This is a genomic window from Saccharothrix tamanrassetensis (genome assembly GCF_014203665.1).
Classification (GTDB): Bacteria; Actinomycetota; Actinomycetes; order Mycobacteriales; family Pseudonocardiaceae; genus Actinosynnema; species Actinosynnema tamanrassetense.
Genome location: NZ_JACHJN010000004.1, coordinates 57,672 through 114,655, shown reverse-complemented (window position 1 = coordinate 114,655; position 56,984 = coordinate 57,672). Strand labels below are relative to the sequence as shown.

Below are 56,984 nucleotides of genomic sequence, written 5' to 3'. Positions count from 1 at the left end.
CGAGAACATCCTCGACGCGTACGACTACTTCACGTCCGAGGCGGGCGGGAAGCGCGGCGCGGTGATGCTCGGCGACGAGATGATCGACGAGGCGTCGCGCAAGATGGCGCTGGTCATCTCGTCCAAGGGCCGGGCGGCGGGCATGTCCCGCACCGACGTCTGGACCCCGCCCGAGCAGTGACCCACGGTGCCGGTGAGGCCACCCGGTGGTGGTCTCACCGGTGAGCATTCACACAAAGCCCCCCTGCGATTGGCGATCAAGGGGTGGCGCGTGTGCATGGTGGTCCCCATGTCACGTTCCCGTAACGCGAGGCCCCGGATACGCCTGTTCCGCCGCCGCCCCGCTGACGACCTGCTGGAACGCAGCTTCCGCAGCTGTCCGGGCTGCTCGGCCGAAGTCCACGTGTTCGCCGACGTCTGCCGCCACTGCGGTGGGCCTTTGGAGCAGTTCGCTTCCTGACCGGGCCCTCGTCAGCGCGTGAAGGTCATCGACGGCGTCAGCTCGTTGCCGTTCTTCACCAGCCAGAACACCATGGCCACCCACAGCACGACCCCGATCACGGTCAACACGGTGAAGATGGTGCCCAGCACGAGTCCCGCGGTGGCCAGCCCCCGTCCCTCCTCACCGGTTTGCTTGATCTGGTTGCGGGCGACGATCCCGAGCACGATGGCGGCGGGGGCGAAGACGAACGCGCACACCAGCGCGGCGATGGCCAGTCCGTTGGTGGGTCTGGGCGGTGGCGGGTAGTAGCCGCCCTGCTGGTGGTAGCTCATCCGGGTGCCCCTCTCGACCGTGGGGGCACACGCTATCCGCTGTTTCGGTTCAGCCGCGTGGCGATGAGCACTCTGGGGACGCGAACGCGCGTTAACCGGTCCATACTCGCCGGTAACCCGGAGCTACGAAGGGATTGAGTGCGATGGCGCGCCTGGCCCAGACCGCTGGACTCACCGATATCCAGGAGGAGATCCTCTCCACGGTCCGCACCTTCGTGGACAAGGAGATCATCCCGCACGCCCAGACCCTGGAACACGCCGACGAGTACCCGGCGGACATCGTCGAGGGCATGAAGGAGATGGGCCTGTTCGGGCTCACCATCCCCGAGGAGTTCGGCGGGCTCGGCGAGTCGCTGCTGACCTACGCGCTCGTCGTCGAGCAGATCGCCCGCGGCTGGATGTCCGTGTCCGGCGTGATCAACACCCACTTCATCGTGGCGCACATGCTCAAGCAGCACGGCACGCCCGAGCAGAAGCAGAAGTACCTGCCGCGCATGGCGACCGGTGAGGTGCGCGGCTCGTTCTCGATGTCGGAACCCGAGCTCGGCTCCGACGTGGCCGCCATCCGGACGAGGGCGACGAAGTCCGACGGTGGCTACGTCGTCAACGGCCAGAAGATGTGGCTGACCAACGGCGGCACGTCCAACCTGACCGCGGTCCTGGTGAAGACCGACGAGGGTGCCGAGAAGCCGCACCAGAACCTGACCACGTTCCTGGTCGAGAAGCCCGAGGGCTACGGCGAGGTGCTGCCCGGCCTGACCATCCCGGGCAAGATCGACAAGATGGGCTACAAGGGCGTCGACACGACCGAGATGGTGTTCGACGGCTTCGAGATCGCCGCCGACCAGATCCTCGGCGGCACCGCCGGCCAGGGCTTCCGGCACATGATGGACGGCGTCGAGGTGGGCCGGGTCAACGTGGCGGCCAGGGCGTGCGGCATCGCGCTGAGGTCGTTCGAACTGGCCATCGAGTACGCCCAGCAGCGGCGGACGTTCGGCAAGGCCATCGCCGAGCACCAGGCCATCGCGTTCAAGCTGGCGGAGATGGCCACCAAGGTCGAAGCGGCCCACCTGATGATGGTCAACGCGGCCCGCCTGAAGGACTCCGGCGCCCGCAACGACGTCGAAGCCGGCATGGCCAAGCTCATCGCCTCCGAGTACTGCGCCGAAGTGACCCAGGAAGCCTTCCGCATCCACGGCGGTTACGGCTACTCGAAGGAGTACGAGATCGAACGCCTGATGCGCGAGGCCCCCTTCCTCCTCATCGGCGAAGGCACCAGCGAGATCCAGAAGACCATCATCAGCCGAGGCCTGCTCCGCGACTACCAGTCCCGCGGCTAGCCCACACCTGCTCACGGGCTGTACGCCACGCGCACCCCTGCTCCTGGCCTGCGCGCCCCGCGCACACCTGAGGTTCGGCTGCGCGCACGCGCACACTCCTGCTGCTGCGTGTCATCCCCGTATGGCCTGCGCGCCAGCGAACCGCATGTGTCAAGGGCAGATCGGACACGCGACCACCGAGCACACCCTCACGATCTGCCCTTGACGCATGTGGTTGTCTCCGACCAGGCCATACGGGGATGACACGCAGACCCCACCTCCAAAGCTCGAAGAGCTTTGCCCCCATCCTTGGCGGTCTGCCCGTCCGGCGAGGACGCTTTTACGCTCTTCACTCCACCCTCCACTCCACCCTCACCCCTCACATCCGCCGACCGAGGTCACGGAAGCGTTAGATTCCGCGTTACCCGTTTCGCGCCGTTCGCCCCCTGTTGGCAGGATGGGGGTGATCAGCAGAAGAGGTGGTCTCCGTGACGAGTTCCTTCTCCGGCCAGAACCGACCCGGCATGCCTCCACGCCTGCCCACGCCACCCACCGGGTGGCCGATCGGGTCGTACGGCACCTACGAGGAGGCGCAGCGCGCCGTCGACTTCCTCGCCGACGGCGATTTCCCCGTCCAGGAGGTGACCATCGTCGGCGTCGACCTGATGCTCGTCGAACGCGTCACCGGCCGCCTCACCTGGGGTCGGGTCCTGGGCACCGGAGCCGCGTCGGGTGCGTGGTTCGGCCTGTTCGTGGGCGTCCTGCTCTCCCTGTTCAACACCAACACGGGCACCAGCTTCGGCCCCATCCTGGTCGGCCTGGTCGTCGGTATCGCGTTCGGCCTGATCTTCGCGGCCGTCGGGTACGGCTCGGCGCGCGGCAAGCGGGACTTCCAGTCGGCCAGCCAACTGGTCGCCGGCCGGTACGACGTGCTGTGCCAGCCGCGCAACGCCGAACGGGGCCGCGACCTCCTGGCGAAGCTCGCCATGCGCCCCGCCGACGCCCCGAAGGACTGAATCCCCTCCGAAGACCTGACCCCAACCCACCACCCACCCCGCACCACCCACCCCGCACCACCCACCCCGCACCACCCACCCCGCACCACCCACGGGCGCCATCCCCACACCAGCCCGCCCCACACCGCCCACCCCGACCCACCCCGAACCACCGCGCGCCGGCACGATCCGCACACCTTCCCCACACTCGAAGGTTTCACCACGGTGATCACCGGGTAGAGCCGTTCCGGGCTCCGGTGGTTGCGGCACCTGATCACCGGGCCTAGGTTCGTTCCACCGGTCGGCCCACGGCCACCGGTGGGGCACGACGAGGTGCCGGGCGCTGCGGTCTGGCTCCTCCGTTGTCGGGAAGGGAGGCAGGGCCGATGAAGGGCGCAGGTCATCGGTTGGCCGCCGCCGGGAGCGCCGCGCTGGTCGCGACGTCCGTGTTGGCGGGTTGTGGTTCGGGTGACGGCGGGATCACCATCAACGTCTACAAGTACCCGCAGGAGAGCTTCCAGAAGATCGTCGACCGGTGCAACGACGAGGCCGACGGGTACCGGATCGTCTACCACAAGCTGCCCCGGGAGGCGGACGGGCAGCGGGAGCAGCTGGTCCGCCGACTGGCCGCCGAGGACACCGGCATGGACGTCATGGCGCTCGACGTGACGTGGACGGCCGAGCTGGCCAAGGCCGGCTGGATCAAGGAGTTCACCGGCTCCGCCAAGTCGCAGGTCGAGAACGGCACGCTGGAGACACCGCTGGACACCGCCCGGTACGAGGGCAAGCTCTACGGTGCTCCGGACAACACCAACGTCCAGCTCCTCTGGTACCGCAGCGACCTGGTGCCGACCCCGCCGAAGACCTGGGACGAGATGATCGAACTCGGCTCCCAGCTCAAGAAGCAGGGCAAACCCGGCCTGGTCGAAGCGCAGGGCAAGCAGTACGAGGGCCTGGTCGTGCTCTTCAACACCCTGGTCAACTCCGCCGGCGGCACGATCCTCGACGAGAACGGCACCAAGGCCGTGGTCGACGACAAAGCCGTCAAAGCCTTGGAGGTGTTGAAGAAGTTCGCCACGTCCGACGTGGTCGACCCGTCCTTCTCGAACTTCGCCGAGGACGACGCGCGACTGGCCATGGAGGGCGGCAAGGCCGCGTTCATGCTCAACTGGCCCTTCGTCTACGCGGCGGCGCAGAAGAAGCCGGAGTTCGCGGCGAACTTCAAGTGGGCGCCCTACCCGTCGATCGACGGCAGCGACGCCAAGGTCACCGTCGGCGGCCTCAACTACGCGGTCAGCTCGTTCACCACGCACTCCGAGCAGTCGTTCGACGCGGTGAGCTGCCTGCGCAGCGCGGAGAGCCAGAAGTTCGCGGCCATCAACGACGGCGTGCCGCCGACCATCGAGTCGGTCTACGACGACCCGGAGATGGCCAAGCCGTACCCGATGAAGGAAGCGATCCTGGAGACGCTCAAGAACGCGAGCGTCCGCCCGCGCACCCCGGCGTACCAGAACGTCTCGACCGTGATCTCCACGATCCTGTCGCCGCCCGCGAACATCGACCCCCGAGCGACCGCCGACCGGCTGCGCGAGGAACTCCAGGACGCGCTCGACTCGAAGGGGGTGCTGCCGTGAGCCACGCGGTCACACAGGAGACCGGGACGCCCCCGCCGAAGCGGGACGCCAAGGCCAAGGCCGCCATCAGCGAGGGCAAGAAGGCCGAGCGCCGCCTGGGGCTGCTCCTCTGCGCACCGGCGGTCATCGTGATGGCGGCCGTCGCGGGCTGGCCGATCATCTACTCGGTCTGGCTGTCCCTGCAGCGCTACGACTTGAAGTTCCCGGACCGGCAGGAGTTCGTCGGCCTGGACAACTACGTCACCGTGCTGTCCAGCCCGTACTGGTGGAACGCCATGTGGATCACCGTCGTGATCACCGTGGTGTCCGTGGTGATCGAGTTGGTGCTGGGCATGGTGCTGGCCCTGGTCATGCACCGCACGCTGGTCGGGCGCGGCATCGTCCGCACGTCGACGCTCATCCCGTACGGCATCGTCACCGTCGTCGCCGCGTTCTCCTGGCGGTACGCGTGGACGCCCGGCACCGGCTACCTGGCCGAGACGATCGCGGGCGGCGAGCCCGTGCTCACCCAGAAGATCCCGGCGCTGCTGGTGGTCGTCCTGGCCGAGATCTGGAAGACCACGCCGTTCATGGCGCTGCTGCTGATGGCGGGTCTGGCGCTGGTGCCGGACGACCTGCTCAAGGCGGCGGCGATGGACGGCGCGAACGCGTGGCAGCGGTTCACCAAGGTCATGGTGCCGGTGATGAAGCCGGCGATCCTGGTGGCGCTGCTGTTCCGCACGCTCGACGCGTTCCGCATCTTCGACAACCTGTTCGTGCTGACCGGCGGCTCGCAGGGCACCACATCGGTGTCGATGGTGACCTACAACAACCTGATCAAGGGCCTCAACCTGGGCATCGGCTCCACCATGTCGGTGCTGATCTTCATCGCGGTGGCCGTGATCGCGTTCATCTTCATCAAGCTGTTCGGCACCGCTGCCCCCGGCAGCGACAACGGGGGGAGGCGCTGATGGCGGGCATCGGTGGCGCCGAGACGACGGGCCGCAAAGCCCGCTGGGCGGTGCTCAACGTCCTGGTCGTGGCCTACGCGCTGTTCCCCGTGCTGTGGATCGTGTCGCTGTCGTTCAAGTCCAAGGCCACCCTCGCGGACGGCAACTTCATCCCGCGCGAGTGGACGCTGGAGAACTACACGGCGATCTTCTCCACCACGGAGTTCGTGCGGGCGCTGGTGAACTCGATCGGCATCGCGATCATCGCCACCGTCATCGCGGTGGTGTTCGGCACGATGGCCGCGTACGCGATCGCCCGGCTGGACTTCCCGGGCAAGCGGGTGCTGGTCGGGATCTCCCTGCTGGTGTCGATGTTCCCGCAGATCTCGCTGATCTCGCCGCTGTTCGAGATCGAGCGGACGCTCGGGCTGTTCGACACCTGGCCGGGCCTGATCCTGCCGTACATCACCTTCGGGCTGCCGCTGGCGATCTACACGCTGTCGGCGTTCTTCCGGGAGATCCCGTGGGAGCTGGAGAAGGCGGCCAAGATGGACGGTGCGACGCCCGGTCAGGCGTTCCGCCGGGTCATCGCGCCGCTGGCCGCGCCGGGCGTGTTCACCACGGCCATCCTGGTGTTCATCTTCTGCTGGAACGACTTCCTGTTCGCGATCTCGCTGACCTCCACCGAGAACTCGCGCACGGTCCCGGTGGCGCTGTCGTTCTTCACCGGCAGCTCCCAGTTCGAGGACCCGACCGGGTCGATCGCCGCGGCCGCCGTGGTGATCACCATCCCGATCATCCTGTTCGTGTTGTTCTTCCAGCGTCGGATCGTCGCCGGGTTGACCTCCGGCGCCGTCAAGGGGTGAAGCAATGGCCGAGATCGTGCTGGACAAGGTGAGCAAGCAGTACCCCGATGGCGCAGTGGCCGTGCGGGACGTGGACATCGACATCGCCGACGGCGAGTTCATCATCCTGGTCGGCCCGTCGGGCTGCGGGAAGTCCACGACGCTGAACATGATCGCCGGGCTGGAGGACATCACCTCCGGCGAACTGCGCATCGGTGGCGAACGCGTCAACGAGCGCGCGCCCAAGGACCGGGACATCGCGATGGTGTTCCAGTCCTACGCGCTGTACCCGCACATGACGGTGAAGGAGAACATGGCCTTCCCGCTGCGGCTGGCGAAGGTGGACGACGCGACGGTGGAGAAGAAGGTCCGGGACGCGGCGGAGATCCTCGACCTCACCCAGCACCTGGACCGCAAGCCGTCCAACCTGTCCGGTGGCCAGCGGCAGCGGGTGGCGATGGGGCGGGCGATCGTGCGCAGCCCCAAGGCGTTCCTGATGGACGAGCCGCTGTCCAACCTGGACGCCAAGCTGCGCGTGCAGATGCGCACCTCGGTGTCCCGGCTGCAGAAGCAGCTCGGCACCACCACCGTGTACGTGACGCACGACCAGACCGAGGCGATGACCCTCGGCGACCGGGTCGTGGTGATGCGCGGTGGCGCGGTGCAGCAGATGGGCGCGCCGCAGTACCTGTACGACCACCCCGCGAACCTGTTCGTGGCGGGGTTCATCGGCTCGCCGTCGATGAACTTCGTGCCCGCCGGGCTGGAGAACGGGACGCTGCGCTCGCCGTTGGGCGACGTGCCGCTCACCGACCGGGTGCGCGGGCTGCTGGAAGGCGCGGACGCGCCCCGCGAGGTGATCATGGGGTTGCGGCCCGAGCACTTCGAGGACGCCCGGCTGGTCGACGAGTCCGCGCAGTCCCACGGGGTCACGTTCACCAGCCACGTGGACGTGCTGGAGTCCATGGGCTCGGACAAGTTCGCGTACTTCAGCCTGTCGGGTGAACAGGCCACGTCGGCGGAACTCGCCGAACTGGCCGCCGACGCGGGCTCGGCCGACGTGCCCGGCGAGGGCGTGTCGCTGGTGACCAGGCTGTCCGCGGCCTCCACCGCCACCGAGGGCGAGCAGGCCGAGATCTGGTTCGACGCCGACAAGGTGCAGCTGTTCGACCCGCACACCGGACGGAACCTCACGTATTCCGGGGATTGAGCGGCTCCGGGGGCCATCCGACGTGCTCGGATGGCCCCCATTCGGCGGGACGTCACTGGGAGTTACTGACCAGCCGGGACCATCGGCCGGGACGAACTCCATGGGCCATTCAGCGCAGCAAAGGCGCAGTTCGCCGCTTTCGTACGGCTTTCGCTCCGGTCCGTCCCCACCCTGGTCGAAGGCGGGGATAACCCCGATCAACGGCGTCGGGGCAGGGGAGACCGCCGAGCACAGAAGAGAGCGCGCGATGGGGATTCTTGACGGAAAAGCAGTCGTGATCACCGGTGCGGGACGCGGGTTGGGCGAAGCCTACGCGATGCACGCGGCGCAGGCCGGTGCCGCGGTGGTGGTCAACGATGTGGACGCCGACCTGGCGGAACAGGTCGCCGAGCACATCCGGGGGTACGGCGGACGGGCGGTGGCCAGCACGCACACGGTCACCGATCCGACCGAGGCGGAGAAGATCGTCGGAATGTGCCTGACCGAGTTCGGCCGACTGGACGGCTTGGTGAACAACGCCGGGCTGAACTACGAGACGCTGCCCTGGGAGGACGACCCGGATTCGGTGCGCCGGACGGTCGAAGTCAACCTCCTGGGTGTCATATACACCGGGATCGCGGCCATGCGCGTGATGCGCGAACAGGGCGGCGGTTCCATCGTGAACATTTCGTCGGGCGCGTTCTTCGGGCAGCGCAAACTGGCGACCTATGCGGCGACCAAGGGTGCGGTGGCGTCGTTGAGCACGTCCTGGGCACTGGACCTGGAAACCGAGAACATCCGGGTCAACGCGGTCTGCCCGGTCGCCCACACCCGGATGGTGTGGAAGTCCGAGCGGTCACTGCGGGCGATCCCCGCCGACCGCACCCCCGGCAAGGTCGCGCCGCTGGTGCTGTTCCTGCTCAGCGACGACGCCGAGGGCATCACCGGCCAGATCGTCCGGTGCAACGGGCGGCAGCTGCACCTGGTCGGCCACCCCTACTTCAAGCAGCCCGTCCTGGAGAGCGACACCTGGGACACCACCTCGGTGAAACGCGTCTTCGACGGCGTCCTCCAAGCCCACCTGGAACCGTTCGGGCTGGAGAAGCGCATGCCACCGAGGCTGCGCGAACTGGTGGAGCCGGGCCAGACGGCCTGAGGCGGCTGCACGGGAAGTGTTGCCGACACCCCTGGGCGACACTTCCCTCCAGACGACTCCGCCCTGACTGCTCCGCTTGATTACTCCGCCTGATTGCTCCGCCTGATTGCTCCGGTTGACGACTCCGACCGCCTGAGGGGTGCGGTCGGAGTTTTCGTTTCCCCGATTGCGCCGCACACCTCCGTCCCCATCACGCCACACGTCGGCGGGAACCGGCTGCCACCGGAAACCGCCTGGCAGGCCGTACGCCCCTGCCCTCGTCAGGCCTTCCGGCCCCACCTCCCAGAGGCCCGTCCACCCGGCTCCGCGGCCGACTTCCGTCAGCGCTTTTCGCGCGATCACTCAAATGGGTGATCGCAAAATTGTCATACCCCCCTGCCACCATCATTTCCATGGGCGTACGCGAACCGAGGCTCACCGATTGGCGACTGGTGGTCCAGTCGCGGCTGGATCGCGTCCGGGCGGACCTGGCCGCACTCGGCCCACCCGACCCGCTCGACCCGGAGAGCTCGCAGTGGCGCGCGGTGGCCGTGCAGGAGGCGGCCGTGGTGGAGGACATGATCACCCGCGGGGAGCCCTGGTGGCGGACGGTGGCGTCGTGGTGGTCGGGCTGGCACATCGAGCGGGCGTGGCGGTCGCTGCACGAGGCCGAGATCGCCGTCGTCGCGGCGGGCAGCGGTTTCCTGGGCCGGTTACCCGGGCTGCGGGCGAGGGTCGCCGAGAACCTGGACGAGGACGACCCGCGCCGGGTCGCGCTGGAGGAGCTGCGGCCGGGCGAGTTCCCGCTGGCGGTGGAGCGGGAACTGGTGGTCGACGCGCTGCGCGCTTCGTTCGACCGGTCCGACTTCGCGCACGTCGGGTCGCGGGCGCTGCGGAACAAGCTGATCGCCGCGTCGGTGGTGCTGTTCGCGGTCAACAGCCTGCTGGGGATCGTCGGCCTGGCGAAGCCCGGCTGGATCCCGATGTGCGTGGGCTCGGAGCGGCTGCCGACGGTGTGCCCCTCGGGGAAGGCGGCGGCGGGGGCGGACGTGTGGCTGATCCAGGTGCTGGGCGCGTTCGGCGCGATCCTCTCGGCGGTCGTCCTGCTGCTGCGGCGGCGGCCGAGCCTGTCGCCGTACGTGATGATCGGGTACCAGGCCACGATCAAGATCCTGCTGGGCTCGGCGCTCGCGGTGATCGGCATCCTCGCTCTCGGCGCGGGCGTGACGACCGGGCTGATCGGGGTGGCGTCGCAGGCGGCGCTGCTGCTGTGGGCGGTGATCCTCGGGTACTCGCAGCAGGTCGCCACGCGCCTGCTGGACAGCTATGCCGACCGGGTGATGGACCAGGCGCGCCCACTGCCCAGATTGGAGGGACAGCGATAAGCCGATGCCCACAACCGAACAGTGACGCCACCCCCTGCGGCACCGGGGTACCGTGACCCGGACCGGGCAGGCCTGGGCCGGGCAGGCCTGGGTCGGGCAGAGCCGGATCCGAGTCCGGCACGGTCAGCGGTAGACCAACCCCGACAGGCGAAGGGCCAGGTTCCGGCGCACGGGCGGCAGCTTGCCGAGGGCGCTCAGGACCACGTTGCGGATCGGGCGCAGCCGGCGGTCCGCGGTGGCCAGGCGGGTCAGGCGGTCGGCCAGCGCCACCACCTGCTCGGCGACGGGCTTGCGGCCGGTCTCGTAGTCGTCGAGGGACTGCGGGTGCCCGCGCAACGCCGCCGCCAGCGCGTTGCCCAACTGCACGCCGTCGTGGATGCCGGTGTTCATGCCCTGCCCGCCGGCGGGGGAGTGCACGTGGGCGGCGTCCCCGGCGAGGAACACCCGTCCGCTGCGGTAGGCGGTGGCCACCCGGTGGTGCACGCGGAACCGTGAACCCCAGAGGACCTCGTGCACTTGTGCGCGAGTCCGGTCCGGCCCTCGGGTGTCCAGCAGCCGCTGGACGAAGTCGGCTGTGGGGTGCTCGGGAGCCTCGTCCACGGTGGCGACGATCCGGTGCACGCCGCCGGGCAGCGGTGCGACCACCACCATGCCCGCCGGCGAGAAGTACAGGATCACCTCGTCGTCGGGCACGTCGCCGCTGAGCCGCACGTCGGCGAGGCTGAACGACTCGCCGTAGGTGCCGCCTTCGAACCCGATGCCGGTCCGGTCGCGGACGGTGCTGTGCATGCCGTCCGCACCGACCAGGTAGGCCGCGCGAACGGTCGAGCCGTCGTCCAGCTCCGCCGTCACGCCGGACTCGTCCTGCGCCAGCCCGGTGAGCGTCCTGGGCCGCACGACCGTGCCACCCGAAGCCGTGAACCGGGCGAGCAGAGCAGCCTCGGTCCGCGCCTGGGACACCATCAGCGTGTACGGGTACTCGGTCGGCAGGTCGCCGAACCCGATCGGCAGCAGCACCCGGTCGCGATCGCGGATGGTGAAGCGCCCGGCGTGGATGCCCTCGCCGACGAGGACGTCCGCGACACCCAACGGCTTCAGCACCTCCAACGTGCGGGCGTGGACGACTGCCGCACGGGACGTGTTCGCGCCCTCGTCCTGGCTGTCGATCACGGTCACCGCCGTGCCGGACTGCGCGAGCGCGGTCGCGGTGGCGAGCCCGGCCGGGCCGGCGCCGACCACCAGGACGTCGGTCGTGGTCATCGGGAACTCCCTTCGAAGTCAACGGTCGTTGAATTAGAAGGTAAGGTGGTACCCGACCGCTTGTCAACGCCTGTTGGCCAACGAGTGTTGACCAGAGGTCGGCAAGGTCGTCTAGCTGCTGCGCGACGTGCGGATGGTGTCGATCACGGCGGAGTCCCAGCGGTGTGTGCGGATCAGGCGGTAGCGCTCCGCCGCGACCCACATGTAGGCCTCGGTCTCGGTGCGGTCGTCGATCAGGTCCGCCTGGCGCAACATGCCGACGACCGGCACGTACTCCTCCTGGTACCAGCGCAGCGCGACCGTCGGGCGGTCCAGGAAGGTGCCCTCGTCCTGCATCAGGCGGAAGCCCCACGCCTCGATGTGCTCGCCCAGTTCGGCGTAGTCCCACGGGTCGGACAGCAGCACCGCCGCGCGGGCCTCGCCGGACAGCGGAACCCGTTCCAGGAACAGCCTCCGGTAGTCCTTGACGATCAGGTCGCCCCGGTGCCGGATGCCGTGCGCGTCGATGCGGGTCACGATCTCCGTCACGTAGGCGTCGATCACGGTCAGGCCGAGCGCGTGGGCGACCGAGACGCGGTGGTGGCCGTCCTGGACGAAGTGCAGGTCACCGACCCGGTACACCTCGATCGGCGGCACGGCCTCGCCCCGGCGGGCCGCCAGCGCCAGCCGCTGCCACCGCTCGCGCACCCGCGCGGAGGTGGGCCGGAAGCGGCGGTCGAAATCGCGGGTGCGGTCGACGCTGCCCACGATCGAGTCCAGCCGGACGGTCTGCAGCCCCAGTCGCCGCTCGCCGAGGTACCCGAGCGCCTCCACCACCTCGTGGAACGGCAGCATGATGTTCACGTCGTCCGGTTCCCGGCGCAGCCACGCGGCCAACCGGGACAGCACCTGCCCGCGGCGGGCGCGCAGGAAGTCGTTCTCCGCGTCGGCGGCGGGGAAACCCGTGTCACGACGCATCGCCTTCCTCCTTCCTTCCCGACCGTTCCCGTTCCTGTTCCCGTCCCGGCTCGACTTCCTGTTCCCGTCCCGGCTCGGCCGGCCCGGGTCCGTTCCAGCGTGATCCCGGCACGTCGAGCACCTTGTACCCCACCACGTTGACCACCCGCGTCCCGTCCAGCCACCGGTCGGGCTTGGGCGCGCCGTGCGGGTGGATGTGCCCGTGCAGCATCAACGGCGGGCGGAGCCTGCGCACGCCCTCGTGCAGGCACGCGAAGCCCCGGTGCGGCGGGTCCGGTTCGTCGCCGCAGTCCAGCGGCGGCGAGTGGGTCAGCAGGATGTCCACCTGGTGGCCGTCCCGCAGCCGCCGCCACGCCGCCAGGCGCATCACCCGGCGCAGCCGCCGCGCCTGCTGCCGTTCCGTCCACTGGTTCGGCCCGGCGTTGTAGCGGACGGACCCGCCCAGTCCGGCGATCCGCAGGCCCGCCACGTCCACCACCCGCCCGTCGGCGTTCACCCCGCCCGCCGGACCGGGCCACCGGGACGGGATGCCCGCCTTCGTCCACAGCCCGCGCACGTTCGCGTACCCCGCCAGGTCCACGTCGTGGTTGCCCGGCACGAACACGCACGGCAGGTCCAGCGCCGAGGACAGGAACTCCAGGTAGTCGAACGGCAGGTCGCCCGCTGCGACGACCAGGTCCACGTCGTGCCGGCGCACCTGTTCGGTCCACAGCTGCTCGACCACCTCGTCCGCCACCGCGAGCACCTTCGGCATCCATCGAGCCTAAGCCCGTCGGCCGCGGGTGACACGCCGCCAGTGAAAGGGTGAAATGCGGGTTCGCCCTGCTGCCGCACGGCCGAATTCGACTAGCGTCCCGAGGTGTGCTCGCCGAGCTGTTCCTCGACGCGGCCCGCGGCTGCCGGGATCACAGTCCGCTCACCCACACCCTGCTGGTGTCGGCGGCGGACGACCTGGTGCGCGGCGGCATCACCACGCAGGTGATGGCGGGCGCCGAGTACGACCGCAAGGGCGCCGTCCCCGGCCTGCGGTTCGCCGGCGCACTGCACCGCCTGGTGCTCGAAGGACGGGTGCCCGGCCTGGCGAAGCACTACCCGACCGCCGGCGGCCGACCGGACCTGGACACGCTCTGGGACGACGCGCTGACCGTGCTGCACGAGCACACCGACGACCTCCGGGCCCTGGTCGACTCGACCGCCGTGCAGACCAACGAGCCCGGCCGCAACGCCCCGCTGTTCGGCGGCCTGCAGACCGCGACCCACCTGGCGGCGGGGATGGCGGGCAGGCGCACCGCGTTCCCGGTGCGGCTGCTGGAGGTCGGCGCGTCCGGTGGCCTGAACCTGCGGCCGCACCGCATCGCCTACCGGTCCGGCGACCGGGTGTACGGCGACCGCAGCAGCCCGTTCGTGCTCGACACCGGGTGGGTCGGCTGCCCGTCCGTCGACCTCTCGCACAACCTGCGCCTGGTGCGCCGGGCGGGCTGCGACCTCAACCCCGTCGACGTGTCCACCGAGGACGGCCGGCTGCACCTGTCGTCGTTCATCTGGGCGGACCAGACCTGGCGCTGGGAACGCCTGCAAGCCGCCCTCGACCTGGCCCGGCTCGACCCGGTGCCGGTGCAGCAGGCGACCGGCCCGGAGTGGCTGGCGGACCAGCTGGCCCGCCCCGAACGCGACGTGCTCACCGTCGTCTGGCACTCGGTGGTGTGGCAGTACGTCTCACCGGCCGACCGCGCGATGGGCCGCGCCATCCTGGCCGACGCGGCCGCCCGGGCCACCCCGATGGCACCGCTGGCGCTGCTGGTGTTCGAACCCCGGCGAGCCCACGAGGACGGCCGGTACCGGTTCCAGCTCCTGCTCAAGCTCTGGCCGAGCGGCATCTCGCTGCGCCTCGGCTCCGGAGGGGGCCACGGCGTCCCGTTCACCTGGGATCCCCAGCCCTGGAACTGATCCCGGCCCGCCGACTACCGGCGGCACCGCCGGACCGGCATCGTCCACTTCGGACGGTCCGGTCGGCGCGAGCGCGGTCGGTGCTCCCCGCTAGTGGCCGGTCGCGATCAGCAGGGTCACCGTGGCGAGCCAGCCGATGAGGAAGGCCAGGATCCAAAAGCGCAGGTTGGTCAGCATTCTGGTCATGTCGGACATCCCGTCGGGTCGGGGTGGACTCAGGACTACAGCCAGCGGTTCCGACGGAATATTCGGTAGAGCGTCAGGCAGGCGATCAGGATGACCGTGATCACCATGGGGTAGCCGTACTTCCAGTTCGTCTCCGGCATGTAGTCGAAGTTCATGCCGTAGACGCCGACCACCATGGTCGGCACCGAGATGATCGCCACCCAGGCCGAGATCTTGCGCATGTCCGAGTTCTGCTGGAGCGTGATCTTCGCCAGCGTCGCGTTCACCAGCGTGGTCAGCAGCTCGTCGAAGTTGATCACGCGCTCGGACACCTCGGTGAGGTGGTCGTCGACGTCGCGGAAGTAGGAGCGCACCTGCTCCGGGATGAGCGGCGTGTAGCCCTCGGCGAGCCGGCGCAGGGGCACGGCCAGCGGCATCACCGCGCGGCGCAGCTCCAGCACCTCGCGCTTCATCAGGTAGATCTGGTCGGCGCTGACCCGGCTGCGCGGCGCGAACACCAGCGCTTCCATCTGGTCGATGTCGTCCTCGATGTGGTCGGTCACCTCGAGGTAGTTGTCCACCACGTGGTCGGCGATCGAGTACAGCACCGCGGCGGGGCCGACGCGCAGCTTCTCGGCGTCGTCCTCCAGCTCGCGCCGGACGGCGGCGAGGCCGGAGTGGTTGCCGTGCCGGACCGTGACCACGAAGTCCCGGCCCAGGAAGACCATGATCTCGCCGCTCTCCACGATCTCGTTGGCCGTGTCCGGGGACGCGTTCTGCACGTACCGCACGGTCTTGAGCACCATGAACAGCGTGTTGTCGTAACGCTCAAGCTTGGGCCGCTGGTGGGCGTGCACGGCGTCCTCCACCGCCAGCTCGTGCAGCCCGAAGGTGTCCGCGACGCCCTGGATCTGCTCCTCGTCCGGCTCGTGCAGGCCGATCCAGACGAACCCGTCGCCGCGCCTGCGGACCTCGTTCACGGCGTCGGTGTGCGACCAGCGACCGGAGAGCCGCTCGCCGTCGACGTACACGCCGCAGTCGACCACGTACGCCGACAGCGGCACCGGGATCGGCACCGACGTGCGGTCGCGGTCGGGCACGCGGCCTCTCAGGCCGCCGAGCGAGGGCAAGCTGGGCACGGGTCCTCCAGACAGGGGGCGTCGACTCGCAGACCAAATGGCGACGGCACGTCCCCGACCGGACAACGCTGGGCCTAGCTGTGGAAAGCCGACCCTCCGTGGAGGACGCGCGAGGTACTCGCAGGATGGGGGTCATTACTCATCGGTAGCCCTCACCTCCTCGGGTCGGTCGTCCGTGGCGGTGGAGTCGCTCACAGACCAGTTGCCGAGGGTACTCCTCCCGCGTTCACACTGTCGTCCCGGTCGTGAGGGTGTTCGATCACAAGCCCTCGATCACGAAGCCAACGGAGGCGTGCGGTGCAGTTCGGGCGTTACTACGAGGAGTTCGAGGTCGGCGCGGTCTACAAGCACTGGCCTGGCAAGACGGTCACCGAGTACGACGACCACCTGTTCTGCCTGCTCACCATGAACCACCACCCGTTGCACCTGGACGCGCACTACGCGGCGGAGACCACCGACTTCGGCAAGAACGTGGTGGTCGGCAACTACGTCTACTCGCTGCTGCTGGGCATGTCCGTGCCGGACGTGTCGGGCAAGGCGATCGCGAACCTGGAGGTCGAGTCGCTGAAGCACATCAAGCCGACCTTCCACGGGGACACCATCTACGGTGAGACCGAGGTGCTCGACAAGACCCCGTCGAAGTCCAAGGACGACCGCGGTGTTGTCTACGTGGAGACCCGCGGCTACAAGCAGGACGGCACGGTCGTCTGCGTGTTCCGGCGGAAGGTGATGGTGCCCAAGCGGTCGTACGGCGAGAGCCGTGGCGGCGAGCAGCCGGGCAGGCCCGAGCCTTCCTACGGCTGAGCCGCGGAGCGGGTACACGGCCGAGCCGCGGATCGGATACCGACGGCCGAGCCGCGAGTTGGGAACCGACGGCCGGGCCGCGCATCGGACACCGACGGTCGAGCGAAGCGGACGAGGGAGTGACGTGACGTCTCTGGATCTGGTGCGGCAACGACTTTCCGGGTTCGCGCAGCGGGAGGCGCACGGCGTGTCCCCGCTCTACGAGCACCTGGCTTCGCACGCCGCCGAGGATCCGGAGGTCGCGGAGCTGCTGACCGCCGCGCCGGAGCACTTCGCGTACCCGACGCTGCTCCTGGCGGCGGTGCACCGGCTGGTGCAGGCCGAGCCGTTCCACCGGCTGTCGAACTACTACCCGTCGCTGGGCGGGACGTACGGGGCGGACGAGAACACCTGGCCGCTGTTCCGCTCGTTCGTGCTGGAGCGGGCGGAGAAGCTGCGGGCGCTCATCTCCTCCCGGTCCACGCAGACGAACGAGGTGCGCCGGGCCGCGCTGCTGTACCCGGCGATCGCACTGGTGAAGGGGCCGGTCGGGCTGCTGGAGGTGGGTTGCTCGGCCGGTCTGCTGCTGGGCCTGGACCAGTACGGCTACCGGTACCAGACCGAGCAGGCGGGGCAGCTGGTCGCCGGGCCGGCCAAGGCCGCGCTGGGGCTGCACTGCGCGCTGGAGCTCGCGCCGGGAGCGGAGCTGCCCCGGATCCCCAAGGCGGTCAAGGTGGCGGCGAAGGTCGGCCTGGACCGCGCGCCCGCCGACCTCACCGACGAGGAGACCTACGCGTGGCTGGAGGCCTGCGTCTGGGCGGACCAGCCCGAGCGGCTGCGGCTGTTCGGCGTGGCCGCGACCGTGCAGCGCAAGTCGCCGCCCGCGTTCGTGGTCGGCGACGCGGTGGGCGACCTGGCCGAGGCCGCCGCGCGGGTGCCCGCCGAGCTGCCGCTGGTGGTGCTGACCAGCAGCGTGTTGTCCTACGTGTCCGGTGCGGACTTCGTGCGTGCCCTGAGCGGGTTGGATCGCCCGGTGTGGTGGGTGAGTCACGAGGCGTACGCGGAGGGCCTGGCGCACGTGCTGCCCGGCCGGGACGACCTCGACGGCGAGGAGACCACGCTCGGACTGGTGCGGTTCGAGGGCGGCGAGGTGGTCTCCGCCAAGGCGCTCGCCAAGACGGCGCTGCACGGCCAGCGGCTCGTCTGGCTGCCCTGAACGCCCCGCGATCCGGCCCCGCGATCACTCGGGACACCGCTTGAACCGGGTCTTAACCGACCGTGAACGGGGCTTGAACACTGCTCCGGGCGGCTCCACGATCGGGCGAAGTCGATCAGCTCCGGGGCAGCTGTCCCCACGCTTCGAGGGTCTCCCGGAGACCCTCGGTGAGCGGAAGTGTGGCCAAGATCGCAGCCGTCACCCACCGGGCCTCCGAAGCGTCGTCCCCGGCTCGGAGCACACCCGATCGCACCTGGCAGGCGTAGTCGTAGATGTCGTAGCGGCCGTCTGCGGCCGGTCGGGTGACGTTCCCGAGCAACTCGCCCACTGTCACGCAGAGTCCGGTCTCTTCCAGCACTTCCCGCACGATTGCGGTCTTGTCACCCTCACCGGGCTCGACTCGTCCACCCGGTATGGACCACCGTCCTTCACCTGGGGGATTACTCCTCCGCACGAGTAGTAGTCGCCCGTCCGGGTCATGCACGACACCGCCGACACAGCGGATCAAGGGCACTCGTTCAGCCGTCATGGTCACTGAGCGTAGGCACACCGGAACGGCGGTGCTGGTTGCTACCCCAGGTGCGGTACAAAACTCCCAAGGTGCCGCGCAGTGCGGTACAACGGTTTTCACTGGCGCCAAACGGGTGCGGGTAGCGAACGGGGTTGATCACCGTGAATCTGAAGAAGGTTCTCACTTTCGCCGGGGTCGGCTTGCTCCTGTTCTTCCTCATCGCGGAGCCGCAGCAGGCGGCTCAGCTGGTGCAGAACATCCTGAGCACGCTGCGGGAAGCTGCTGAGGCGCTCATCACCTTCGTGAAACAATTGTTCTGAGTCGCCCCCGGCTCCTCCCTCCCTACGGCGAGAGGTCGAAGGCATGTTCGCACCACGTGATCCGGACGAGTACCTGCTCCCCACGGAGCGTCGGGTCATCCGGGTTCGCAGGCACTGGAGCAGCCTGCTCTGGGATCTCCTGGAGGCGGCGGCACTGCTCGCCGGCGCCATGATGATCTCGTACCTGCTGCCCGCGAACCTGGGCGTGGTCCAGAACATCCTCTGGTACGCGGCGCTGTTCGTGCTGCTCAGGCTGGCCTACTTCGTCATGGAGTGGTGGGTCGAGCGCATCGTCGTGACCGACAAGCGGTTCATGATCTCCTCGGGGGTCTTCGAGACCAAGGTCGCCATGATGCCGATCAGCAAGGTCACCGACCTGACCTACGAGCGCAGCGTGCTCGGGCGCATGTTCGGCTTCGGCACCCTGGTCGTGGAGTCGGCGGGACAGATCCAGGCGCTCAACCGGATCGAGTTCCTGCCCAACCCCGAGGAGGTCTACGACGCCATCTCGGAGTTGACCTTCGGTGACAAGAAGGCACAGGCCGAGCGGTTCTCGATGATCAAGGCCCAGCGGGCGGCGCGCGGGAAGAAGATGGTGCCGTAGGTCAGACTGGGCGGGTGCGCATAGACCTGCACACCCACTCGACCGAGTCCGACGGCACCGACACGCCGGCGGAGCTGGTGGCCGCCGCGGCGGCCGCCGGGCTTTCCGCCGTCGCGCTGACCGACCACGACACCGCCGCCGGCTGGGCGGAGGCAGCCGCCGCGCTGCCCGCCGGCCTGCGGCTGGTGCGCGGCGCGGAGCTGTCGTGCGCGTCCGACGACGGTCGAGGCAGGGTCATCACCGTCCACCTGCTGGCCTACCTCTACGACCCCACCTCGCCCGCGCTGGTCGAGGAACAGCTCCGGCTGCGCTTCGAGCGGCGGCAGCGGCTGCGCAAGATGGCGCTCCGGATGGTCGACGACGGGTTCCCCATCGACCCGGACGAGCTGATGGCGGCGATGCCCGCCGACGCGCCGGCCGGGCGACCCCACCTCGCCATGGCGCTCATCCGGGCGGGCGTGGTGTCCACCGTGGACGAGGCGTTCGCCCGCTACCTCACCGGCGGGCGGTACTACGTGCCGCGCACCGACACCCCGGTGGCGCGGGCCATCGAGATGATCGCCGAGGCGGGCGGGGTGACGGTGCTCGCGCACCCGTTCGCCTCCTCGCGCGGGCCGATCGTGTCGGACGCGGTGCTGGCGGACCTGGCGGGGCTGGGGCTGGCCGGGGTCGAGGTGGACCACCCGGACCACGACGCACCGACCCGCGCCCGGCTGCGCGGGCTCGCGGGCGAACTCGGACTGCTCACGACGGGGTCGTCGGACTACCACGGGACCAACAAAACCGTGCGGCTCGGTGCGGAGACAACATCGCCTGACGTGTTGGACGCGATCGCCGACCGCGCGACCGGCTGCAAGGTGCTGGTCGGTTAGGCCACCCGTGTGAAGGGTGGTCGGCCGGTCGCAGGCAGTGCCGGGACTGTCGGTGCTCCTCGGTAGCGTGGTGCCGTGCAGGAACAGTTGGGGTTCGACTTCGGCGCCATGCCGAAGAAGCTGGTGCGGGTGACGCCCGCCAAGCTCGCCACGTGGGCGGACTGCCCGCGCCGGTTCCGCATGACCTACCTCGACCGCCCGACACCGCCGCGCGGTGGGGCGTGGGCGCACAACACGCTGGGCGCGGTGGTGCACAACGCGTTGAAGGCGCTGTTCGACCTGCCCGCGGCCAGGCGGACGCCGGAGCAGGCGGTGGCCCTGCTGCACCGCCAGTGGAAGAACGACGGCTTCCGGGACGCCGAGCAGGGCGCCGAGTACCGGGGCCGGGCCGAGGGCTGGGTGCGGGACTACGTCGGCGAGCTGGACACGACGATCGAGCCGGTCGGCATCGAGCGCTGGGTGTCCACCCCGACGTCGAAGATCGTCGCCGAGGGCCGGGTCGACCGCATCGACCTGCGCGACGGCGAACTGGTCATCGTCGACTACAAGACCGGGCGGCACGCGCTGACCGTGGACGACGCCCGCGGTTCGCAGGCGCTGGCCTTGTACGCGCTGGCGGCCCGGCGTACCTTGCGCAAGCCGTGCCACCGGGTGGAGCTGCACCACCTGCCCACCGGCACGGTCGCGGTGTGGGAGCACTCGGACGAGAGCCTCGGGCGGCACGTGTCGCGGGCCGAGGAGGCGGCGGACGAGCTGGGTCTGGCCGGCGACACCCTCGCCGCCGGCGGCGACCCGGAGATCCTGTTCCCGCCGCGCACCGGCAGGCAGTGCACGTGGTGCGACTTCCGCCGCAGCTGCCCGGAGGGGCAGCGGGCGGCCCCGACACTCGAACCGTGGGCTCTGCTCGCGCCGTAGGGAGAGCTGTGACGAACGTGGAGACCGAGCCGCGAGTGTTGCGGACCTGGCGCGGCGTGAGCGGAGCCGTGGCCGTTGGTCTCGTGCTGCTGGCCTTGGCGCTCATCGGCGTGCAGGTCTACGCCGGCGCCCACGACCTGCCCGGTCCCGGCGTGGACGTCGTCATCGGTCACGTGGTGGCGGCCTTGGTCGCCGTGGTGGCCCAGGTCTTCGCCGACCGCCGCACCCGCTGGGTCTCCGCCGGGTGCAGCCTGGCAGTGCTGGTGGTCGGTGCGATCACGTTGTGGCTGTTCTGGTGGGCCTGAGCCGCCGCGGCGAACCTGGCCGGCAACGTCCGCGGTCGGCGGCCTAGGCGGCGAGCCAAGCCCGCCAGGTGGGCAGCAGGGTCGCCAGCAGGGCTTCGGGCGCCTCGGTGTTGGGCGAGTGCAGCACGCCCTTGAGCACGGCGAAGTCCGCGTCCAGGCGTTCGGCCATGTCCCGCTGGCTCGCCGCCGACCAGGCGTCGTCCGACTCGCCGCACACCACCAGGCACGACACGCCCGACGAGCGCAGCGTCCGGGCCAGCTTCGCCACCAGGTCGGGCTCGGTGCGCAGCGAGTCGCCCATGCCGAGCAGGCCCGCCGGCGTCGACCGCAGGAAGCGTTCCCGGTAGAAGTCCTTGAGCTCCGGGGGGAGCAGTGCCCAGCGCGGGTGCAGCGCCGCACGCACCTCGTTGAGCCGCTGCGCCGCCTCGATGCCCTGCTCGCGCAGGGTGACCTCGCCGTAGTCCAGCGCGGTGCGGCGTTCGCCGGGCGGCAGTTCCGACGGCCCCGAGGACAGCAGGGTCAGGCCGGTCACCGGCGCGCCCGCCAGCACCGCGCCCCGGGACACCAGCCCGCCGTAGGAGTGGCCGAGCAGCAGCACGCGCCGGCCGTCCGCCGCCGACTTCTCCACCAGCTCCGCGATCGCCGCACCCAGCGGGGCCGGGCGGTAGTCGGCTTCGGCGGTCGGGCCCGCCGACTCGTACTGGCCGGGCAGGTCGATCGCCACGACCTCCAGCCCCGCGTCCGCGATCGGGTCGAGCAGCGGCGCGAAGTCCTCTTTGGACCCGGTGTAGCCGGGTACCAGCAGTGCCGTCGCGCCCAGGTCCGGGCCGGCGGCGGGCGCGCGCAGCGCGGCGACGGGACCGAACCGGCCGGGCAGGTCCACGCGCTCCGCGCGGTGCGGACTGAGCTGCGAGTACACCCCTCGCAGTGTGCCGCACCCCGCGCCGACGCGCGTGGGTTGCCTCAGCGCAGTGCGACCAGCGTGTCGCCGCGCTGCTCCAGCACGACGGGGCCCTCGGTGGCCAGCTGGACGGGACCGTCGTAGCCCTCGCGGTTCACCGGGATGCGGCCGACCTCCTGGCCACCGACCTGGTCGACGACCTTCAGCGCGTCCTCGACCGGGATCAGCACGCGACCCGCGAGCGTCGTGCCCGGCCCCTGGGACGGGGTCGACCACAGCGGGTTCAGGTCGACCAGGGACAACGCGATCGTGCGCGATCCGGTGAACCAGTAGATGTTGGCGGTGCTGGTCATGGTGGGCACCACCCGACCGGGCGGGTCGCCGCGCAGTTCGTCGGCGGACACCTCCACCGGGTACTCGGCGATCATCCCGCCGGTCTCGGTGTCGAACACGATGAGCTTGCCCGGCACGGCCACCGCGACCCGGTTGCCGGTCACCGCGACCACCCGCGCGCCCTTGTCGCCGACGGTCACGCTGCTGATCACCTGCGGCTCGTCGGACTTCTCCGGGTTCGGCTTGAGCACCGTGATCCGATCCGACGGGTCCTGGTGGTAGCAGCGCTCGATCACCGCCAGCTTGCTGCCGGCCACCGCGAACGACCCGTACCGGCAGCCCGGCCGGGGCTGCTTGTCCGCGTTCACGATGGCGCGCAGCGTGCCGTACTCCAGCGACCGCACCAGGTCGTCGCGCCGGTAGACCTCGAAGTACGTCTCGCCGGTCGTGACGACGTGCGAGCCCTCGTTGAGCAGCCGGGTGTCCAGGGCGGCGTCGCCGTTGCGCTGCGGCCCGCGCTTGCCCGAAGCCGGGTCCAGCGTGGTCAGCTCGGAGCAGTTGGTGTCCTTGCGGTACAGCGCGAACACCTTGCCCCACGCCGTGCTCACCGTGCACAGCGGCCAGTCGCGGCTGTACCGCCAGCGGACGTCGCCGGTCAGCGCGTCCCGCCCGGCGACCTCGCCGTCGTGGCCGGTCACCACCACCGAGTCCAGGCTGACCGGGGTCTGCGTGGCGCTGCTGGGCGCACGCCACACCTCGGCCAGCGTCGGCGGCAGCGCGGTCGCGGGCAGCAGCGGAGTGATCTGGCTCGGACCGGTCTGCGACACGGTGTTGCGGGCGTCGCTGAACGCCCACACCAGGGCGCTCGCCACCAGCACGGCGACCACGACGAGCGCGAGGCCGATGTAGTCGCCCCTGGTCCGCCAGGTGCGGACCGGCCCGGTGGGTCCATCGTCCTGGACTTCGGAGACCGGCTCCGCCAGGACGTCCTCCGTGTCGACGGCGGCTTGGTCGGTCGCGGGGGTCTGCTGGTCGTCAGAGGACTCCAGCACGACCTGACCGTTCGACTCCGCCTGTTCCGGCTGGCCCACTGCCCGACTCCCGGTGGTTCGGTGATCTGTCCGGCCACATGCTGCCGCACGTGGCCGGTGATCCGTGTAAGGAGTCAGTCTGCCGACGGCAGGGCGTCCGCGGAACCTTCGGCTTCCGCACCCGTACGGCGACGCCGCCGCCTGCGGGGGCGTTCGGCGGAGTCCTCCGCGTCGGGCGCTTCGGCCTTGCGCCCGGCCGGGCGCTCGGTGGCGGCCTCCGCGGACGCCTCCGCCGGCTTGCGGCGACGGGTGCGACCGGTGGTGGCCTCCGCCTCGGCAGACGCGTCCGTGGGCGCTTCGGCCGCTGCCTCCGTGGGCGCGTCGGCCGCGGTTTCCGCGGGTGCGTCGGTCGCTGCCGCGGTGGACTTGGTGGTCCTGCGGCGACGGGTGCGGCCGGTGCCCTCGGCTGCGGTCGAGCCTTCGGCGGAGCCCTCGACAGGTGCGTCGGCAGAGCCCTCGGCGGTCGCGTCGGCCGGTGCCTCGGCGGACTTGCGCCTGCGGGTGCGGGCGGGTGCGCTGTCGGCCGGGGTGTCGGTGGGCGCTTCGGTCACGCCCTCCGGGTCGGCCGGTGCCTCGGTCGCCCTCGTCCGGCGGCGACGGGTGCGTCCGGTCGCGCCCTCGGTCGAGTCCGCGGTCGTGCCCTCGGCGTCGGTCGGTGCCTCCGCGGTCGCGTCGGCCGGTGCCTCGGCGGCCTTCGCGCGACGCTGGCGGGTGCGATCGGTGCTCTCGGTCGTGTCGCCGGTCAGGCCCTCGGTCGTGCCCTCGGTGACCTCGGCCTCGGTGACTGCGGCCTCGGTGACCTCGGGTGCCTTCGCGGACGCCTCGGCAGAGGACTCCGCGGACCTGGTCCGGCGGCGGCGGGTGCGGCCGGTGGTGGCCTCGGCGACCGTCGTGCCCTCGTCGGCGGTCGTGCCCTCGGGCGTCTCCGACGGCGTTGCGCCGTCCTCGGCACCCACCACACCGCCACGGCTGCGGCGACGCCGGCGCGACCGGCTCCCGCTCTCCTCCTCGGGCGCGGCCTCGGCCTTCGCGGGGCCACTGGTCCGGCTCCGGCCGCGGCTGCGGGACTTGCGCTCGCCCTTGAGGTTCTCCTCCGGCTCGGCGCCCAGGCCGGCGCGGGTGCGCAGGCCCAGCGGCAGCCGACCGGTGGAGCCCGCCGGGATGTCCAGTTCGGCGAACAGGTGGTCGGACGTCGAGTACGTCTCCACCGGCTCGGGCTTGCCCAGGTCGAGCGCGTCGCTGATCATCTTCCAGCGCGGCATCTCGTCCCAGTCCACCAGCGTGACGGCGACGCCCGTGCGGCCCGCGCGACCGGTGCGGCCGATGCGGTGCACGTAGGTCTTCTCGTCCTCCGGGCACTGGTAGTTGATGACGTGCGTGACGCCTTCGACGTCGATGCCGCGCGCGGCCACGTCGGTCGCCACCAGCACGTCGATCTTGCCGCTGCGAAACGCCCGCAGTGCCTGCTCGCGCGCGCCCTGGCCCAGGTCGCCGTGCACGGCCGCGGCCGCGAAGCCGCGTTCCACGAGGTCGTCGGCGACCTTCTGCGCGGTGCGCTTGGTGCGGGTGAAGACCATCGACAGACCGCGCTCGCGGGCCTGGAGGGCGCGGGCCAGCAGCTCCGACTTGTCCAGCGCGTGGGCGCGGTAGACGAACTGCTCGGTGCGCTCGTGGATCGCGCCCGCGTCGTTCTCCTCGGCGCGCACGTGCGTGGGCTGGTTGAGGAACGTGCGGGCCAGCGTGATGATCGGGCCCGGCATGGTCGCCGAGAACAGCATGGTCTGCCGCTCGTCGGGCACCATCCGCAGGATCCGCTCGATGTCGGGCAGGAAGCCCAGGTCGAGCATCTCGTCGGCCTCGTCCAGCACCAGCCCGCGCACCTTGCCCAGCACCAGGTGGCGCTGCTCGGCGAGGTCCAGCAACCGGCCCGGCGTGCCGACCACCACGTCCACGCCCTTGCGCAGGGCCGCGATCTGCGGCTCGTACGGCCGGCCGCCGTAGATGGCCAGCACGCGCACGCCGAGGTGCTTGGCCGCGTCGGTCAGGTCGTGCGTGACCTGGAGGCACAGCTCCCGGGTCGGCACGACGACCAGCGCCTGCGGCGTGCCGTCACCCGGCACGGTGATGCGCTGGAGCAGCGGGATGCCGAAGCCCAGCGTCTTGCCGGTGCCGGTGCGCGCCTGGCCGATGACGTCGTCGCCGGCCAGCGCGAGCGGGAGCGTCAGCTCCTGGATGGCGAACGTGCGGTGGATGCCCGCCTCGGCCAGCGCGCGCACGATCTCGGCGCGCACGCCCAGTTCGGCGAACGTGGGCGAGTCGGGCGGAGCCGGGACGTCGGCCACCAGCGGGTGGGAGGTGTCCTCTGCGGGGACACCCGCTTCGCTGTGCTCCAACGTCACCGGATCCAAATGGGTCTCTTCGTTTGTCGCGGTCAGGGTGATCGCCTCTCTCGTACCAGCGCGCACGGCCTGTACGGGCCGCTCGACCGCGCCTACCGCCTCTCGGCCGAGGGGGCGGCCGGGCGTTGCGCGGGAGGGCCTGCGAGGTATGTGCGCGCACCCTCTCCTGGCGGCACGGTGCCGCCGTCTCAGCCGTCGGCACCGCTGCGAGCCCCTGCTGGGCCGCGCCACGCCGGGCGTCGAGAAACCACTCTACCTCTCGCTTAGGCCGTTCGGGGTGCAACGACCGCGAGCGCTGCGGACTCGCGTGCCGGGGCTGTTGCCAAGGACACCCGACTAGGCTCCCCTGCATGGGTGAGGCGCAGGTGAGTCGGTCGGTGGTGTCCGGCCAGGTGGCGGAGGGCGTGGTCGACCTGCTCGGCGCGCTGGCGTACGGCGAGCTGTCGGCGTTCGACCGGCTGGCGGAGGACGCGCGGACCGCGCCCACGCTGGCCGGGCGCGCCGACCTGTCCGCGATGGCGGCCGCCGAGATCGGGCACTACGCGCTGATCGAGCGGTACCTGGCCGACCACGGTCACTCGCTGGAGCGGGCGATGACCCCGTTCGTGTCGGGCTTCGACGCCTTCCACGCCTCCACCGCGCCGAAGTCGTGGCTGGAGTCCCTGGTCAAGGCCTACGTCGGGGACGGCCTGGCGGCCGACTTCTACCGCGAGGTCGCGACCTGGCTGGACGAGCCGACGAAGGAGCTGGTGCTCGCCGTGCTGGCCGACACGGGGCACTCCGCGTTCGCCGAGCGCGAAGTCCGCGCGGGCTGCGAGGCCGACCCGAAGCTGAAGGACCGGCTCACGCTGTGGGGCCGCCGGCTGCTCGGCGAGGCGTTGACGCAGGCCCAGTACGTGGTGGCGGAGCGGGACGGGCTGGCCGAGCTGATCGTGCGCGGCTCCGGGGACCTCGCCGGCATCGCGGCGCTGTTCCGGCGGCTCCAGCAGAGCCACACGCGGCGCATGACGGCGCTCGGGCTCGGCTAGGGTTGATTTCGACAGTTGTCTGACCGCCACCGCCGGCGGTCAACGCGTGTACGGAGGTCAGCGTGGAGGTCAGGGTCGGCGTCGCGGACAGCCCGCGTGAACTCGTGGTGTCGAGTTCGCTCTCCCCCGACGAGGTGGAGTCGCAGGTCGCGGACGCGCTCAAGGCGGGCAGCGGACACCTCACGCTGGTCGACCAGAAGGGTGCCCGTTACGTGGTGCCCGCGGCGCGCATCGCCTACGTGGAGATCGGTCCGAGCGACTCGCGTCGGGTCGGGTTCGTGGCCGGTAGTTGAGCTCGGCAGTACGAGAGTACGGAGGAGGGGCGTCCCGACCGGGGCGCCCCTCCTCCGCGTCGCGGCTCAGAACCGCTCGGCGGGCTCCGGCGCGGGCCGGATCACGAACGGCGGGGTGCTGGTGCCGGCGACCCGGTAGCGCTGCCAGGGGTCCTGGTCGGTGAGGGCTCCGGTGGCCGAACCGGTCGGGGTGCGCAGCTCGGCGGATCGCGCGCCGGCTGCCACCAGCTCGGTGACCTGATCGTTCGCCGCGACCCGGCCGTACCAGTGGTAGCGGCCGTCGATGGGCTGGAAGTACCCGCGCAGCTCGACCTCCACCGGCACCTCGCGCTGGTCGAAGACCAGCACCGCCTCGCCGGTGTAGCCGTCCTCGTCGTGCTCCCGGTCCTCGGACATCACGCCTCCTCGCCGTTGACGAGCCGCAGGGGGACGGGCTCGGTGGTGAAATCGGTGGGCAGCGGCGCGTCCTGGTCGAGTTCGACGCCCGCGGAGCGGAGCAGGCCGTCGATGGCGTGCCAGATGAGCGTGGCCAGGTAGTCGCTGAGATTGGCGCGGGTCATGGACTGGCGGTCGAGCCACCAGTCGCCCGCGTTCTGCACCATGCCGACCAGCGCGTGCGCCCAGGGCTCGGCGCCGCCGGAGTCCATGTCGAACGCCCGCAGGTAGTCGCCCAGCAGCCGGGCCAGGGCGGCGGCGATGAGCTGCTTGTCCTCGAGGACCACGTCCTGCTCGACGGGGCGGTCGGTGAACGACTTGCGCACCACGAACCGGTACAGGTTCGGGTTCTCCTCGATGACCGACAGGTAGGCGTCCACGATGCCGCGGATGCGGGCCCGGATCGGGCCCTCGTGGCTGATCGCCGGGACCATCTTGTCCATCAGCATCTCGGTGCCGCGCGTGCCGACCGCCAGGTACAGGTCGGACTTGTCGGCGAAGTGCCGGTACAGCACGGGTTTGCTCACGCCCGCCTCGGCCGCGATCTCGTCCATGCCGACCTCGGGGCCGTGGGCGGCCACCGCCCGGATGGTCGCCTCGACGAACTCCGCCCGGCGCGCCTCGCGGTGTCCCTTCCAGCGCTCCCGGCGTGCGTCCGTTCCGCCCTTGACAGTTCGAGCCATGTGACGCACGCTACCAGAAGTAACTGTTACCTCAAGTCACAGATAACCCTACTGGGGAGGGGCCCGATGACGAGGACCTTGAAGGTCGCCGATCGCGAGAAGACCGCCGAGCGGCTGCTCAACTCCTCGGCTGACAAGTTCTACGACCCCGAGGTGGACATCGACTGGTCCGCGCCGCTGGTCGACGGGCTTCGCTACACGCCCGAGCACCGGTGCTCGCTCTACGGCACCGAGCTGTGGGACCGGATGTCCGAGGAACAGCGGATCGACTTGTCCCGGCACGAGGTGGCCAGCGTCGCCAGCGTCGGCCTCTGGTTCGAGATCCTGCTGATGCAAATGCTGCTCAAGGAGGTCTACCGGTCCGACCCGACGACCAAGCACGCGCAGTACGCGCTGACCGAGGTCGCCGACGAGTGCCGGCACTCCACCATGTTCGCCCGCATGGTCGAACGGATCGGCTGCCCGCCCTACGGTCCCCGCCGGTACACCTACCAGCTGGGCAAGCTGCTCCCGGTGATCGGCTACGGCCCGGCGCTGTACGGTTCGATCCTGGTCGCCGAGGAGATCCTGGACCGGTTGCAGCGCGAGACCATGGCGGACGAGACCGTGCAGCCGCTGGTGCGCATGGTGAACCGGATCCACGTGCTGGAGGAGGCGCGGCACGTCCGGTTCGCCCGCGAGGAGGTGCAGCGCGGCATGGCGAAGCTGACCAGGAAGGAGCTGCCCTACCAGCGCTGGCTGATCGCCACCACGTCCATGTTCATCACCCGGTCGATCATCAACCCGGACGTGTACGCGGCCGTCGGCCTGGACAAGGACCAGGCGCACAAGGCGGCGCTGGGCAACCCGCACTGGCAGCAGACGATCCGCTGGTCCGGTGAGCGGATCATGAAGTTCCTGGACGAGAACGGACTGGTCGGGAAGCCGGGGATGCGGGCATGGCGCCGCTCGTTCCTGCTCGGGTGAGCGCCCGCACGAGTGCGCCCTGGGCGCCTGACCACCGGTTCCCGACCTCCGACGGAACGGCGTTGCACGTGCTCGACACCGGGCCGCGCGACTCGCCGGTGACCACGGTGCTGATCCACGGCTGGACGTTGGACCACACGTCGTGGGACCTGGTGGCGCCGGCCCTGCCCGGTCGGGTTCTCCGCTACGACCACCGCGGGCACGGTCGATCAGCGGCTTCGTCGGTGGACGGTTCGACCATCGCGCGGTGCGCGGACGACCTGGCCGAGCTGATCGCGGCACGCGTGCCCACCGGGCGCATCGTGTTCGCCGGCCACTCGATGGGCGGCATGACGCTCATGGCGCTGGCCGAACAGCACCCCGGGCTGCTCGACCGGGTGGCCGGGATCGTGTTCGTGAACACCTCGTCGGGAGGCCTGTCCGGGTCGACGCTGGGGCTGCCGGGCGTGCTCGGGCGGGCGTTCGTGGCCGGGGAGGCCGCGTCCAACCGGCGACTGGCGAAGCTCCGGCGGGCGCAGCTCTCGCAGCGGACCGGGGTGTTGCGGCCGGGGCTGCGGTGGCTGCTGTTCGGCAAGCGGCCTTCGTGGCGTGACGTGGCGTCGACGGCGGCCATGGTGGGCCGGTGCAACCCGGTCGCCATGGTGGCGTTCCGGGCGTCCATAGATGCACACGACCGGGTGAAAGCGCTCAAGCAGTTCGCCGGTATCCCGACCGTCGTGCTGGCGGGCGGGTCGGACCGGCTGACGCCGTTGCGGCACGCGCGGCTCGTCGCGGACGAGGTGCCGCACGCGGAACTGGTGATCTACCCGGGCGCGGGCCACATGCTGCCGCTGGAGAGATCCGCAGAGGTCACAGCACACATCACCGCCCTGCTGTGACTCACCGCCCTGCTGTGACTCACCGCCCTGCTGTGACCTTCGGCGGTCCCCCTTCGCCGGCACCCTTTCCCGCGATCGCCGGCCCCCTGTCCTGCGATGCCAACCCCACACCGCAATCTCCGCCACTCCACCCGACGAATCCCGCTATGCCAACCCCGACGCGAGGCCGCGTCGGCAGGTCGAACCTCATTTCCGCGATCACGCCCTTCGATCGCGGAAATGAGGTTCGACCTGCCGACTTCCCGGCGGCCGAGCCCGCCGTCTGCGGAGCAGCGGCAAACTAATGCTGCAACGGGAAGCCGCCACCGATGCCTCGCCAGGCGAGGTTCGAGATGAGGGCGACCGCGTCCTCCTTGGCGACCTTGCGGTCGTCGGCCAGCCACGCCCGAGCCGTCACCTGGCTCAGCCCTACCAGGCCGACCGCCAGCAGGCGTGCCCGGTGCTCGTCCAGGCCCGTGTCCGTCGTGATGGTCCCGGTGATCGCGTCCACGCTCTCCGTCGTCGCCCGCTCCACGGCCTGCGCCACCGCGGGCTCGCTGCGCAGGTCGGACTCGAAGACCATGCGGAACGCCTGGCCTTCGCCGTCCACGAAGTCGTAGAACGCGCCGACCGTCGCCTTCACCCGCTGCTTGTTGTCCGTGGTCGAGGCCAGCGCGCCGCGCACGCGGCTCACCAGTTCGTCCACGTGGGACTCCAGCAGCGCCATGTACAGCTCGAGCTTGCCGGGGAAGTGCTGGTACAGCACCGGCTTGCTCACTCCCGCGCGTTCGGCGATCTCGTCCATCGCGGCGGCGTGGTAGCCGTTGGACACGAACACGTCCTGCGCCGCGGCCAGCAACTGGGCACGCCGGGCGGTGCGTGGGAGTCGGACCCCTCGTCCCGCGCCGCCGTTGTGCCCGACCGTGGTCTGGGCCGTCTCCGTCATGGTGCCTCCAGCCAACCTGTACGTCGCGGAACCGGCAGAGGGTTGCCCCGCCGGCTCGTCGGCAACCTTACTCGCTGGTAGCAGCGTTCCGGGAAAGCTTCCCGTTTCGTAGGACGTCCGAGAAGGCATCCTGGAATGGTGACCGAGACCCTGGAGGCGAGCAGAACCGCCATCACCCACGTGCCCCTGTCCACCGCGCCGCTACCTCCGTTGGACTCAACGATCCAGCCGTGGCCTGGTGACTACGCAGAGGTCGCCGGTCACACCGTGCACGTCCGCCGCACCCCCGGCCCGTCCTCGTCGACGGCCGTCTACGTGCACGGACTCGGCGGATCGGCGACCAACTGGACCGACCTGGCCACCCAGCTGTCCGGGCACGTCGACGGGCACGCGCTGGACCTGCCGGGGTTCGGGCGCTCCGAGCCGATCCCCGGCTACACGTTCAGCCTGACCACCCACGCCGAGGTCGTCATCGGGTACGTCGAGTCGCTCGGGGTCGGTGCCGTGCACTTGTTCGGCAACTCGATGGGCGGCGCGATCGCGCTGATCGTCGCCGCCACCCGGCCGGACCTGGTGCGGACGCTCACCCTGGTGTCGCCTGCCGTGCCGGACCTGCGCCCCAGCCTGCGCCGGGTGTCCGACCCCCGGCTGCCGCTGGCCTTCCTGCCGCTGGTGGGCGACCGGGTGCGGCAGAGGCTGGCGCTGGTCACGCCGCAGGAGCGCGCCCAGCAGATGCTGCGGCTGTGCTTCGCGGACCCGTCGCTGGTGCCGGACTGCCGGATCGACCAGTCGGTGGAGGAGTACGCGGAGCGGTCCGCCCAGCCGTGGGCCGGGACGGCGCTCGGTCGCAGCACGGTGGAGCTGATCCGGGCCTGGCTGGTGCCGCGCAAGAAGTCCATGTGGCTGCTCCCGCCGAAGGTGACCTCGCCCACCCTGGTCGTGTGGGGCACGGAGGACCGGCTGGTCAGCGTGCGGAAGGCTCCCCGGGTGACGCGGCTGCTGCCGCGTGGCCGGCTGCTGGTGCTGCCCAGGACGGGGCACGTGGCGCAGATGGAGCGGCCGGTGACGGTGGCGCGCGCCGTGCTCGGGATGTGGGAGTCCGGTGAGACCTGGTAGACGGGCCCGGCAGGGGCCGGTGGCGGGCCGCACCGGGATCCACTCGGTGCACGCCGTTGTGGCACCCTGGTCGCCGTGAACCGGACATCGCAGGCTGGGCGCGACACGGCGTCTTCCTCGGGTGCCCGGCCGACCCCTCCCGACGACCGCTACCGCCGGGGCACCCGTCGGACCGGTGCCGAGCCGCTGACCGCGTCCTGGGAACCCGCCGGCCGCCGCCACCGCAAGCGCCGCCGGGGGTTGAAGGGCCTGATCGCGAACTACGGCTGGCGCATCTACGCGCTGCCCGTGCTGCTGGTGCTGACCGCGCTGGTGGTGCTCGACACGGCCGCGCCCACCCGGCTCGGCTCGGCGGGCGAGGAGTCCGCCGCCCAGACCGCCGCGTCCACGGCGGCGGGTCCGCCGGTCGCCAGCGAGACCCCGCCCCCGAAGGTGGACCTGGTCAACATCCCCACCGCCGTGCTGCCGGACGGGCCTAAGTTCTCCGAGCAGGGCACCGGCACGTGGCAGGTCGTGCCCGGCACGACGCCGCAGGTAGGGCAGGGCAAGGTCTACAAGTACGCCATCGCCGTGGAGGACGGGGTCGAGGCCGCCGACTACGGCGGCGACCGCGACGCGTTCGCGCGGACCATCGACGGGATCCTGGCCGACACGCGCAGCTGGATCGGCACCGGCGAGGTGGCCATGCAGCGGGTGGACGGCACCACGCCCGTCGACTTCACGGTGAGCCTCACCACCACCAGCACCACGCACAGCCTCTGCGGGTTCCAGATCCAGTACGAGACCTCGTGCTGGCACCCGCCCACCGAACGGGTGGTCATCAACACGGCGCGCTGGGTGCGCGGGGCCAAGGCGTTCAGCAACGACTTGTCGACCTATCGCGCGTACGCCATCAACCACGAGGTCGGGCACGCGCTGAAGAACAACCACGAGGGCTGCCAGGAGAACGGCCAACCGGCCCCGGTGATGATGCAGCAGACGTTCGGCGTGGCCAACGACTACGTCGCCCAGTTGAACGAGGTCGACTCCTCGAACCGGGGCATCGTGCCCGCCGACGGCAAGACCTGCACCCCGAACGCCTTCCCGGTCGCACCCAAGTAGCCCGGCGGTGCGCGGACCCGGTGGTGTCCAAACGCTGGGACGGCTTTCCATCCGGGAAGACGGTGGAGCAGGCTGGTGTTGTCCGTCGGTACAGGACATGTTTCGTCGAGGAGGATCAGATGGCGCTTCCGCCGCTCGTGGAGCCCGCAGCGGAGCTGACCAAGGAAGAAGTCGCGCGGTACAGCCGGCACCTGATCATCCCGGATGTCGGGGTTGACGGTCAGAAGCGGCTGAAGAACGCGAAGGTCCTGGTGGTCGGCGCGGGTGGACTGGGGTCGCCGGCACTGCTGTACCTCGCGGCGGCCGGGGTCGGCACGCTGGGCGTCGTCGACTTCGACGTGGTGGACGAGTCGAACCTCCAGCGGCAGGTCATCCACGGCCAGTCCGACGTGGGCAAGCCGAAGGCGGAGTCCGCGCGGGACTCGGTGGCCGAGATCAACCCGTTCGTGAAGGTGGTGCTGCACCAGGTCCACCTCAACTCGGAGAACGTGCTCGACATCTTCCGCGACTACGACCTGATCCTGGACGGCACGGACAACTTCGCCACCCGGTACCTGGTCAACGACGCGGCGGTGCTGCTCGGCAAGCCGTACGTGTGGGGTTCGATCTTCCGGTTCGAGGGCCAGGTCAGCGTGTTCTGGGAGGACGCGCCGGACGGCCAGGGCCTGAACTACCGCGACCTCTACCCGGAGCCCCCGCCGCCCGGCATGGTCCCCTCGTGCGCCGAGGGCGGCGTGCTGGGCGTGCTGTGCGCGTCGATCGGCTCGATCATGGTCACCGAGGCGATCAAGCTGCTCACCGGCATCGGCGAGACGCTGCTGGGCCGGCTGATGGTCTACGACGCCCTGGAGATGTCCTACCGGACCATCCGGATCCGCAAGGACCCGGAGAGCGTCAAGATCACCGAGCTGATCGACTACGAGGCGTTCTGCGGTGTGGTGTCCGACGACGCCCAGCAGGCGGCGGCCGGGAACACCATCACGCCGTTGGAGCTGAAGCAGAAGCAGGACGCCGGCGAGAACTTCCTGCTGGTGGACGTCCGCGAGCCGCACGAGTTCGAGATCGTGCGCATCCCCGGCTCGGTGCTGATCCCCAAGGACCGCATCCTGTCCGGTGAGGCGTTCGCCGACCTGCCGCAGGACAAGCAGGTCGTGCTGCACTGCAAGTCGGGCGCCCGTTCGGCGGAGGCCCTGGCCGCACTGCACCGGGCCGGCTTCAAGGACGCCGTGCACGTCGGCGGCGGCGTGCTGGCCTGGGCTCGCGAAGTGGATCCGAGTTTGCCTGTGTATTAATGCTGTGTTGGATTGCGCCGCCTTCGGCGTCGCGGCTCGGCCGCCTGGAAGTCGGCAGGCCGACCCCTGATTTTTGACGATCGAAAAGCGTGATCGTCGAAAATCAGGGGTCGGTCTGCCGACGCGGCCTCGCGTGGGGGTAAGAGGGCGTAGGGGGCGAAGGGGTCTGGGTGATGGGGCTCGGGTGATGGGGCTCGGGTGATGGGGCTCGGGTGATGGGGCTCGGGTGGGAGCCTGTAGTGGGGCTTGCGGTGTGATGTAGGCGATGTGGTTGGGCCGCAATATTGCGGTTGGGCTGTTCAGGTGCACACCACGCGACGGCGCGCCGAGGTCCACCACCTGAGGCACGGAGACAGGTAGCGTGCCGGCGTGACCCCATCCCCGGAGCCGCCACCGTCGCACGTGCGCGCCGCGTTCGGTGCGCGTGACGCCGAACCGGAGCTGATCGACGCCGGTCCGGTGTGGCGTTGCGGCGACGCGGCGATCCGGCCGGCCGTCAAGCCCGCCGAGGCGACGTGGGTGGCCAAGACGCTGGACGTGCTGGACGTCGAGAACCTGCGCATCGGCAGACCCCTGCGGTCCACCGACGGCCGGTACGTGGTCGGTGGGTGGGCCGCCACCAAGTACCTGTCCGGTCGGGCCGAGCCCCGGCACGACGAGATCGTGGAAGTCGCCGTCAAGCTGCACCAGGCGACGAAGGACCTGCCCAAGCCCCGGTTCCTGGACGCCCGCGCGGACGTGTTCGCCGTCGCCGACCGGTGCGCGTGGGAGGAGGAGCGGGCCGAGTTGGACGCGGAGCTGGGCGGCCGGTTGTTCGAGCTGCTCTCCGCGTACCGCAAGCCGTTGACGCTCAAGCCGCAGGTCGTGCACGGCGACCTGTTCGGCAACGTGCTGTTCGCCGGTGACGCCGCCCCGGCCATCATCGACTTCGTGGCGTTCTGGCGGCCGGCGGAGTACGGCGCGGCGATCGTCGTCGTGGACGCCATGTCCTGGGGTGGCGCGGATCCCGGCCTGCTCCAGCGGTGGGCACACCTGGCGGAGTGGCCCCAGGTGGTGTTGCGCGCGACGCTGTTCCGCCTCGCGGTGCACGCCCTGCACCCGCTGTCGAGCCCGCGGTCGCTGGTGGGGCTGGAGCGCACGGCCACCAAGGTGCTCGAACTGCTCTGAGTTCACCTGTACCCGTCTGGGGCAGGCCTTTCGCGTGGATGAAGCACTGCGCCGTCCCCGTCACCTTCCGGAATAGTTGAAGTCTCAACCAGGTTGTACGGTCCGAGCGACCCGCGAACCACCGCGAGGTCCCGCCGAAGGAGGCAGCGATGCCCGCCGTGACCGCAGACACCCTGACCCTGCCGAGGCTGCCCGAACTGCCGGAAGCCGCGACCGCGTGGCGTCCGGTCGGCAAGGTGGTCCAGGCGCGCAAGTCCTTCGAGGGCGAGGGCTTCCAGGTGCGCCGCCCGTTCCCCGGCGTCGACCTGGCACTGGCCGACCCGTTCCTGCTGCTCGACCACATGGGCGCGGTGGAGTACGGGCCGGGCGAGGCGAAGGGCGCGCCGTGGCACCCGCACCGGGGCTTCGAGACCGTGACCTACATGATCGACGGCGCGTTCGAGCACCAGGACTCCACCGGGGGCGGCGGTCTGATCAAGGACGGCGCCACCCAGTGGATGACCGCCGGCAGCGGTGTCCTGCACAGTGAACTCCCGCCGCAGGACCTCGTGGCCAAGGGCGGTCTGTTCCACGGCGTGCAGCTGTGGGTCAACCTGCCGAAGGCCGCCAAGTGGACCGCGCCGCGCTACCAGGACATCAAGGCCAGCGACACCAGACTGCTGTCCAGCGACGATGGCGGCGCGCTGGTCCGCGTGATCGCGGGCGACGTGGCCGGGTACCAGGGGCCGGGCATGACATACACGCCGATCACCTACCTGCACTCGACCATCGCACCCGGAGCCCGCCTGGCGTTCCCGTGGCCGGAGGACTTCAACGCCATGGTCTACGTGCTGTCCGGACGGGGTGTGGTGGGCGCGGAGCAGCGCCCGCTGGAGGAGGGCCGACTGGCCGTCTTCGGCCACGGCAAGGCGTTGACCATGCGGGCCGCCACCGAATGGGACGTGCTCGTGCTCGGCGGCCTGCCGTTGAACGAACCCGTCGCGCGCTACGGGCCGTTCGTGATGAACACCCGCCAAGAGATCCTCGACGCCATCGAGGACTTCCAGGCCGGACGACTGGGTGGGACGCACGTCCCGCACGTCGGCCCGGCGGACGAGGAGCTGTAAGTGACCGACATCCGTGAACTGCTGGACCGCGGCCGCGAGTTCCGCGCCGCGGGCGACCCGAGCAGTGCCGCGCGGTTCCTCGCGGAAGCCGCGTCGCACGCCCCCGGCGACCGGACCGTGCTCACCGAACTGGCGTTGGCGCACTTCCAGTCCGCCGCGCTGGGCAAGGCCGAGGGCGTGCTGCGGGACCTGGTCGGGCTCGACCCGTCCGACGGCTACACCCGGCTGCTGCTCGGCCGCACGCTGAGCAGGCAGAGCAGGCACGTGGAGGCGTTGCCGCAGCTGCGGCTGGCCGCCGCGCTGACCCGCGACCCGGACGTCGGGGCCGAGCTGGCCCGCGTCGAGCAGCGGGTCACCACAGACCGGGAGGTTCGTCCGCTTTCTCCTTGACGGCGTTCTCCCAGCGGTACGTGCGCAGGTCGACCTTGCCGTCGTCGACCGCCACGCCTTCCTCGCGCAGCAGCTGCAACTGCTCGTCGGCGATGTGCGGGGCGCACGTGCCGTTGGCCCGCAGCACCCGGTGCCACGGCAGGTCGTGCCCGTCCTGGTTCAGGACCTGGCCGACCAGCCGCGGCGACGGGGCGCGGGACAGGTCCGCCACGTCCCCGTAGGTGGCGACCCGGCCGCGGGGGATCGACCGCACGACTTCGCGGACCATCTCGTGCAACTGTTCATCCACCCGCACAGCTTTCCACGACCGGGACGCCGTGCACCGCGACGGGTCAGCCGGTGTAGCCGGCCACGATCCGGGTGAAGTCGTAGGTGCCCTGGTTGGTGCCGCTGCAATCGCTGGTGGAGCCGCCGCAGTTGCCCTTGTCCCGGTTGGTGGCCCAGAACGTGAAGCGCGACAGGTGTTTCGTGGTCGCCCAGTCGCGGATGGCGCGGAACTGCGCCGTGGTCACGGTTTCCCCGGTGTCGGTGATCCCGTTCATGGACGACAGGCCGCTGCGCCGGTACGCGGCGTCGTCGGTCAGCCCGAACGTGGCCTTGACGTGGTTCTTCAGCCCGTCCACGGCGGACTTGGTGCCCGCCACCAGGTCGCTCGGCCCGCCGAAGTTGAACGGCATCACCGCCCACACGTCGACCGGCGCGGCGAGTTCCTTGGACCGCGTGACGAGCCGGAGGCCCCAGCTGTTCAGCCCGGACCGGTTGGTGGGCATGGTGACCACCGTCTTGATGCCGGGGTTGTTCTGCTCCACGATCTTCAGCGCGCCCAGCACGCGGTCCTGCGTGGTCGCGTTCTCGAACTCGGCGGCCTCGATGTCGATGTCGATCGCCTTGAGCTGGTAGGCGTCGATCACCTTCTGGTACGCGCCGGCGAGAGCGGTCGCCGAGGAGCAGTGCTGGCCGAGCTTGCGGCCGGACCAGCCGCCGAACGACGGGACGACGTCGCCGCCGGCCGCCCGGATGTCGCGGATCAGGGTGGCGTCGGCGCCGGTCAGCGGCCGGGTGCCGTCCCACGCCGGGTTGCACCCGCCGTCCGACAGGATGAACGCGAGGGTGAACGCCTTCACGCCGGTCTGGTTCATCACCGTGACCGGGTTGGGTTTCGCGCCCCACTGGTAGAGGTACGGGGACGCCAGGACCGGGTCCTGCGCGGCCTGCGCGGCCGGGGCGAGGGACATCGCCGCGACGCCCGCCGTGAGCACGACCATCAACCGCCGCAAGGGTTTCATCGTTCCTCCACACCGCAGGGGAGCCCGCGCGGGCGGCGGAGTTCGCGTGGGTGGGTCGGTCCCAAAGTGGCCTAGACCACTCGTCGTTGTCAAGAAGGCGTACGAAGGCCGAGGTGGGGACTCGCCCGGCGGGGTGCCGACACCCCGCCGGCACTGTCGGTGCCCCGTGGTTCCATCACCGCATGGCAGTGAACCGAGCGCCGTTGCTGGTGCGCCGGGTGCGGGAGGAGCGCCCCCGGCGTGACTGGAGCGCGCCCGCGCGGGCGGTGTTCGACCACCTGGGCGGGCCGCTGCGCGTGCTGGGCGGTCCCGGCACCGGCAAGACGACCCTGCTGGCCGAGGTGGTGGCCGACCGGGTGCTGCGCGGCGGGGCGCACCCGGAGAGCGTGCTGGTGCTGACCCCGAACCGGCGGGCGGCGGTGGCCATGCGCGCCCACATCACCAGGCTGTTGACCGGCTCCGCCGAGGGCGAGGTGCTGCCGACGACCCAGGAGCCGCTGGTCCGCACCGTGCACTCGTACGCGTTCGCCGTGCTGCGCGCCCAGGCGGTGCGGGCGGGGGAGCCGACACCCCGGCTGCTGTCCGGTCCCGAGCAGGACGCGGTGGTGCGCGAACTGCTCGCCGGCGACGTGAGCATGGGCGCGCCGAGGTGGCCCGAGCGGCTGCGCCCGGCCCTGCCGCTGCCCGGCTTCGCCCAGGAGCTGCGCGACCTGCTGCTGCGCGCCACGGAACGCGGCCTGGCCCCCGAGGACCTGGTCGAGCTTGGCCGGGCGCACGGCCGGGACGAGTGGCTCGCGGCCGGCCTGTTCGGCACCCAGTACGAGCAGGTCAACCTGCTGGCCGGGGCGGGACAGGGGGTGGCCCCGTCGTTCGACGCCGCGGAGCTGGTGGGCAGTGCCCTGCTGGCGTTCGAGACCGAGCCGGACGTCCTGCACACCGAACGCGTCCGGGTGCGCCACCTGCTGGTCGACGACGCCCAGCACCTGGACCCGTTGCAGCACGCGCTGATCGACCGGCTGGGCACGGCCGCGCAGGAGTTCATCCTGGCCGGCGACCCGGACCAGGCGGTGTTCTCCTTCCGGGGCGCCGACCCGGTGCTGCTGTCCGACGCGGAAGGCCCGACCGTCGTGCTGCGCGAGGGCCACCGCATGGCGCCGGAGATCCGGACCGCCGTGGGCCGGCTGGCCGTTCGGCTGCCCGGCGCGTCCCCGACCCGCGAGGTGACCCCGGTGCCCGGCACCGGCAACGTCCAGGTGCGGCTGTTCGCGTCCGGCGCGCAGGAGGCGAGCTGGGTGGCCGACCAACTGCGCCGCGCGCACCTGATCGACGAGGTGCCGTGGTCGGAGATGGCCGTGGTCGCCCGTTCCGCGAGCCGCTCCCTGCCGGTGCTGCAACGCGCCCTGCTGGCCGCCGGCGTGCCGGTGGCCGTTCCGTCCGAAGAGCTGCCGCTGGCCCGGCAGCCGGCCGTGGCCCCGTTCCTGGCGCTGCTCAGGTGCGCCGCGTCGCCCGGCACCCTGGACGAGGACACCGCGGCCATGCTGCTGGCCTCGCCGCTGGGCGGTGCCGACCCGCTGGCCCTGCGCCGGCTGCGCCGAGGCCTGCGCCGGCTGGAGATGGCCGCGGGCGGCGACCGCCCCAGCGGCGAGCTGCTGGTGGAGGTGATCGAGTCCGACGACCGCCTGGCCGCCCTGGAGGACGCCGAGGCGCAGCCCGCGAGGCGCATCTCGGGCCTGCTGCACAAGGCGCGCAAGGGGATCGCGGCCGGCCACAGCGTGGAACAGGTGCTCTGGGACCTCTGGCAGACGACGAACCTGGAGAACCGCTGGGTCGCCCAGTCGGCCCGGCACGGCACCGTGGGCATGCAGGCCGACCGCGACCTGGACGCGATCGTCGGCCTGTTCGAGGCGGCGGCGAAGTACGTGGACCGCCTCCCCGGCGCGGGAGCCGACGGCTTCGCCGACTACCTCGCCGCGCAGCAGATCGTCGGCGACACCCTCGCCGCGTCCGCCCCGGTGGGCGAGGCCGTGACCGTCCTGACCGCCCACGCCGCCGCCGGTCGCGAGTGGACCGTGGTGGCCGTTCCCGGCGTGCAGGAGGGCAGCTGGCCCGACCTGCGGCTGCGCGGCTCGCTGCTGGGCGTGGAACGCATGGTGGACGTGGTGGCGGGCGTGGGCGGGCAGGTGTCCGACATCGCGCCGCTGCTGGCCGAGGAACGCAGGCTGCTGCTGGTGGCCGCCAGCCGGGCGAAGCGGACCCTCCTGGTCAGCGCGGTGCGGGGCGAGGACGAACAACCGTCCCGGTTCCTGGACGAACTGGAGGAGCTGTCGACCGACGAGCCGGAACGCCCGACCTTCACCCCGGAGCGGGGCCTGGTGCTGGCGGAACTGGTGGGCGAGCTGCGCCGGGTCGTCTGCTCGGACGACGAACCGGAGGACCGCCGGGCCCGTGCGGCGACCCAGCTGGCCCGGCTGGCGGCCGAAGGCGTGCCGGGCGCCCACCCCGACTCGTGGTACGGCCTGGCCGAGGTGACGTCGAGCGATCCCCTCTGGACCGAGGAGCACACGGTGAGCGTCTCCCCGTCCACCGTGGAAGTGCTGGCCAAGTGCCCCCTGCGCTGGGTCGTCGAACGCCACGGCGGCCAGGACCCGGCGGAACTGGCCTCCATCACCGGCACCCTGGTCCACGCCCTGGCCCAGGCCGCCGCCACCGGTGCCGACGAGAAGGAACTCCGCACCAAGCTGACCGAGGCCTGGGCGGCGGTCGACGCCGGAGCCCCGTGGTTCTCCCGCCGGGAACGACTGCGGGTGGAACGCATGCTCGACACCTTCCTGAGCTGGCTGGCGTCCAGTCGCGCCCAGCTGACCCAGGTGGCGGTGGAGCAGGAGATCTCGGTGGAGGTGCCGAAGAAGGAGGGCGGTCCCTGGCTGAAGGTCAAGGGCCGGGTGGACCGGCTGGAGACCGACCGGGACGGCCGCCCGGTGGTGATCGACCTGAAGACCGGCAAATCCCCGGTGACCAGGGAGGAAGCCCGCCGGCACCCGCAGCTGGCGGTCTACCAGCTGGCATCGGCCCTGGGCGGCTTCACCCACCTCGGCCTGGGCACGGACCCGGGCGGGGCCCGCCTGCTCTACGTGGCGAAGGAGAACAAGAAGACCGGGGCCACCGAACTGGAGCAGGCACCGCTGGACGAACAGGGTGTCCGAGCCTGGTTGGAGGCGGTACAGGCCGCCGCCAACTCCAGCGTGGGCCCCACCTACACCGCCACCGAGACCCCGGACTGCGACCGCTGCCCGGCCCGGACCTCCTGCCCGGTCCACGCCTCGGGTCGCCAGGTGAGCCAGTAGACCGTCGAACCCGAGACCGGACCTCGCCACCTCACCCGCTGCCGGTGGCGCGTCACGTCGGCCTGCCTGCGGTCACGTCGACCGGCCGCCCCCGCCGGTGGCATCCGCCGGCCGTCTCTGCCACAGTCGTGGACCGCTGAAGCCGGGCCGTCGAGCCCGACCCCGCACGGGTGGGCAACCTCATCGGCCCCCGTTGCTGCGGGTCGCCGAAGGTTCGTCCGGTCGGAGTCGGAGAATGCGAGTCGTGGCGGTGCCGGGCAACGAGCGAGAGCGGGTGGGTGAGCTGAGTCGGCTTGCCAGCCCGTTCGAGGTCGCCGAAGCTCTCGGCCTGCCCAAGCCGACGCCCGAGCAGGCGGCCGTCGTCGCCGCCCCGACCGCTCCCGCCCTGGTCGTGGCGGGCGCGGGCGCGGGCAAGACGGAGACCATGGCCGCGCGGGTGGTCTACCTGGTCGCGAACGGCTTCGTCACCCCCGACCGCGTGCTCGGCCTCACGTTCACCCGGAAAGCCGCCCGCCAGCTGTCCGACCGCGTCCGGGCCCGCCTGCGCCGCCTCGGCGGCTCGTCCCTGCTCGACGACCTGGACCCGAGCGGCGAACGCCGGGCCTCCGTGCTCACCACCGAACCGGTGATCCTCACCTACCACGCCTACGCGGGCCGGCTGGTCGGCGAACACGGCCTCCGCCTGCCGGTCGAACCGGGCGTCCGCCTGCTCACCGAGACCGCGGCGTGGCAGTTGGCGCACCGCGTCGTGTCGACGTGGACCGAGGACATCGACACCGACAAGGTCCCCGCCACCGTCACCGGCTACCTGCTCGCGCTGGCCGGCGAGCTGGGCGAGCACCTGGTCGAGCCGACCGCGCTGCGCAAGCACGCCGAGTGGCTGGCGACCGTGGTCGAGTCCGCCCCCAAGGCCCCCCGCCAACGCGACGCGCTGCCGGAGAAGCTCAAGGACATCATCGGCGCCCAACGCCTCCGCGTGAACCTGCTCCCGCTCCTGGAGGCGTACCAGGCCCGAAAACGCCGTGAAGCGGCCATGGACTTCGCCGACCAGATGTCCCTCGCCGCACGTCTGGCCAGCGAACACCCGGAGGTCGTGCGCGGCGAGCGGGAACGCTACGGCGCGGTCCTCCTGGACGAGTACCAGGACACCGGCCACGCCCAGCGCGTGCTGCTCAGGTCCCTGTTCGGCCGCGGCGAGCCGATGTCCGTGACGTCGGTCGGCGACCCGGCCCAGGCCATCTACGGCTGGCGCGGCGCGTCGGCGGCCAACCTGCCGCGCTTCGTCCACGACTTCCCGCCGGCCCGCAAGTACGGCCTGCTCACCAGCTTCCGGAATCCACCGGAGGTGCTGACCCTCGCCAACGCCGTCTCCGCCCCGCTGCGCGCCGCCGGGCTGGACGTCGAAGAGCTGCGCGCCCGACCCGGCGCGGGCCCCGGCGACGTCCGCATGGGCCTGTTCACCGACATCCGGGCCGAACTGGACTGGATGGCGGACACCGTCGCGGCGCAGTGGGAAGCGCACCTGGACTCCAGCGACGAGCCCCCGACCGCCGCGGTCCTGGTGCGCAGGCGCGCCGACATGGCCGGCATCGCCGCGGTGCTGCGCGAACGCGGCCTGCCCGTCGAAGTCGTCGGACTCGGCGGCCTGCTGGACGAACCGGAAGTCCGCGACCTCACGAGCGCCCTGCGCGTCCTGGTGGACCCGCTGGCGGGCACCGCCGCCGCCCGCCTGCTGACCGGCTCGCGGTGGCGGGTGGCCGCCGTGGACCTGGCCGCGCTGTGGCAGCGCGCCCGCGAACTCGCCGGCGCCCCGAGCCGCCAGTCCGTGGCGGACAACCCCTTGGCCGTCATCGCCGACGCGCTCCCCGGCGAGCACGCCGAGCAGGCCGGCCTCGCCGACGCCCTGGACGACCCCGGCGACCCGACCGCGTACTCGGCCGAGGGCTACCGCCGCATCCGCAGGCTGGGCGCGGAGCTGTCCGCCCTGCGGCGGCGCCTGGACCAGCCCCTGCCCGAGCTGGTCGCCGACGTGGAGCGCACCCTGCTGCTCGACATCGAGGCCATGGCCCGACCGGGCGGCGTGGGCCGGGCGCACCTGGACGCGTTCGCCGACGTGGTGGCCGACTTCGCCGCGGCCAGTCCGTCCGCGACCCTGCCCGCCCTGCTGGACTACCTCTACACCGCCGAACACGCGGAGGACGGCCTGGAGCCCGGCGAGGTGGAGGTGGCCGAGAACCGGGTGCAGGTGCTGACCATGCACTCGGCCAAGGGCCTGGAATGGCACATCGTCGCCCTGCCGCACGTGGTGAAGGACGTGTTCCCCGGGCGCAAGAAGACGTCCTGCTGGCTCAAGGCCGTGGCCGAGCTGCCCGCCGACCTGCGCGGCGACGCCGAGGACCTGCCCAAGCTCCGCATCCCGGGCGGCAGCAACCGCAAAGAGGTCGAGGAGGCCCTGGACCGGCACGCCGACGACTTCGAGGACCGCCGGCTGGTGGAGGAGCGCCGGCTCCTCTACGTGGCCCTGACGAGGTCGGAGCACAGCCTGCTGGTCTCCGGCCACTGGTGGGCCGAAACCGGCGACAAGCCCAAGGGCCCGTCGGCGTTCCTCACCGAACTCCGCGACGCGGTGCTGGCGGCGGACCACCCACCGGCGGACCTGGTCCACTGGGCACCCCAGCCCGAGGAAGACGAACCGAACCCCCTCGCGTCCCAGACGAAGTCCGCCGACTGGCCCGCCGACCCCCTGGGCAAACGCCGCGCAGCGGTGGCCGAAGGCGCCGAACTGGTCCTGGCCGCCCTGGAACGCCTCCGGACGGCCACCGCCGACACACCACCGGCTTCGCCCGCTGCCACCCCCGCCGCTGTCAACCCAGCTGTCACCCCCGCCGTCGCTGCCATCCCAGCCGCGACCGCGCAGTCCGGCGTAGCGGCACAGCTCCCGCCCGAGCCCGAGCAACCTGACGATCTGCCGCCCGAGCCCGAAGCCGACTACGACGTCCCCCCGGACCTTTCCCCGGACCACGATCTTCCGCTGGAGCCCACGTCTGAGTACGACGACCTCCCGCCCGAGCCCCCAGAGGACTACACCGAAGGCGATCCGGCCGACCAGCCCGGCGACCCGGCCGACTCCGACGACCCGGCCGACCTGCCCGCTGAACCGGACCACCTGCCCGACGACCAGGCCGACCCGCCCCACGACCCAGCCGACGTGCTCGACGAACCGGACGGATCAGCCGAAGACCCGGAGGGCTGGGCGCGGGACGTGGACGTGCTGCTCGCCGAACGTGCCGCCGCCGCGGACCGCCGCGAACGAGTCGTCCTGCCGGAACACCTCTCGGTGAGCCAGCTGGTCGAACTCGCCGCCGACCCGGACCTGCTGGCCCGCCGCCTGCGCCGCCCCCTGCCGTTCCCCCCGAACCCACTGGCCCGGCGGGGCACGGCGTTCCACACCTGGCTGGAACAGCGCTTCGGCGCGAGCAGGCTGCTCGACCTGGACGAGCTGCCGGGAGCCGCCGACGAGGGAGCCTCACCGGACACCGAGCTGGGGCGTCTCCAGGAGGCGTTCCTGGCGAGCAGGTGGGCCGACCGCACCCCGCACGACGTCGAAGTCCCGTTCGAAGCCGAGATCGAGGGCCTGTCGGTGCGCGGACGCATGGACGCGGTGTTCGCCGACCCCGACGGCGGCTGGACCGTGGTCGACTGGAAGACCGGCGCGGTGCCCGACGAGGAACGGATGCCGGCGCTGTCGGTGCAGCTCGCGGCCTACCGGCTGGCCTGGGCGGCGCTGGCGAAGACCCCGGTGGAACGGGTCCGGGCGGCGTTCCACTACGTGCGGCACGACCACACGCTGCGCCCGGCGGACCTGCTCGACGCGGACGGCCTGCGTGCGCTGATCCGCTCCGTGCCGTCCTAGCCCCGGCCGGCGGTCGCTAGCTGTTCACCCGCGCGTGCGCCGGAACTTCCCTGAGCACGCGGTCGTAGAGGACTTCCAGCAGCCAGCGGCCGAACAGGGACGGGCCGAACTCGGTGGACCGGTCCTCCGGCGGCACGAGCAGCTCAGCCGTGCCCGCTTCGTCCACGGCCACCACGCCGATGCCGTAGTAGTCCAGCTCGATCAGCGGCCACGATTGACCGCCCTGCGGCGCGGGCAGCACCACGGAGCACGGCGCGAGCGTCATCAGGGTGCCGCACGACTGCAGAGCGCGGTCCACCGTGGACTCGCCCACCAGCACCCCGACCAGTTCCACCGCGGGCATGGGCAGCTGGTCGTGCGCGGCCGGCTCGAACCACGAGCGGAACCACGACGGGTCCGCCTGCGGTGGCCAGCCGTTCGCGGTGCGCCACTCGTGCACGTCGGCACGAACCCGCACGACGGCCGACACCTGGTGACCCAGCACGGCGACGTCGGGTACGACGATGCCGCGCCAACCGAGTGCCGACGCGGCATGGTGGAGGAGCGGTTGCACTCGGGCATCCTAGGGCTGGTTTCGGTTTCAATGACAGACCCGGGGCGCGCGCTGGGTGTCCAACCCTGCGCCCGGGGTGATCAGGGGGCGGAACGACGGACGCGCAGCGCCCACACGATCAGCGGCACCTGGAGCGGCAGCCGGCCGTAGGCGATGGCCCTCGCCCTGGGCGACTTCGTGCGGTAGTTGTAAGCCATCTTCACGTTCGCCGGAAGCACTGCGGCGAAGAATCCCGCTGCCAACAGCCCGCCGAGGCCGCGGGTGCGCGGCGCGGCAACCGCGGCGGCCAACGCCACTTCCGCCACACCCGAGGCATAAGTCCAGGTCCGAGGCTTGCCCGGCAGAGCGCGAGGAATGATCGCGTCGTACGGCTTCGGCTTCGCGAAGTGCGTGACGCCGGCCGCGCCGAGCAGCCCGGCCAGCGCGAGCGCCGACCAGGATCGGGAACGAACGGGTTCCATGGGGTCCACCCTGTCATGTCACCCGCCTGCGGGCCCGTCCAGGGTTATCCTCCCGCACCGTGAGCGGTGATCCGGAAAATCCCGAACGTGCGGCGGTGAACGCCCTCGCCGGCGACTTCCTGGCGGGCCTGCGCGAGTGGCTCGCCATCCCGTCGATCGGCACCGACCCGGCGCACCACGGTGACGTGGGCAGATCGGCGCGCTGGCTGGCGGACGCACTGCGCCGCGACGGGTGGCCGGACGTCCAGGTCTGGGACACCGGCCCCGCGCTGCCCGCCGTCTACGCCTGCCGGCCCGCCGCCGACCCCGACGCGCCGACCGTGCTGGTCTACGGCCACCACGACGTGCAGCCCGTCGACCCGGTCGAGCAGTGGCACCACCCGCCGTTCGAACCGACCCTGGTGGGGGAGGAGCTGTTCGGGCGCGGAGCGAGCGACGACAAAGGCCAGATCGCGATGCACCTGCTCGGCGTCAAGGCGCACCTCGCGGCCGTGGGCGCCGCTCAGCCGGCCGTGACGATCAAGCTGTTCATCGAGGGCGAGGAGGAATCCGGCTCGCCCTTCCTCACCCGCCTGCTCGACGACCACCGCGACGAACTCGAGTGCGACCTCGTGGTGTTCACCGACACCCCGCTGTACGCGCGGGACGCGCCGACGATCTGCACCGGGCAGCGCGGCGTCTACGGCGCGGAGGTGGTGTTCACCGGCGGCAGTTCCGACGTGCACTCAGGCCGCGCGGGCGGCAGCGTGCCCAACCCGGCCACCGCGATCGCCCGCCTCGTCGCCGCCCTGCACGACGACCAGGGCCGGGTCCAGCTGCGCGACTTCTACGCCGACGTCGTGGAACCCACCGAAACCGAACGCGCCGACTACGCCGCCCTCCCGTTCGACGAGAACGTGTGGCTGGCCAACTCCGGCGGCGCGCAGGCACTCTCCGGCGAGGAGGGCTGGTCGACCCTGGAACGCGTCTGGGTCCGCCCGACCGCCGAGGTCAACGGCATCCACGGCGGCTACACCGGCCCCGGCCTGAAGACCATCGTGCCCGCCTCGGCGTCGGTGAAGCTGTCGTTCCGCCTCGTGCCCGACCAGCGCCTGGAACAGGTCGCCGACGCGCTGCGCGAGTTCGTCGCCGCCCACACCCCACCCGGCCTCCGCGCGGAAGTCATCCCGCGCGGCGACGGCGTCCCGCCCTACGCGATGGACGTGTCCCACCCGGCCGTCGGCGCGTTGAGGGACGCCGTGGAAGGCGCGTTCGACCAGCCGGTCCGCTTCAGCCGCACCGGCGGCAGCGGCCCGGCGGCCCTGTTGCACGGCTGGCTCGGCGTGCCGGTCGTGTACCTGGGTGCGACGTTGCCGGATGATCGCATCCACGCGCCCAACGAGCGCGTCGTCGTGCCGCTGCTGCTACGCGGTGCCGAGGCCGCCGCCAGACTGTGGCGGCTACTCCCGGAGAGGCTGTCATGATCCGCCGGTTCCACCAGGGCGAGCCGCTCAGCGAACGACCGGGCCATTCGCTCGTCGGCGTGATCAGGATGCCGGACACCGTCCAGAGTCCGGTCAGCGCGATCATGAAGCGGGTCGTCGGCGCGCTGACCGCACTGATGGCCGCCGTGCTGATCGTCTACTTCGACCGCGACGGCTACCGCGACGTCAACGAAGACGGCCTGTCGTTCCTCGACGCGGTGTACTACGCCACGGTGTCGCTGTCGACCACCGGCTACGGCGACATCACCCCGGCCAGTTCGTCGGCCCGGCTGGTCAACGTCCTGGTGATCACCCCCCTCCGGGTGCTGTTCCTGATCGTCCTGGTCGGTACCACCCTCGAAGTGCTCACCGAACGCTCGCGGCAGGCGCTGCGGATCCAGAAGTGGAGGACCAAGGTGCGTGACCACGTGGTCGTCGTCGGGTACGGAACGAAAGGACGGTCCGCGGTCAGCGCCCTCCTCGGCGACGGCATGGTGCCCGGCTCCATCGTCGTGGTCGACACCACCCAGGAATCCCTGGACGCGGCGTCCGCGATCGGCCTGGTCACCGTGCACGGCTCCGGCACCAGCAACGACGTGCTCCGGGTAGCGGGCGTCCCCCGAGCCCGAGCCGTCGTGGTCGCCGCCAATCGCGACGACACCGCCGTCCTGGTCACCCTGACCGCCCGCGAACTGGCGCCGAAGGCCCAGATCGTCGCCTCGGTCCGGGAACGCGAGAACGAACACCTCCTCCGCCAGTCCGGCGCGGACTCGGTCGTCGTGTCGAGCGAAACGGCAGGCCGACTCCTCGGCATGGCCACCGCGACCCCGTCGGTGGTGGACATGGTGGAAGACCTCCTCACCCCGGACGCCGGCCTGTCCATCGCGGAACGCGACGTCGAACCGTCCGAGATCGGCGGCTCCCCCCGCCACCTGCCCGACATAGTGCTGGGCGTAGTCCGAGCCGGAACCCTGTACCGGGTCGACGCCCCGGAAGCCGACGCGGTAGAAGCCGGCGACCGCCTCCTCTACGTGAAGAAGGTGACCCCGCCCAAGCAGTCCTGACCAACCGCCACAGCCCCGCTGATCGACCGGGCAACAACTCGACCTGATCGACCGGGCAACAGCCCGAACGACTCCGGCCTCGGAGCGCGGCAGCACGACGGCCGGTGGCTCCGGCCCACCGGCCAGACCGCCCGACACCACCACATCGGCCCCGGTTGCCACAGCGACTCGATCCAGGTAGACAGCGCCCAGCCGCCCAGCCGCCCAGCCGCCCAGCCGCCCAGCCGCCCAGCCGCCCAGCCGCCCAGCCGCCCAGCCGCCCAGCCGCCCAGCCGCCCAGCCGCCCACAGCCCCGCTCAGCCGCCGCCCACGCCACCCAGCGGCCCGCCCAGCCGCCGCTCCCGCCCACGTCCAAAGCGCGCGATCAGCTCGCCGGCGTGCCCTCGTCCGCCAGTGGGATGCGGACCTGGAAAGCCGCACCCGGACTGGCGAAGGCGATGCAGGACAGGTCGCCGCCGTGGGCTCGGACCACGCCGCGGGCGATGGGGAGGCCAAGGCCTGAGCCGCCGGAGCGACGGTCCCGGGCCTCGTCCAAGCGGACGAGGCGGTCGAAGATGCGGTCTCGGTCTTGCGGGGGCACACCCGGACCGTCGTCGGAGACGACGAGCCGTGCGTAGCTGCCCACGGTCGACACGTGCAGGCGCACCTGCCCGGACGGGCCGGTGGCCTGGCGGGCGTTGTCGGCCAGGTTCGCCAGAACCTGGGCCAGGCGTTGCGGGTCGCCCGACACGTGGGCTGACGTGCCCTCCGCGGCGATGTCGAAGTCGGGTGCGAGCAGCCGGGTGCGGCTCACTTCCGCTTCCGCCAACGCCAGGAGGTCCACCCGTTCCCGGTACAGCTCCAGACCGGCGTCGATCCGGGCCAGGGCGAGCAGGTCGTCCACGAGGCGGCCGGCTCGGCGGGACTCCCGCACCAGCAGCAGGTTCAGCCGTTCCCGTTCCTCGGCGCTGCTGGTGTGCATCAGCGCCTCGGCCACCGCCTGCACACCGGCGACCGGCGTCCTCAGTTCATGCGCCGCGTCCGCGACGAATCGTTTGGTTCGTTCCTCTGATCCCTCCAATGAGTCGAGCATGTCGTCGAACGCGGCCGCGGTCCGACCGAGCTCGTTGTCCGTTCGTTCCGGGCTGAGCCGGTGGCCCCGGTCGCCGCTCGCGATGGACCGGGCCAGCGTGGTCATCGCGTCCAGCGGGGCCAGCGCCCGACGCACCACCCACACCAACGCCACCGCCGTCACGGCCAGCGCGCCGAAGCCGACCAGCACCAGCAACCGGCGCAACCGGGCCTGCGCGACGGTGATCACCGACGACTCGGCGTAGAGCGTGATGGTCGACCCGTCCGACAGGCCACGGGTGACCTTGTGGGTCACGTCGTCACCCGGCGCCTGGCCGAACACCGTGCCGTCCGGCATCGCCAGCCGGACCTGTACACCCCGGTTCTCCAACCGGTTCGCCAGTTCCGCGCCGCGCACCCGCTGCCGGACCAGCGTCTGCGCGTTGCGGGACTTGTCCAGCAGCGCGGTCTCCACGTCCCGCTGGGACTGCGACGCGAACATCGCGTCCACCACCAGCACCAGCCCGACCAGCACGACGCCGAGCACCGCGATCGCGGAGACGGTGACCCGGCGCCGCAGGGACACCGTCCGCAGGTTCACGAGTCTTCTGCCCGCAGCACGTACCCGAGGCCCCGCACGGTGTGCAGCAGCCGGGGACCGTGCTCCTCCAGCTTTCGGCGCAGCGCGCTGACGTGCACCTCGACCAGATTCGGGTCGTAGTCCTCGTAACCCCACACCGCGGTCAGGATCTGCGTCTTGCCGACCACCCGCCCGCGCTGGGCGGCCAGGTAGCGCAGCAGCCGCAACTCGGTCGCGGTCAGCTCCACGGTCGCGTCCCCGCGCAGCACCACCGCCGAGTCGGCGTCCACGACCAGGTCGCCGATCTGCACGGTCGACGGTGTCCGCCCCAGCCTGCGGAGCACCGCGCTGACCCGCGCCACCAGTTCGGCCAGCACGAACGGCTTCACCACGTAGTCGTCCGCGCCCCGGTCGAGTCCGCGCAGCCGGTCCGACACACCGTCGCGGGCCGTCAGCATGACCACGCCCGCCCCGCTGGTCCGCCGGATGACCTCCAGCAGCACGAACCCGTCCCGACCCGGCAGCATCACGTCGAGGACTACCAGGTCCGGTCGGAACCGGGCCAGCTCGCCCTCCAGGTCCCGGCCGTCCGGACGGACCTGGACCTGGTATCCCGCATCGCGCAGGGCCGAGCTCACCGCGGCGCCGATGGCCTCCGCGTCTTCGATCACCAGCACCCTGGCAGCAGTCGACACCTCCTCATTCTGCGTGGTGGGGACATGGCCCCGCCCGCGTCTTCAGCCTGCGTTCAGGCAATCGATCGGACGGCGGTGGAGCGTTGGAGTGAACGCGTCGGGAACGGTGGTGGGTCGGGCGGACGGGCAGTGTCCGCGCCGAGTGGGCGTCAGGGCAGCGGCGGAGTGCGGCGTCAAGGGGCGCGGGCGGGCCGAAGACCCGGTCTGGAGTGCGGCGGGAGCGGGGCGGCCGGCAGCGTGGACGGTCGGGTCGGGGCGTTCTCCTTGGATCTCTTCATGGGTACATCTTCGAACAGCAGTTCGAGGGGGGTCAAGATCACTATCGGGTGATGTGGACAGGGGCGGAACACGTGCCCACCCCCACGACAACAGGGCTCGTCGTCTGCGACCATCCACCCTGTGGCGGTTCGGCTGAGCCCTGTCCGATGGGCGCTGATCCTGCTGGTCATCGGACTGGCGGGAGTCGCGGCGGCGGGCGCGCTCTGGTGGCCGGGCGGCTCCTCCGCCGAGGTCCGGCGGGTCGCGGCGACCGTCGTCGCCCCGGCGTCCTGCGGCGGCTCCGACGCCTACGACCGCGTCGAGTTCAAGATCGACGACGAGACCCGCACCGCCAGGCTGGACGGCTGCGGTCACCAGGAGAACGAGGTCGTCGACATCGCCATCCCGGCCGACACCAGCGGCGACTTCATGGTGCAGGTGGCCGACAGCGCCCCGGTGAAGGTGCCGTTCGAAACCCGCTTGGCCGCGATGCTCGTGTGCCTGAGCGGCCTGGCCGGTGGGCTCTACGCCCACCTGCTGGGCAGACAGACTCAGGCGACGGCCTCCGCCGACGCCGTATAGGTGTTGCACGACGTGGTCACGCCGGACGTGAACCCGTAAGACGCCCACTCGGCCTGGTTGTCCGGGCTGCCGTGGGCATTTTTGTCCGCGGGCTCCTCCACGGCGTACTGGAAGTCGTCCGCCGCTTCTTGCGCCAGGTCGGAGCCGATCGAGGTGGACACGGTCGTGAGGAACATCCCCGCGAAGCAGTTGGCCTGCAGCTCGATCCGACGGGACATCTCCAAACCGGCGGGCGTGCCTTCGCCCGCGTCCACGATCTTGCTGTCCGCCGCGCGCAACATCCCGGTCAACGCCTGCACGTGATGCCCGTATTCATGCGCCAACGTAGCCAGGTGCGTTCCCGGCCGCTCACCACCGCCGTTGTTGCGCAAGCGCGACGTGGGCATGTAGATGGTCCGGTTGCGCCCGCAGTAGTACGCGACCGCCTCGTTCTCGGCAGGCGCCGAGCCGCACGGCCCGTCTTTCAGATCGGGCGACGTGTCCAGCACCGGTGGGTCGAACGGCAGGTTCTCCTGCTGCAACGCGGGCCGCCACGTCTGATCCAGACACGCGACACCGGCCGTGTAGTACGCCGACAGCTCCTCGTCCGACACCCCGAACGCGGGCAACGCGCACGTCGCGACCGCGAGACGTACCGGTGAGGTGAGCAACGGGTGGTCTGCGAGCCGGTGCACGGCACGTGGCCGAGGTGGCTCGACGGCCGTGGAGGACGAGGCCGGCGCCATCGGAGCCGCCACGGCACGACCGCTGATCTGCCGGTTCAGGTCCAGCTGGGTGACCAGGCCGAGGCCCAGCACGCACAACACGATCAACGAGAACACGCCGATGAGCACGATCGGGTTGTTCTTGGGCTCTTCGGGCGTGTGCACGGTCCTCCAGTCGGGTCAGCTGACTTCCGCCGCGCTGGCGAGCCAAGTGTTACACGCGCTCGTCTCGTTGTTCTTGAACCCGTGGTTGACCCAGGCGGCGTTGCGCTCCGGTGCACCGTGGTCCCGGTTCGGGTAGATCGGGTAGTCGCCCCGGTTGCCCGCGTCGGTCAGCGCCACCGAGATCACGTCGTCGGGCACCGCGCCGTGCGACAGCGGTGCCAGCGTCATCCCGCCGAAGCAGGTCGCCTGGAGCTCCTTGCGCCGGTTCAGGTCCAGACCCGCCTCGGTGTCCCAACCGCCCTTCTCGTACTGGGCCTGGCTGGACGCGCGCAGGATGCCGGACAACCACTGGATGTGGTGCCCGTACTCGTGCGCGAGTTGCCCCAGGTACTTGCCGGGGTGGTTGGGGTTCGCCGAGCCCTGTTCGTTCGCGTAGTGGTTCGGGGTCCAGTAGATGGTGCCGTCGCAGTACATGGCGGTGCGGTCAGGCCCCATGGAGCCGCACGTGTTGGTGATGTGCGACGTCACCATGACCAACTCCACCGGCTGATACGGCAGGTTCGCCTTCTGGAACGACGGCTTCCACATCGCCTCGATGCACGGCAGTGCGGCGCGCAGGAACTGGTCCTGTCCGCCGGGCGAGTAGTTCATGCTCGGCAGACCGCATCCGTCGATGTTGAACGCACCCAGGCCCGAACCGTGGATCGGGTTGTCGCCGAGTGCGATCACGGCCTTCGGGCCGGCTTTGGTCGTGCTGGTCGACGTGGACCTCGTGCTGCTCGACGTCGTGGTCGTCGTAGTGGCCTGGGTCGTGGTGGTTGTTGTTTCGTACGTGTACGTATAGCTGGAGTAACCCGAATACGCGGAATCGCTGACGCTTTTACGCATGCTGGTCGCGGCCACGATGCCGACCGTCGCGATACCCAGGACGACGACTCCGATGAGCACGCCCGCGATGAGCGGACCATTGCTCTTCTTCCGCGGCATCGGCGGATACGGCTGCCCCCATCCGGGTTGGGGACCCCAGTTCACCGGCGGCGGCTGCGGCGGGGCCATCGGCGGCGGCATACCCGGCTGGGGCTGTTGCTGCCAAGGCTGCGCGGGCGGCATCTGCGGAGGCTGGTAGGGCTGCTGCGGAGGTTGGTGGGGCTGCTGCGGGGGCTGTTGCGGAGGTTGCTGCGGCTGGTCCTGCGCGGGCCACGGACGGGTCGGCTGGGGGTTCAGCGGGGCGGGCACGGGCGGTGGCCCAACCGGTCGTGGCGGCGGCCAGCCACCCGGCGGCGGTGGTTGCGTCATCGCTGGTGGTCCCCCATATCGCGGATGCCCGAATCAGCACAGAAGCATAGGCGGACTCCGCTATTCTCCGCGGCCGTGTTGAAAAACTGGGGAGCGGCGATCACCTGCGCCGTCGCGCTGTGCTCGTTCGCGGGCGCCGCGTCGGCGCAGCCGAGCAGTCCGGTCGGTCTGCCCGGCACGGTCGGAGCCGACGTGCGCCTCAAGTTGGAGCGCGACGGCAAGCTCACCGTGACGGAGGTCGTCAGCGTCCCTGAAGGCAGGACCGCCAAGCGGGTGGTCCCGCTACGGATCGCGGTCAGCGACACCCGGGACCGGGTGTTCGAAGTCGGCAACGCGTCCGTCCAGGGCAAGGGCACCGCGACGTCGTCCGCCGACGAACTGGTCATCGCGCTGGAACCCGGCACGTCCACCGTCACGTACTCGGTGGTCGGTGCGGTCGCCAAGATCGGCGACACGCTGGAACTGCGCTGGCAGCCCGCGAGCGGCTGGGACACCGCGCTGGATTCGGTGAAGGTCTCGGTCATCACGCCGGATGCCCCCAAGTCGGTCAACTGCCTGGCCGGCGCGCCGGGCACCTCCAAGCCGTGCACGACCGCCGAGCTGGGCGACGGCCGCGGTGTGCGGGCCACCGAAATCGGTCTTCCCGCTGGTGAGCGTATCGATGTCGCGGTCGGGTTGCAGGACGGTGCGGCACCGGCGAACGCCCGGATCGAGGAGACGTCGGGGCTCGCGGCGGCGTTCGCGCTGACGCCCGTGACCGGTGTCGTGCTGGGTCTGCTCGCGGTGTTGTTGCTGGGTGGCGTGCTGCTGCTCTGGTACTTGCGCGGACGGGACGCGCGGGCGCTGGCGGGCGACGTCGGGCCGGTGAACGTGCTGCTGACCGACGGTTCCGGCCGGGTCGCGTTCGCTTCCCCGGACGGCGTGCTGCCGGGCCAGGTCGGGACCGTGGTGGACGAGCACGTCGACGTGGTCGACGTGACCGCGACCATCGTGGACCTCGCGGTGCGCAACTACCTGTGGATCGAAGAGGTCGGCGGGATGGACTGGCGGTTCGTCCGGCGCAATCCGGCGGACCAGTCGCTGTCCGGGTACGAGCGGGCGGTGTACTCGGCGCTCCTGCCCGACGGCGTGGACTCCGTGCTGCTGTCCGAGCTGCGTGGCCGGCGGATCGACCTGAGCCGGGTGCGGGACGCGCTGTACGCCGACGTGGTGGCGAAGAACTGGTTCGCGCGGCGGCCGGACGCGGAGCGCAGCCTGTGGTGGTGGGCCGGGATCGGGCTGGCGCTGCTGGGTGTCGCGCTGACCGTGCTGCTGGCGTTGGTGACGGGTCCGGCGCTGTTCGGCGTGGTGGTTGTCGTCGCGGGTGTCGCGCTGGCGCTCGGGGCGCGGTCGATGCCGGCTCGGACCAAGCGGGGCAGTGCGCTGCTGGAGCACGTGCGGGGACTGCGGGGGTACCTGGTTTCGGTGCAGCCCGGCGACATCCCCGAGGCCGACCGGGAGATGGTGTTCTCGCGGTCGCTGCCCTACGCGGTGGTGCTCGGGGAGACGGAGCGCTGGCTGGGTGCCTTCGCCGGCGGACAGCCCGGGCTGTACTGGTTCGGCGAGGCGGAGCAGGGCGGTGACCTACGCCGATTCGCCCACAAGTTCCCCGCTTTCCTGGGCGCGGTGGACGGTGTGCTGGCGCAAGCGGGCCACCTGAGGTCGCTGCACAGCTGACGTTCACCCGTTGGTGATCTTGCCCTCATCGAACCGGTGTTCGACAATTAACCCGTCCGACCGCAACCTCCGAAGGGCAGCGGAGCGCGTCGGCCGGGCACGGTGCCGGAGTCTCGGCAGGTGGGCTAGTCGCGGGTTCGCGGTGGGCGGACACGGGCGTTGCTCCGGGCAGGCCACCTGCGGTCCTCGCAGGGCCGGAAACCCGTAGGCTGCGTCCATGGCGCTACCCGAACTGCACAGGTTCACGCTTCCCAACGGCCTGCGGGTGGTGCTCGCCCCAGACCCGAGCGCCCCGGTCGTCGGGGTCAGCGTGCACTACGACGTGGGATTCCGCTCGGAGCCGGAAGGCCGGACAGGGTTCGCGCACCTGTTCGAGCATCTGATGTTCCAGGGCAGCGAGAGCTTGGAGAAGCTCGCGCACTTCCGGCACGTGCAGTCCTCGGGCGGCACGTTCAACGGGTCGACCCACCCCGACTACACCGATTACTACCAGGTGCTGCCGTCCGCTGCGCTGGAGCGGGCGCTGTTCCTGGAGGCGGACCGGATGCGTG

General features: G+C 71.1%; 54 protein-coding genes and 1 pseudogene (2 of these 55 cut by a window edge). 35 read left to right on the top strand and 20 right to left on the bottom strand.

All coding sequences use genetic code 11. The features are described from left to right. A protein-coding gene (locus tag FHS29_RS13555) for an HpcH/HpaI aldolase/citrate lyase family protein (RefSeq protein WP_184690986.1) crosses the window boundary here: on the top strand, positions 1–181 show its 3' end. Its footprint begins 779 nt before the window's first position; only the last 181 of its 960 coding nucleotides appear in the window; its start codon lies beyond the left edge, outside the window; it ends in the stop codon at positions 179–181. Between the two features lie 108 nt (positions 182–289). Beyond that, positions 290–460 carry a hypothetical protein gene (locus FHS29_RS13550; protein WP_184690985.1) on the top strand — a complete coding sequence of 57 codons (171 nt, stop codon included), beginning with the start codon at positions 290–292 and terminating at the stop codon, positions 458–460. Positions 461–471: 11 nt separating this feature from the next. On the opposite strand, the gene FHS29_RS13545 is transcribed toward FHS29_RS13550, so the two are convergent. Beyond that, positions 472–774 carry a DUF4190 domain-containing protein gene (locus FHS29_RS13545; RefSeq protein WP_184690984.1) on the bottom strand — a complete coding sequence of 101 codons (303 nt, stop codon included), beginning with the start codon at positions 772–774 and terminating at the stop codon, positions 472–474. 143 nt (positions 775–917) lie between these two features. Here FHS29_RS13545 and FHS29_RS13540 point away from each other — a divergent pair, with 143 nt between their 5' ends. The 8 genes from FHS29_RS13540 (at position 918) to FHS29_RS13505 (ending at position 10,205) form a co-directional block, all read left to right on the top strand. Next, the gene (locus tag FHS29_RS13540; protein WP_184690983.1) at positions 918–2,114 is read left to right on the top strand and encodes an acyl-CoA dehydrogenase family protein; all 1,197 of its coding nucleotides are present in this window, start codon (positions 918–920) and stop codon (positions 2,112–2,114) included. Positions 2,115–2,617: 503 nt separating this feature from the next. Continuing rightward, on the top strand, positions 2,618–3,109 hold the full coding sequence (locus FHS29_RS13535; RefSeq protein ID WP_184691509.1) for a general stress protein: 492 nt from the start codon (positions 2,618–2,620) through the stop codon (positions 3,107–3,109). A 365-nt stretch (positions 3,110–3,474) separates the two neighbouring features. Next, positions 3,475–4,722, top strand: coding sequence for an ABC transporter substrate-binding protein (locus FHS29_RS13530; protein ID WP_184690982.1), 1,248 nt, complete (start codon positions 3,475–3,477; stop codon positions 4,720–4,722). Continuing rightward, positions 4,719–5,672, top strand: coding sequence for a carbohydrate ABC transporter permease (locus FHS29_RS13525; RefSeq protein ID WP_312864905.1), 954 nt, complete (start codon positions 4,719–4,721; stop codon positions 5,670–5,672). Before FHS29_RS13530 ends, FHS29_RS13525 begins: the two co-directional genes overlap by 4 nt. Further along, positions 5,672–6,517 carry a carbohydrate ABC transporter permease gene (locus tag FHS29_RS13520; RefSeq protein ID WP_184690981.1) on the top strand — a complete coding sequence of 282 codons (846 nt, stop codon included), beginning with the start codon at positions 5,672–5,674 and terminating at the stop codon, positions 6,515–6,517. Before FHS29_RS13525 ends, FHS29_RS13520 begins: the two co-directional genes overlap by 1 nt. A gap of 4 nt (positions 6,518–6,521) precedes the next feature. Further along, positions 6,522–7,706: an ABC transporter ATP-binding protein gene (locus FHS29_RS13515; RefSeq protein ID WP_184690980.1), complete on the top strand. Its 1,185-nt coding sequence runs from the start codon at positions 6,522–6,524 to the stop codon at positions 7,704–7,706. 247 nt (positions 7,707–7,953) lie between these two features. Further along, positions 7,954–8,841: an SDR family NAD(P)-dependent oxidoreductase gene (locus tag FHS29_RS13510; RefSeq protein ID WP_184690979.1), complete on the top strand. Its 888-nt coding sequence runs from the start codon at positions 7,954–7,956 to the stop codon at positions 8,839–8,841. Between the two features lie 392 nt (positions 8,842–9,233). Next, complete coding sequence (locus FHS29_RS13505) at positions 9,234–10,205, top strand: hypothetical protein (protein ID WP_184690978.1); 972 nt, start codon at positions 9,234–9,236, stop codon at positions 10,203–10,205. Positions 10,206–10,328: 123 nt separating this feature from the next. Here the strand turns inward: FHS29_RS13505 and FHS29_RS13500 are convergent, their stop codons facing one another. From FHS29_RS13500 to FHS29_RS13490, 3 genes and pseudogenes are all read right to left on the bottom strand, one after another. Continuing rightward, the gene (locus FHS29_RS13500; protein ID WP_184690977.1) at positions 10,329–11,465 is read right to left on the bottom strand and encodes an FAD-dependent oxidoreductase; all 1,137 of its coding nucleotides are present in this window, start codon (positions 11,463–11,465) and stop codon (positions 10,329–10,331) included. Between the two features lie 111 nt (positions 11,466–11,576). Further along, on the bottom strand, positions 11,577–12,422 hold the full coding sequence (locus tag FHS29_RS13495; RefSeq protein WP_184690976.1) for a ParB N-terminal domain-containing protein: 846 nt from the start codon (positions 12,420–12,422) through the stop codon (positions 11,577–11,579). Positions 12,423–12,534: 112 nt separating this feature from the next. Continuing rightward, positions 12,535–13,176: pseudogene (locus FHS29_RS13490) on the bottom strand (metallophosphoesterase family protein); the annotation flags it as partial. 107 nt (positions 13,177–13,283) lie between these two features. Between FHS29_RS13490 and FHS29_RS13485 the strand changes: the two are divergent. After that, positions 13,284–14,369 carry a DUF2332 domain-containing protein gene (locus FHS29_RS13485; protein ID WP_184690974.1) on the top strand — a complete coding sequence of 362 codons (1,086 nt, stop codon included), beginning with the start codon at positions 13,284–13,286 and terminating at the stop codon, positions 14,367–14,369. A gap of 221 nt (positions 14,370–14,590) precedes the next feature. Here the strand turns inward: FHS29_RS13485 and corA are convergent, their stop codons facing one another. Then, positions 14,591–15,673, bottom strand: coding sequence for a magnesium/cobalt transporter CorA (gene corA, locus FHS29_RS13480; protein WP_184690973.1), 1,083 nt, complete (start codon positions 15,671–15,673; stop codon positions 14,591–14,593). 297 nt (positions 15,674–15,970) lie between these two features. Here corA and FHS29_RS13475 point away from each other — a divergent pair, with 297 nt between their 5' ends. Next, positions 15,971–16,477 (top strand): MaoC family dehydratase, encoded by a 507-nt coding sequence (locus tag FHS29_RS13475; RefSeq protein WP_184690972.1) that lies wholly within the window; start codon positions 15,971–15,973, stop codon positions 16,475–16,477. 124 nt (positions 16,478–16,601) lie between these two features. Next, on the top strand, positions 16,602–17,672 hold the full coding sequence (locus tag FHS29_RS13470; RefSeq protein WP_184690971.1) for a DUF2332 domain-containing protein: 1,071 nt from the start codon (positions 16,602–16,604) through the stop codon (positions 17,670–17,672). A 115-nt stretch (positions 17,673–17,787) separates the two neighbouring features. Here FHS29_RS13470 and FHS29_RS13465 read toward each other — a convergent pair whose 3' ends face one another. Then, positions 17,788–18,201, bottom strand: coding sequence for an NUDIX hydrolase (locus FHS29_RS13465; protein WP_184690970.1), 414 nt, complete (start codon positions 18,199–18,201; stop codon positions 17,788–17,790). A 143-nt stretch (positions 18,202–18,344) separates the two neighbouring features. Here FHS29_RS13465 and FHS29_RS13460 point away from each other — a divergent pair, with 143 nt between their 5' ends. From FHS29_RS13460 to FHS29_RS13440, 5 genes are all read left to right on the top strand, one after another. Next, on the top strand, positions 18,345–18,503 hold the full coding sequence (locus FHS29_RS13460) for a hypothetical protein (RefSeq protein ID WP_184690969.1): 159 nt from the start codon (positions 18,345–18,347) through the stop codon (positions 18,501–18,503). Between the two features lie 43 nt (positions 18,504–18,546). Beyond that, a complete protein-coding gene (locus tag FHS29_RS13455; protein WP_184690968.1) occupies positions 18,547–19,107 on the top strand; it encodes a PH domain-containing protein in 561 nt (186 codons plus the stop codon). Positions 19,108–19,121: 14 nt separating this feature from the next. After that, a complete protein-coding gene (locus FHS29_RS13450; RefSeq protein ID WP_184690967.1) occupies positions 19,122–19,979 on the top strand; it encodes a PHP domain-containing protein in 858 nt (285 codons plus the stop codon). A gap of 75 nt (positions 19,980–20,054) precedes the next feature. Further along, on the top strand, positions 20,055–20,894 hold the full coding sequence (locus FHS29_RS13445) for a RecB family exonuclease (protein ID WP_312864904.1): 840 nt from the start codon (positions 20,055–20,057) through the stop codon (positions 20,892–20,894). 8 nt (positions 20,895–20,902) lie between these two features. Beyond that, the gene (locus FHS29_RS13440; protein WP_184690966.1) at positions 20,903–21,199 is read left to right on the top strand and encodes a hypothetical protein; all 297 of its coding nucleotides are present in this window, start codon (positions 20,903–20,905) and stop codon (positions 21,197–21,199) included. Positions 21,200–21,242: 43 nt separating this feature from the next. On the opposite strand, the gene FHS29_RS13435 is transcribed toward FHS29_RS13440, so the two are convergent. The 3 genes from FHS29_RS13435 to FHS29_RS13425 form a co-directional block, all read right to left on the bottom strand. Further along, a complete protein-coding gene (locus FHS29_RS13435; protein WP_184690965.1) occupies positions 21,243–22,118 on the bottom strand; it encodes an alpha/beta fold hydrolase in 876 nt (291 codons plus the stop codon). A 44-nt stretch (positions 22,119–22,162) separates the two neighbouring features. Beyond that, positions 22,163–23,524, bottom strand: a complete 1,362-nt coding sequence (locus FHS29_RS13430) for an Rv3212 family protein (RefSeq protein ID WP_184690964.1) — start codon at positions 23,522–23,524, stop codon at positions 22,163–22,165. Positions 23,525–23,598: 74 nt separating this feature from the next. After that, entirely contained in the window at positions 23,599–25,923 is a 2,325-nt protein-coding gene (locus FHS29_RS13425; protein ID WP_446689064.1) for a DEAD/DEAH box helicase, read from the bottom strand. A gap of 350 nt (positions 25,924–26,273) precedes the next feature. Between FHS29_RS13425 and FHS29_RS13420 the strand changes: the two genes are divergently transcribed. Then, the gene (locus FHS29_RS13420; RefSeq protein ID WP_184690963.1) at positions 26,274–26,951 is read left to right on the top strand and encodes a ferritin-like fold-containing protein; all 678 of its coding nucleotides are present in this window, start codon (positions 26,274–26,276) and stop codon (positions 26,949–26,951) included. Between the two features lie 62 nt (positions 26,952–27,013). Next, positions 27,014–27,244 (top strand): DUF3107 domain-containing protein, encoded by a 231-nt coding sequence (locus FHS29_RS13415; protein WP_184690962.1) that lies wholly within the window; start codon positions 27,014–27,016, stop codon positions 27,242–27,244. Positions 27,245–27,310: 66 nt separating this feature from the next. Here FHS29_RS13415 and FHS29_RS13410 read toward each other — a convergent pair whose 3' ends face one another. Both FHS29_RS13410 and FHS29_RS13405 read right to left on the bottom strand, forming a co-directional pair. Continuing rightward, positions 27,311–27,640 carry a DUF4873 domain-containing protein gene (locus FHS29_RS13410; protein WP_184690961.1) on the bottom strand — a complete coding sequence of 110 codons (330 nt, stop codon included), beginning with the start codon at positions 27,638–27,640 and terminating at the stop codon, positions 27,311–27,313. Beyond that, positions 27,640–28,362, bottom strand: a complete 723-nt coding sequence (locus tag FHS29_RS13405) for a TetR/AcrR family transcriptional regulator (protein WP_184690960.1) — start codon at positions 28,360–28,362, stop codon at positions 27,640–27,642. Before FHS29_RS13405 ends, FHS29_RS13410 begins: the two co-directional genes overlap by 1 nt. A 66-nt stretch (positions 28,363–28,428) precedes the next feature. On the opposite strand from FHS29_RS13405, the gene FHS29_RS13400 reads away from it, so the two are divergent. Together FHS29_RS13400 and FHS29_RS13395 are read left to right on the top strand one after the other, a co-directional pair. Beyond that, positions 28,429–29,328, top strand: coding sequence for an AurF N-oxygenase family protein (locus FHS29_RS13400; RefSeq protein WP_184690959.1), 900 nt, complete (start codon positions 28,429–28,431; stop codon positions 29,326–29,328). Beyond that, positions 29,301–30,206, top strand: coding sequence for an alpha/beta fold hydrolase (locus FHS29_RS13395; protein WP_184690958.1), 906 nt, complete (start codon positions 29,301–29,303; stop codon positions 30,204–30,206). Before FHS29_RS13400 ends, FHS29_RS13395 begins: the two co-directional genes overlap by 28 nt. Positions 30,207–30,486: 280 nt before the next feature. Here FHS29_RS13395 and FHS29_RS13390 read toward each other — a convergent pair whose 3' ends face one another. Continuing rightward, entirely contained in the window at positions 30,487–31,131 is a 645-nt protein-coding gene (locus FHS29_RS13390; protein WP_184690957.1) for a TetR/AcrR family transcriptional regulator, read from the bottom strand. 135 nt (positions 31,132–31,266) lie between these two features. Between FHS29_RS13390 and FHS29_RS13385 the strand changes: the two genes are divergently transcribed. From FHS29_RS13385 to FHS29_RS13360, 6 genes are all read left to right on the top strand, one after another. After that, complete coding sequence (locus tag FHS29_RS13385) at positions 31,267–32,247, top strand: alpha/beta fold hydrolase (protein WP_184690956.1); 981 nt, start codon at positions 31,267–31,269, stop codon at positions 32,245–32,247. 75 nt (positions 32,248–32,322) lie between these two features. Continuing rightward, positions 32,323–33,348 carry a DUF3152 domain-containing protein gene (locus FHS29_RS13380; RefSeq protein ID WP_184690955.1) on the top strand — a complete coding sequence of 342 codons (1,026 nt, stop codon included), beginning with the start codon at positions 32,323–32,325 and terminating at the stop codon, positions 33,346–33,348. A gap of 119 nt (positions 33,349–33,467) precedes the next feature. Further along, positions 33,468–34,640 (top strand): adenylyltransferase/sulfurtransferase MoeZ, encoded by a 1,173-nt coding sequence (gene moeZ, locus FHS29_RS13375; protein WP_184690954.1) that lies wholly within the window; start codon positions 33,468–33,470, stop codon positions 34,638–34,640. A gap of 369 nt (positions 34,641–35,009) precedes the next feature. After that, positions 35,010–35,807, top strand: coding sequence for a TIGR02569 family protein (locus FHS29_RS13370; protein WP_184690953.1), 798 nt, complete (start codon positions 35,010–35,012; stop codon positions 35,805–35,807). 149 nt (positions 35,808–35,956) lie between these two features. Next, positions 35,957–36,913 (top strand): pirin family protein, encoded by a 957-nt coding sequence (locus tag FHS29_RS13365; RefSeq protein ID WP_184690952.1) that lies wholly within the window; start codon positions 35,957–35,959, stop codon positions 36,911–36,913. Next, the gene (locus FHS29_RS13360) at positions 36,914–37,303 is read left to right on the top strand and encodes a tetratricopeptide repeat protein (RefSeq protein ID WP_184690951.1); all 390 of its coding nucleotides are present in this window, start codon (positions 36,914–36,916) and stop codon (positions 37,301–37,303) included. It begins immediately after the preceding gene. Here the strand turns inward: FHS29_RS13360 and FHS29_RS13355 are convergent. Both FHS29_RS13355 and FHS29_RS13350 read right to left on the bottom strand, forming a co-directional pair. Further along, on the bottom strand, positions 37,266–37,592 hold the full coding sequence (locus FHS29_RS13355) for an MGMT family protein (RefSeq protein ID WP_184690950.1): 327 nt from the start codon (positions 37,590–37,592) through the stop codon (positions 37,266–37,268). The genes FHS29_RS13360 and FHS29_RS13355 overlap by 38 nt on opposite strands. 43 nt (positions 37,593–37,635) lie before the next feature. Continuing rightward, positions 37,636–38,589: a chitinase gene (locus FHS29_RS13350; protein WP_184690949.1), complete on the bottom strand. Its 954-nt coding sequence runs from the start codon at positions 38,587–38,589 to the stop codon at positions 37,636–37,638. Between the two features lie 182 nt (positions 38,590–38,771). Here FHS29_RS13350 and FHS29_RS13345 point away from each other — a divergent pair, with 182 nt between their 5' ends. Then, positions 38,772–41,933, top strand: a complete 3,162-nt coding sequence (locus FHS29_RS13345) for an ATP-dependent helicase (protein WP_184690948.1) — start codon at positions 38,772–38,774, stop codon at positions 41,931–41,933. A gap of 235 nt (positions 41,934–42,168) precedes the next feature. Continuing rightward, a complete protein-coding gene (locus FHS29_RS13340) occupies positions 42,169–45,846 on the top strand; it encodes an ATP-dependent helicase (protein ID WP_184690947.1) in 3,678 nt (1,225 codons plus the stop codon). Between the two features lie 16 nt (positions 45,847–45,862). Here the strand turns inward: FHS29_RS13340 and FHS29_RS13335 are convergent, their stop codons facing one another. After that, on the bottom strand, positions 45,863–46,399 hold the full coding sequence (locus FHS29_RS13335; protein WP_184690946.1) for a hypothetical protein: 537 nt from the start codon (positions 46,397–46,399) through the stop codon (positions 45,863–45,865). 80 nt (positions 46,400–46,479) lie between these two features. Further along, on the bottom strand, positions 46,480–46,860 hold the full coding sequence (locus FHS29_RS13330; RefSeq protein ID WP_184690945.1) for a DoxX family protein: 381 nt from the start codon (positions 46,858–46,860) through the stop codon (positions 46,480–46,482). Between the two features lie 59 nt (positions 46,861–46,919). Between FHS29_RS13330 and FHS29_RS13325 the strand changes: the two genes are divergently transcribed. Beyond that, entirely contained in the window at positions 46,920–48,323 is a 1,404-nt protein-coding gene (locus FHS29_RS13325; protein WP_184690944.1) for a M20/M25/M40 family metallo-hydrolase, read from the top strand. Beyond that, positions 48,320–49,387, top strand: coding sequence for a potassium channel family protein (locus FHS29_RS13320; RefSeq protein WP_184690943.1), 1,068 nt, complete (start codon positions 48,320–48,322; stop codon positions 49,385–49,387). The genes FHS29_RS13325 and FHS29_RS13320 overlap by 4 nt, the downstream gene beginning before the upstream one ends. Before the next feature lie 364 nt (positions 49,388–49,751). Here FHS29_RS13320 and FHS29_RS13315 read toward each other — a convergent pair whose 3' ends face one another. Together FHS29_RS13315 and FHS29_RS13310 are read right to left on the bottom strand one after the other, a co-directional pair. Then, a complete protein-coding gene (locus FHS29_RS13315; protein WP_184690942.1) occupies positions 49,752–51,038 on the bottom strand; it encodes a sensor histidine kinase in 1,287 nt (428 codons plus the stop codon). Next, on the bottom strand, positions 51,035–51,712 hold the full coding sequence (locus FHS29_RS13310; protein ID WP_184690941.1) for a response regulator transcription factor: 678 nt from the start codon (positions 51,710–51,712) through the stop codon (positions 51,035–51,037). Before FHS29_RS13310 ends, FHS29_RS13315 begins: the two co-directional genes overlap by 4 nt. Positions 51,713–52,111: 399 nt before the next feature. Here FHS29_RS13310 and FHS29_RS13305 point away from each other — a divergent pair, with 399 nt between their 5' ends. Then, complete coding sequence (locus tag FHS29_RS13305; protein WP_184690940.1) at positions 52,112–52,552, top strand: hypothetical protein; 441 nt, start codon at positions 52,112–52,114, stop codon at positions 52,550–52,552. Here FHS29_RS13305 and FHS29_RS13300 read toward each other — a convergent pair. Both FHS29_RS13300 and FHS29_RS13295 read right to left on the bottom strand, forming a co-directional pair. Beyond that, positions 52,522–53,421, bottom strand: coding sequence for a neutral zinc metallopeptidase (locus FHS29_RS13300; protein WP_184690939.1), 900 nt, complete (start codon positions 53,419–53,421; stop codon positions 52,522–52,524). The genes FHS29_RS13305 and FHS29_RS13300 overlap by 31 nt on opposite strands. Before the next feature lie 15 nt (positions 53,422–53,436). After that, positions 53,437–54,408, bottom strand: a complete 972-nt coding sequence (locus FHS29_RS13295; protein WP_184690938.1) for a neutral zinc metallopeptidase — start codon at positions 54,406–54,408, stop codon at positions 53,437–53,439. Positions 54,409–54,792: 384 nt separating this feature from the next. Here FHS29_RS13295 and FHS29_RS13290 point away from each other — a divergent pair, with 384 nt between their 5' ends. Together FHS29_RS13290 and FHS29_RS13285 are read left to right on the top strand one after the other, a co-directional pair. Continuing rightward, positions 54,793–56,433 (top strand): DUF2207 domain-containing protein, encoded by a 1,641-nt coding sequence (locus tag FHS29_RS13290; RefSeq protein WP_184690937.1) that lies wholly within the window; start codon positions 54,793–54,795, stop codon positions 56,431–56,433. Between the two features lie 217 nt (positions 56,434–56,650). Next, positions 56,651–56,984 carry the 5' portion of a M16 family metallopeptidase gene (locus FHS29_RS13285; RefSeq protein ID WP_184690936.1) on the top strand. Its footprint extends 977 nt past the window's final position, so only the first 334 of its 1,311 coding nucleotides appear in the window; the start codon lies at positions 56,651–56,653; the stop codon falls past the right edge of the window.

What these genes read in the sequence shown, in the direction of transcription:
- FHS29_RS13550 (WP_184690985.1), top strand. Translation starts at nt 290, where the DNA reads ATGTCACGTTCCCGTAACGCGAGGCCCCGGATACGCCTGTTCCGCCGC.
- FHS29_RS13545 (WP_184690984.1), bottom strand. Translation starts at nt 774, where the DNA reads ATGAGCTACCACCAGCAGGGCGGCTACTACCCGCCACCGCCCAGACCC.
- FHS29_RS13540 (WP_184690983.1), top strand. Translation starts at nt 918, where the DNA reads ATGGCGCGCCTGGCCCAGACCGCTGGACTCACCGATATCCAGGAGGAG.
- FHS29_RS13535 (WP_184691509.1), top strand. Translation starts at nt 2,618, where the DNA reads ATGCCTCCACGCCTGCCCACGCCACCCACCGGGTGGCCGATCGGGTCG.
- FHS29_RS13530 (WP_184690982.1), top strand. Translation starts at nt 3,475, where the DNA reads ATGAAGGGCGCAGGTCATCGGTTGGCCGCCGCCGGGAGCGCCGCGCTG.
- FHS29_RS13520 (WP_184690981.1), top strand. Translation starts at nt 5,672, where the DNA reads ATGGCGGGCATCGGTGGCGCCGAGACGACGGGCCGCAAAGCCCGCTGG.
- FHS29_RS13515 (WP_184690980.1), top strand. Translation starts at nt 6,522, where the DNA reads ATGGCCGAGATCGTGCTGGACAAGGTGAGCAAGCAGTACCCCGATGGC.
- FHS29_RS13510 (WP_184690979.1), top strand. Translation starts at nt 7,954, where the DNA reads ATGGGGATTCTTGACGGAAAAGCAGTCGTGATCACCGGTGCGGGACGC.
- FHS29_RS13505 (WP_184690978.1), top strand. Translation starts at nt 9,234, where the DNA reads ATGGGCGTACGCGAACCGAGGCTCACCGATTGGCGACTGGTGGTCCAG.
- FHS29_RS13500 (WP_184690977.1), bottom strand. Translation starts at nt 11,465, where the DNA reads ATGACCACGACCGACGTCCTGGTGGTCGGCGCCGGCCCGGCCGGGCTC.
- FHS29_RS13495 (WP_184690976.1), bottom strand. Translation starts at nt 12,422, where the DNA reads ATGCGTCGTGACACGGGTTTCCCCGCCGCCGACGCGGAGAACGACTTC.
- FHS29_RS13465 (WP_184690970.1), bottom strand. Translation starts at nt 18,201, where the DNA reads ATGACGGCTGAACGAGTGCCCTTGATCCGCTGTGTCGGCGGTGTCGTG.
- FHS29_RS13455 (WP_184690968.1), top strand. Translation starts at nt 18,547, where the DNA reads ATGTTCGCACCACGTGATCCGGACGAGTACCTGCTCCCCACGGAGCGT.
- FHS29_RS13420 (WP_184690963.1), top strand. Translation starts at nt 26,274, where the DNA reads ATGGGTGAGGCGCAGGTGAGTCGGTCGGTGGTGTCCGGCCAGGTGGCG.
- FHS29_RS13410 (WP_184690961.1), bottom strand. Translation starts at nt 27,640, where the DNA reads ATGTCCGAGGACCGGGAGCACGACGAGGACGGCTACACCGGCGAGGCG.
- FHS29_RS13405 (WP_184690960.1), bottom strand. Translation starts at nt 28,362, where the DNA reads ATGGCTCGAACTGTCAAGGGCGGAACGGACGCACGCCGGGAGCGCTGG.
- FHS29_RS13400 (WP_184690959.1), top strand. Translation starts at nt 28,429, where the DNA reads ATGACGAGGACCTTGAAGGTCGCCGATCGCGAGAAGACCGCCGAGCGG.
- FHS29_RS13395 (WP_184690958.1), top strand. Translation starts at nt 29,301, where the DNA reads ATGGCGCCGCTCGTTCCTGCTCGGGTGAGCGCCCGCACGAGTGCGCCC.
- FHS29_RS13390 (WP_184690957.1), bottom strand. Translation starts at nt 31,131, where the DNA reads ATGACGGAGACGGCCCAGACCACGGTCGGGCACAACGGCGGCGCGGGA.
- FHS29_RS13385 (WP_184690956.1), top strand. Translation starts at nt 31,267, where the DNA reads ATGGTGACCGAGACCCTGGAGGCGAGCAGAACCGCCATCACCCACGTG.
- moeZ (WP_184690954.1), top strand. Translation starts at nt 33,468, where the DNA reads ATGGCGCTTCCGCCGCTCGTGGAGCCCGCAGCGGAGCTGACCAAGGAA.
- FHS29_RS13365 (WP_184690952.1), top strand. Translation starts at nt 35,957, where the DNA reads ATGCCCGCCGTGACCGCAGACACCCTGACCCTGCCGAGGCTGCCCGAA.
- FHS29_RS13350 (WP_184690949.1), bottom strand. Translation starts at nt 38,589, where the DNA reads ATGAAACCCTTGCGGCGGTTGATGGTCGTGCTCACGGCGGGCGTCGCG.
- FHS29_RS13345 (WP_184690948.1), top strand. Translation starts at nt 38,772, where the DNA reads ATGGCAGTGAACCGAGCGCCGTTGCTGGTGCGCCGGGTGCGGGAGGAG.
- FHS29_RS13340 (WP_184690947.1), top strand. Translation starts at nt 42,169, where the DNA reads ATGCGAGTCGTGGCGGTGCCGGGCAACGAGCGAGAGCGGGTGGGTGAG.
- FHS29_RS13330 (WP_184690945.1), bottom strand. Translation starts at nt 46,860, where the DNA reads ATGGAACCCGTTCGTTCCCGATCCTGGTCGGCGCTCGCGCTGGCCGGG.
- FHS29_RS13320 (WP_184690943.1), top strand. Translation starts at nt 48,320, where the DNA reads ATGATCCGCCGGTTCCACCAGGGCGAGCCGCTCAGCGAACGACCGGGC.
- FHS29_RS13295 (WP_184690938.1), bottom strand. Translation starts at nt 54,408, where the DNA reads ATGCCGCGGAAGAAGAGCAATGGTCCGCTCATCGCGGGCGTGCTCATC.